Source organism: Streptomyces sp. NPDC047515 (assembly GCF_040643055.1).
Lineage (GTDB): Bacteria > Actinomycetota > Actinomycetes > Streptomycetales > Streptomycetaceae > Streptomyces.
Genome location: NZ_JBEYTM010000015.1, coordinates 115,344 through 162,997 on the forward strand (window position 1 = coordinate 115,344; position 47,654 = coordinate 162,997).

47 protein-coding genes and 2 tRNA genes (1 of these 49 only partly in view) are annotated in these 47,654 nt (G+C 69.1%); 22 read left to right on the top strand and 27 right to left on the bottom strand.

Going from position 1 to position 47,654, the window contains the following annotated elements; all coding sequences use genetic code 11:
- The 3 genes in view from ABZ826_RS15645 to pdhA are tightly spaced (each overlapping or abutting the next) and all read right to left on the bottom strand, a layout consistent with a single transcriptional unit that may run on beyond the window.
- Positions 1-584, bottom strand: the 5' portion of a protein-coding gene (locus ABZ826_RS15645) for a dihydrolipoamide acetyltransferase family protein (protein WP_361447390.1). Its footprint begins 1,003 nt before the window's first position; 584 of the gene's 1,587 nt are visible here — the first part of the coding sequence; the start codon lies at positions 582-584; its stop codon lies off the left edge, out of view.
- Entirely contained in the window at positions 584-1,615 is a 1,032-nt protein-coding gene (locus ABZ826_RS15650) for an alpha-ketoacid dehydrogenase subunit beta (RefSeq protein WP_361447392.1), read from the bottom strand. The genes ABZ826_RS15645 and ABZ826_RS15650 overlap by 1 nt, the downstream gene beginning before the upstream one ends.
- Positions 1,612-2,775, bottom strand: coding sequence for a pyruvate dehydrogenase (acetyl-transferring) E1 component subunit alpha (pdhA, locus tag ABZ826_RS15655; RefSeq protein WP_361447394.1), 1,164 nt, complete (start codon positions 2,773-2,775; stop codon positions 1,612-1,614). The genes ABZ826_RS15650 and pdhA overlap by 4 nt, the downstream gene beginning before the upstream one ends.
- A gap of 261 nt (positions 2,776-3,036) precedes the next feature.
- On the opposite strand from pdhA, the gene ABZ826_RS15660 reads away from it, so the two are divergent.
- Positions 3,037-3,543 (top strand): Lrp/AsnC family transcriptional regulator, encoded by a 507-nt coding sequence (locus ABZ826_RS15660; protein WP_361447490.1) that lies wholly within the window; start codon positions 3,037-3,039, stop codon positions 3,541-3,543.
- 180 nt (positions 3,544-3,723) lie between these two features.
- Here ABZ826_RS15660 and ABZ826_RS15665 read toward each other — a convergent pair whose 3' ends face one another.
- A complete protein-coding gene (locus ABZ826_RS15665; RefSeq protein ID WP_361447396.1) occupies positions 3,724-4,317 on the bottom strand; it encodes a TetR/AcrR family transcriptional regulator in 594 nt (197 codons plus the stop codon).
- Positions 4,318-4,440: 123 nt separating this feature from the next.
- On the opposite strand from ABZ826_RS15665, the gene paaN reads away from it, so the two are divergent.
- Positions 4,441-6,141, top strand: a complete 1,701-nt coding sequence (gene paaN, locus ABZ826_RS15670) for a phenylacetic acid degradation protein PaaN (protein WP_361447398.1) — start codon at positions 4,441-4,443, stop codon at positions 6,139-6,141.
- 319 nt (positions 6,142-6,460) lie between these two features.
- Here the strand turns inward: paaN and ABZ826_RS15675 are convergent, their stop codons facing one another.
- The 3 genes from ABZ826_RS15675 to ABZ826_RS15685 form a co-directional block, all read right to left on the bottom strand.
- Entirely contained in the window at positions 6,461-7,111 is a 651-nt protein-coding gene (locus ABZ826_RS15675; protein WP_361447492.1) for a TrmH family RNA methyltransferase, read from the bottom strand.
- Between the two features lie 140 nt (positions 7,112-7,251).
- On the bottom strand, positions 7,252-8,544 hold the full coding sequence (locus ABZ826_RS15680; RefSeq protein ID WP_361447400.1) for an HTTM domain-containing protein: 1,293 nt from the start codon (positions 8,542-8,544) through the stop codon (positions 7,252-7,254).
- The gene (locus tag ABZ826_RS15685; RefSeq protein WP_361447402.1) at positions 8,541-9,317 is read right to left on the bottom strand and encodes a DUF5819 family protein; all 777 of its coding nucleotides are present in this window, start codon (positions 9,315-9,317) and stop codon (positions 8,541-8,543) included. The genes ABZ826_RS15680 and ABZ826_RS15685 overlap by 4 nt, the downstream gene beginning before the upstream one ends.
- A 119-nt stretch (positions 9,318-9,436) precedes the next feature.
- Between ABZ826_RS15685 and paaA the strand changes: the two genes are divergently transcribed.
- From paaA to ABZ826_RS15715, 6 genes are all read left to right on the top strand, one after another.
- Positions 9,437-10,441, top strand: a complete 1,005-nt coding sequence (paaA, locus tag ABZ826_RS15690) for a 1,2-phenylacetyl-CoA epoxidase subunit PaaA (RefSeq protein WP_361447404.1) — start codon at positions 9,437-9,439, stop codon at positions 10,439-10,441.
- A complete protein-coding gene (paaB, locus tag ABZ826_RS15695; protein ID WP_327368469.1) occupies positions 10,438-10,728 on the top strand; it encodes a 1,2-phenylacetyl-CoA epoxidase subunit PaaB in 291 nt (96 codons plus the stop codon). The genes paaA and paaB overlap by 4 nt, the downstream gene beginning before the upstream one ends.
- Positions 10,725-11,426: a 1,2-phenylacetyl-CoA epoxidase subunit PaaC gene (paaC, locus tag ABZ826_RS15700; protein WP_361447407.1), complete on the top strand. Its 702-nt coding sequence runs from the start codon at positions 10,725-10,727 to the stop codon at positions 11,424-11,426. Before paaB ends, paaC begins: the two co-directional genes overlap by 4 nt.
- Positions 11,420-11,926, top strand: a complete 507-nt coding sequence (gene paaD, locus ABZ826_RS15705) for a 1,2-phenylacetyl-CoA epoxidase subunit PaaD (RefSeq protein WP_361447409.1) — start codon at positions 11,420-11,422, stop codon at positions 11,924-11,926. Before paaC ends, paaD begins: the two co-directional genes overlap by 7 nt.
- Positions 11,927-12,985: a 2Fe-2S iron-sulfur cluster-binding protein gene (locus ABZ826_RS15710; protein WP_361447411.1), complete on the top strand. Its 1,059-nt coding sequence runs from the start codon at positions 11,927-11,929 to the stop codon at positions 12,983-12,985.
- Between the two features lie 136 nt (positions 12,986-13,121).
- Positions 13,122-14,345: an acyl-CoA dehydrogenase family protein gene (locus ABZ826_RS15715; RefSeq protein ID WP_361447413.1), complete on the top strand. Its 1,224-nt coding sequence runs from the start codon at positions 13,122-13,124 to the stop codon at positions 14,343-14,345.
- A 98-nt stretch (positions 14,346-14,443) separates the two neighbouring features.
- Here the strand turns inward: ABZ826_RS15715 and ABZ826_RS15720 are convergent, their stop codons facing one another.
- From ABZ826_RS15720 to ABZ826_RS15735, 4 genes are all read right to left on the bottom strand, one after another.
- On the bottom strand, positions 14,444-14,788 hold the full coding sequence (locus ABZ826_RS15720) for a rhodanese-like domain-containing protein (protein WP_361447415.1): 345 nt from the start codon (positions 14,786-14,788) through the stop codon (positions 14,444-14,446).
- 46 nt (positions 14,789-14,834) lie between these two features.
- Complete coding sequence (locus ABZ826_RS15725; RefSeq protein WP_361447417.1) at positions 14,835-15,839, bottom strand: J domain-containing protein; 1,005 nt, start codon at positions 15,837-15,839, stop codon at positions 14,835-14,837.
- A gap of 58 nt (positions 15,840-15,897) precedes the next feature.
- Positions 15,898-17,349 (bottom strand): DUF2252 domain-containing protein, encoded by a 1,452-nt coding sequence (locus ABZ826_RS15730; protein ID WP_361447419.1) that lies wholly within the window; start codon positions 17,347-17,349, stop codon positions 15,898-15,900.
- A 162-nt stretch (positions 17,350-17,511) separates the two neighbouring features.
- Positions 17,512-18,654 carry a hypothetical protein gene (locus ABZ826_RS15735; protein WP_361447421.1) on the bottom strand — a complete coding sequence of 381 codons (1,143 nt, stop codon included), beginning with the start codon at positions 18,652-18,654 and terminating at the stop codon, positions 17,512-17,514.
- Positions 18,655-18,743: 89 nt separating this feature from the next.
- Here ABZ826_RS15735 and ABZ826_RS15740 point away from each other — a divergent pair, with 89 nt between their 5' ends.
- Positions 18,744-19,214: a MarR family winged helix-turn-helix transcriptional regulator gene (locus ABZ826_RS15740; protein WP_361447423.1), complete on the top strand. Its 471-nt coding sequence runs from the start codon at positions 18,744-18,746 to the stop codon at positions 19,212-19,214.
- 79 nt (positions 19,215-19,293) lie between these two features.
- Here ABZ826_RS15740 and ABZ826_RS15745 read toward each other — a convergent pair whose 3' ends face one another.
- Positions 19,294-19,638, bottom strand: a complete 345-nt coding sequence (locus ABZ826_RS15745; RefSeq protein ID WP_361447425.1) for a helix-turn-helix domain-containing protein — start codon at positions 19,636-19,638, stop codon at positions 19,294-19,296.
- 126 nt (positions 19,639-19,764) lie between these two features.
- On the opposite strand from ABZ826_RS15745, the gene ABZ826_RS15750 reads away from it, so the two are divergent.
- A complete protein-coding gene (locus ABZ826_RS15750; RefSeq protein WP_361447427.1) occupies positions 19,765-20,376 on the top strand; it encodes an NAD(P)H-dependent oxidoreductase in 612 nt (203 codons plus the stop codon).
- A 134-nt stretch (positions 20,377-20,510) separates the two neighbouring features.
- On the opposite strand, the gene ABZ826_RS15755 is transcribed toward ABZ826_RS15750, so the two are convergent.
- The 3 genes from ABZ826_RS15755 to ABZ826_RS15765 form a co-directional block, all read right to left on the bottom strand.
- The gene (locus tag ABZ826_RS15755) at positions 20,511-21,170 is read right to left on the bottom strand and encodes a response regulator transcription factor (RefSeq protein WP_361447429.1); all 660 of its coding nucleotides are present in this window, start codon (positions 21,168-21,170) and stop codon (positions 20,511-20,513) included.
- Positions 21,171-21,198: 28 nt separating this feature from the next.
- Positions 21,199-22,920: a histidine kinase gene (locus ABZ826_RS15760; protein WP_361447431.1), complete on the bottom strand. Its 1,722-nt coding sequence runs from the start codon at positions 22,918-22,920 to the stop codon at positions 21,199-21,201.
- Between the two features lie 256 nt (positions 22,921-23,176).
- A tRNA-Leu gene (locus ABZ826_RS15765) sits at positions 23,177-23,259 on the bottom strand.
- 315 nt (positions 23,260-23,574) lie between these two features.
- Between ABZ826_RS15765 and ABZ826_RS15770 the strand changes: the two genes are divergently transcribed.
- The 7 genes from ABZ826_RS15770 to pknB all read left to right on the top strand — a co-directional run bounded on the left by ABZ826_RS15770 (position 23,575) and on the right by pknB (position 32,164).
- Positions 23,575-24,453, top strand: coding sequence for a DUF3662 and FHA domain-containing protein (locus ABZ826_RS15770; RefSeq protein ID WP_361447433.1), 879 nt, complete (start codon positions 23,575-23,577; stop codon positions 24,451-24,453).
- A 10-nt stretch (positions 24,454-24,463) separates the two neighbouring features.
- Positions 24,464-24,979 (top strand): FHA domain-containing protein, encoded by a 516-nt coding sequence (locus ABZ826_RS15775; RefSeq protein WP_361447435.1) that lies wholly within the window; start codon positions 24,464-24,466, stop codon positions 24,977-24,979.
- Positions 24,980-25,108: 129 nt separating this feature from the next.
- On the top strand, positions 25,109-26,593 hold the full coding sequence (locus ABZ826_RS15780) for a Stp1/IreP family PP2C-type Ser/Thr phosphatase (protein WP_361447437.1): 1,485 nt from the start codon (positions 25,109-25,111) through the stop codon (positions 26,591-26,593).
- A gap of 23 nt (positions 26,594-26,616) precedes the next feature.
- Entirely contained in the window at positions 26,617-28,029 is a 1,413-nt protein-coding gene (locus ABZ826_RS15785) for an FtsW/RodA/SpoVE family cell cycle protein (protein WP_361447439.1), read from the top strand.
- Positions 28,026-29,483, top strand: a complete 1,458-nt coding sequence (locus tag ABZ826_RS15790) for a penicillin-binding transpeptidase domain-containing protein (protein ID WP_361447441.1) — start codon at positions 28,026-28,028, stop codon at positions 29,481-29,483. Before ABZ826_RS15785 ends, ABZ826_RS15790 begins: the two co-directional genes overlap by 4 nt.
- A 234-nt stretch (positions 29,484-29,717) precedes the next feature.
- The gene (locus tag ABZ826_RS15795; protein ID WP_361447443.1) at positions 29,718-29,897 is read left to right on the top strand and encodes a hypothetical protein; all 180 of its coding nucleotides are present in this window, start codon (positions 29,718-29,720) and stop codon (positions 29,895-29,897) included.
- A 287-nt stretch (positions 29,898-30,184) separates the two neighbouring features.
- The gene (pknB, locus tag ABZ826_RS15800; RefSeq protein WP_361447445.1) at positions 30,185-32,164 is read left to right on the top strand and encodes a Stk1 family PASTA domain-containing Ser/Thr kinase; all 1,980 of its coding nucleotides are present in this window, start codon (positions 30,185-30,187) and stop codon (positions 32,162-32,164) included.
- A gap of 162 nt (positions 32,165-32,326) precedes the next feature.
- Here the strand turns inward: pknB and ABZ826_RS15805 are convergent, their stop codons facing one another.
- The 6 genes from ABZ826_RS15805 to ABZ826_RS15830 are packed head-to-tail and all read right to left on the bottom strand — an operon-like array spanning position 32,327 to position 36,910.
- Complete coding sequence (locus ABZ826_RS15805) at positions 32,327-33,055, bottom strand: class E sortase (protein ID WP_361447447.1); 729 nt, start codon at positions 33,053-33,055, stop codon at positions 32,327-32,329.
- A gap of 27 nt (positions 33,056-33,082) precedes the next feature.
- The gene (locus ABZ826_RS15810; protein WP_361447449.1) at positions 33,083-34,546 is read right to left on the bottom strand and encodes a class E sortase; all 1,464 of its coding nucleotides are present in this window, start codon (positions 34,544-34,546) and stop codon (positions 33,083-33,085) included.
- The gene (locus ABZ826_RS15815; RefSeq protein ID WP_361447451.1) at positions 34,543-35,181 is read right to left on the bottom strand and encodes an aminodeoxychorismate/anthranilate synthase component II; all 639 of its coding nucleotides are present in this window, start codon (positions 35,179-35,181) and stop codon (positions 34,543-34,545) included. The genes ABZ826_RS15810 and ABZ826_RS15815 overlap by 4 nt, the downstream gene beginning before the upstream one ends.
- Positions 35,178-35,360, bottom strand: a complete 183-nt coding sequence (locus ABZ826_RS15820) for a hypothetical protein (RefSeq protein WP_361447453.1) — start codon at positions 35,358-35,360, stop codon at positions 35,178-35,180. The genes ABZ826_RS15815 and ABZ826_RS15820 overlap by 4 nt, the downstream gene beginning before the upstream one ends.
- Before the next feature lie 57 nt (positions 35,361-35,417).
- Complete coding sequence (locus ABZ826_RS15825; RefSeq protein WP_361447455.1) at positions 35,418-36,116, bottom strand: class E sortase; 699 nt, start codon at positions 36,114-36,116, stop codon at positions 35,418-35,420.
- Between the two features lie 26 nt (positions 36,117-36,142).
- Positions 36,143-36,910 (bottom strand): DUF881 domain-containing protein, encoded by a 768-nt coding sequence (locus ABZ826_RS15830; protein ID WP_361447457.1) that lies wholly within the window; start codon positions 36,908-36,910, stop codon positions 36,143-36,145.
- 142 nt (positions 36,911-37,052) lie between these two features.
- Between ABZ826_RS15830 and crgA the strand changes: the two genes are divergently transcribed.
- The gene (gene crgA / locus ABZ826_RS15835; protein ID WP_265543105.1) at positions 37,053-37,307 is read left to right on the top strand and encodes a cell division protein CrgA; all 255 of its coding nucleotides are present in this window, start codon (positions 37,053-37,055) and stop codon (positions 37,305-37,307) included.
- A gap of 448 nt (positions 37,308-37,755) precedes the next feature.
- Here the strand turns inward: crgA and ABZ826_RS15840 are convergent, their stop codons facing one another.
- Positions 37,756-38,658 (bottom strand): rhomboid family intramembrane serine protease, encoded by a 903-nt coding sequence (locus ABZ826_RS15840; RefSeq protein ID WP_361447494.1) that lies wholly within the window; start codon positions 38,656-38,658, stop codon positions 37,756-37,758.
- A 155-nt stretch (positions 38,659-38,813) separates the two neighbouring features.
- On the bottom strand, positions 38,814-39,341 hold the full coding sequence (locus ABZ826_RS15845; protein ID WP_361447459.1) for a peptidylprolyl isomerase: 528 nt from the start codon (positions 39,339-39,341) through the stop codon (positions 38,814-38,816).
- A gap of 424 nt (positions 39,342-39,765) precedes the next feature.
- Here ABZ826_RS15845 and ABZ826_RS15850 point away from each other — a divergent pair, with 424 nt between their 5' ends.
- Positions 39,766-40,500, top strand: coding sequence for a DUF5324 family protein (locus ABZ826_RS15850; RefSeq protein WP_361447461.1), 735 nt, complete (start codon positions 39,766-39,768; stop codon positions 40,498-40,500).
- Between the two features lie 105 nt (positions 40,501-40,605).
- Here ABZ826_RS15850 and ABZ826_RS15855 read toward each other — a convergent pair.
- Positions 40,606-40,678, bottom strand: a tRNA-Ala gene (locus ABZ826_RS15855).
- A 170-nt stretch (positions 40,679-40,848) separates the two neighbouring features.
- On the opposite strand from ABZ826_RS15855, the gene ABZ826_RS15860 reads away from it, so the two are divergent.
- The gene (locus ABZ826_RS15860) at positions 40,849-41,397 is read left to right on the top strand and encodes a DNA-binding protein (protein ID WP_361447463.1); all 549 of its coding nucleotides are present in this window, start codon (positions 40,849-40,851) and stop codon (positions 41,395-41,397) included.
- 216 nt (positions 41,398-41,613) lie between these two features.
- Complete coding sequence (locus ABZ826_RS15865) at positions 41,614-42,966, top strand: protein kinase (protein WP_361447465.1); 1,353 nt, start codon at positions 41,614-41,616, stop codon at positions 42,964-42,966.
- An 88-nt stretch (positions 42,967-43,054) separates the two neighbouring features.
- Here ABZ826_RS15865 and ABZ826_RS15870 read toward each other — a convergent pair whose 3' ends face one another.
- From ABZ826_RS15870 to ABZ826_RS15880, 3 genes are all read right to left on the bottom strand, one after another.
- Positions 43,055-44,518: a hypothetical protein gene (locus ABZ826_RS15870; protein ID WP_361447467.1), complete on the bottom strand. Its 1,464-nt coding sequence runs from the start codon at positions 44,516-44,518 to the stop codon at positions 43,055-43,057.
- Positions 44,518-46,044 carry a hypothetical protein gene (locus ABZ826_RS15875; protein WP_361447469.1) on the bottom strand — a complete coding sequence of 509 codons (1,527 nt, stop codon included), beginning with the start codon at positions 46,042-46,044 and terminating at the stop codon, positions 44,518-44,520. Before ABZ826_RS15875 ends, ABZ826_RS15870 begins: the two co-directional genes overlap by 1 nt.
- A 556-nt stretch (positions 46,045-46,600) precedes the next feature.
- Positions 46,601-46,735: a DLW-39 family protein gene (locus ABZ826_RS15880; protein WP_003958712.1), complete on the bottom strand. Its 135-nt coding sequence runs from the start codon at positions 46,733-46,735 to the stop codon at positions 46,601-46,603.
- Positions 46,736-47,053: 318 nt separating this feature from the next.
- Here ABZ826_RS15880 and ABZ826_RS15885 point away from each other — a divergent pair, with 318 nt between their 5' ends.
- A complete protein-coding gene (locus tag ABZ826_RS15885) occupies positions 47,054-47,425 on the top strand; it encodes a DUF6344 domain-containing protein (RefSeq protein ID WP_361447471.1) in 372 nt (123 codons plus the stop codon).
- Positions 47,426-47,654 lie beyond the last annotated feature (229 nt).

Here is a 47,654-nt window from a genome sequence, read left to right on the forward strand (position 1 = left end):
CCCGCGGCCGCAACCGTCGCATGTGGGGCAGCAGGCGCCCTCATCGCCTCGGGACGAACCCGCCGACGGCGCGCCAACGGCGCGCCCGTCCCGTACCCGACCAGCACGTTCCCGGACGACTCCGCCTCGCCGTCCCGGGCGCCTGCTCCGGAGCCCGAGTCGGAACCGTATCCGGAACCGGCGCCGGATCCGGCCGTGGAGCGTGAGCCCCCCGAACCGGCCATGGAACCGGAACCCGCCGTGGAGCGTGGGCCCGAACCCGAGCCGGCGCTCGCACCCTGGCCGGCACCTGTCCCCGTGCCGACGCCCGCCGATCCCCCGGACCCCAAGGCCTCCTCAGACCCCACCGCCACTGTCAGCAGCGGCGCCCCGACCGGAAGCTCCACGCCCTCCTCGCCGAACCGCGCGGTCACCACGCCCCCGTACGGGCACGGCACCTCCACCATCGCCTTGGCCGTCTCCACCTCGACGACCGGCTGGTCGATGGCGACGACATCGCCGACCTCCACCAGCCAGCGCACGATCTCCGCCTCGGTCAGCCCCTCGCCGAGGTCAGGCAGCTTGAATTCGAGTACCTGAGGCATCAGCTCTCCGCCTCCCACTGCAAGCGGGCAACCGCGTCGAGCACCCGATCCACGCCCGGCAGATGGTGCCGCTCCTGCATCGGCGGCGGATACGGAATGTCGAACCCGGTGACCCGTAGCACCGGCGCCTCCAGATGGTGGAAGCAACGCTCGGTGACCCGGGCCGCGATCTCGCCGCCCGGACCGCCGAAACCGGAGGACTCATGGACGACCACCGCTCGCCCCGTACGCCGCACGGAAGCGGCGACGGTCTCGTCGTCGAACGGCACCAGTGAGCGCAGATCGACGACTTCGAGATCCCAGCCCTCTTCGACGGCCGCTTCCGCGGCCTCCATACAGACCGGCAGCGACGGCCCGTACGTGATCAGCGTCGCGCTGCGCCCGGTTCGACGGACGACGGCGCGTCCGATCGGTTCCACCGCCACCGGCGCCTCGGGCGACCAGTCGGCCTTCGACCAGTAGAGCCGTTTCGGCTCCAGGAAGACCACCGGGTCGTCGGAGGCGATCGACGCCCTCAGCAGCCCGTACGCGTCCTCGACGGTGGCGGGCGTGACGACCTGGAGGCCGGGCGTCGCCATGTAGTACGCCTCCGAGGAGTCGCTGTGGTGCTCGACCCCGCCGATCCCGCCGCCGTACGGCACCCGCACCGTGATCGGCAACGGCATGGCACCGGCCGTCCGGTTCCGCATCTTGGCCACATGGCTCATGAGCTGCTCGAACGCCGGATAGGCGAAGGCGTCGAACTGCATCTCCACCACGGGCCGCAGCCCGTACATCGCCATGCCGACAGCCGTGCCGAGAATGCCCGCCTCCGCCAGCGGGGTGTCCGTGCAACGGTCCTCGCCGAATTCCTTCGCCAGGCCGTCGGTGATCCGGAAGACGCCACCGAGAGTGCCGACGTCCTCGCCGAGAACGTGCACCGTCGGATCCTCGGCCATCGAGTCGCGCAGCGCTCGCCCGAGCGCCTGCGCCATGGTGGCGGGTTTGGCCTTCGCCGTACGCTCTCCGGCCGGCGCCGCTGCGGTGGTCATCGCCCTTCCTCCACGTCGTTGTGGCCGTGCTGGTCCTGCTCGGCCGCCAGCTCCACACGCAACCGCGCCGCCTGTTCCCGGAGTTGCGTGGTCTGTTCCGCGTAGACATGGGCGAAGAGATCCATCGGGTCGAGCACCGGATCGGCGTTCATCCGCTCGCGCAGAGCCGCCGCCATCCGCTCCGCCGCCGCGCGCGCCTCCTCGATCCCGTCGTCTCCGAGCAGCCCCCGCCCGGTCAGCTCCCGCTCCAGGAGCTGGATCGGATCGTGCGCACGCCATGTCTCCACTTCGCTCTCGACGCGGTAACGAGTGGCGTCGTCGGCGTTCGTATGGGCGTCCATGCGGTACGTCACCGCCTCGACGAGCGTCGGACCGCCACCGCTCCGGGCCCGCGCGACCGCCTCATCGAGGACCTGGTGCACGGCGGCCGCGTCATTGCCGTCCACCAGTCGGCCCGGCATCCCGTATCCCACAGCTTTGTGCGCGAGGGACGGCGCGGCGGTCTGCTTCGCCAGCGGTACGGAGATCGCGAAGCCGTTGTTCTGTACGAGAAAGACGACCGGGGCCCGCCAGACGGCCGCGAAATTCAGCGCCTCGTGGAAATCGCCCTCACTGGTCCCGCCGTCACCGACCATGGCCAGCGCCACCACGTCGTCGCCCTTCAGACGCGCCGCGTGCGCCAGGCCCACGGCGTGTGGCAACTGGGTGGCGAGGGGCGTGCACAGTGGTGCGATGCGGTGTTCGCGCGGGTCATAGCCGGTGTGTCGGTCACCGCGCAGCAGGGTCAGTGCCTCGACCGGGTCCAGACCGCGCGCCACGGCCGCCAGCGTGTCGCGATAGCTGGGAAAGAGCCAGTCCCGCTCCTCCAGCACCAGGGCGGCCGCTATCTCGCATGCCTCCTGCCCGGTGCTCGACGGGTAGACGGCGAGTCGGCCCTGCTTGGTGAGAGCGGTCGCCTGCGCGTTGTACCGCCGGCCGCAAACCAGCTCCGCGTAGAGCCGCAGCAGCAGCTCTGGGTCGGCATCGGCCGCGGCGTCCGTACCGAGCACACGGTACGGCTCGGGGTCCGGGAGCAGCGGCGCGGGATCCGTGAGCGGCTTCCAGGCCGGGGGCGGCGTGGGCCGGTAAGCAGCCGCGCCGGGCAGCTCTTGGACCGTCATGACAAGCACCTCCTGGCATCGAGGGTTTCGAGCGGCGTCTGGCGACATCAAGGGTCGTCCGATGTCGAGGGTGTCGAAATGCATCGAAATGGCGAGCGCTGTCCGAGACACGGATGTGGTGTGCCTCACCTACCGATTGTTCGGTCGCGAGCGCATTTTGGCTACAGGCGGCTTCAGCCTGTGGACAAACGGTTCTCCACAGCCTGGGATAGGGGCAGGTCGTCCAGGACAGGGAGGCGCGGGCACATGTCAGCTGAACAAATGGCCGACGGAGGCGAGGGCCCCGGCCAGGTTCCGCCCGCGCGCCCGCTCGACGCCATCGACCGCGCCATCCTGCGACTGCTCCAGACGGACGGCCGCGCCTCGATACGCTCGGTGGCCGATCGCGTCCACGTGTCCCGGGCCAACGCGTACGCCCGGATCAACCGACTCATCGAGGACGGCGTGATCCGCGGTTTCAGCGCGCGAGTGAACCATGAACGGGCGGGGCAGGGCGCCTCCGCGTACATCACGCTCAAGATCGTCCAGAATTCCTGGCGCACTGTCCGCGAGCAGCTCCAAGCGCTGCCGGGGGCCACTCACATCGCACTCGTCAGCGGCGACTTCGACGTCCTGCTGCTGGTGCACACCCCGGACAACCGGTCACTGCGCGAGCTGGTCCTGACCAGGATCCAGTCCATCCCGGAGGTGCTCTCCACCCGCACGCTTCTGGTGTTCGAGGAGACGGACCTCGCCCCGGGCCCGGACCGGCCCACCGAGCTCACGTGACGGAAACCGGAATCCGAACCAGGAACGGAACTCGCTCCGCCGCGGAGCACGTTCACGCGTGCACACCGCTCACGCACGGAATCCCTTCAGGAGCCGTGCCGGCGGACAGGAACCCGGGCGCACGCGAGGCAGCGGTCGCGCCGAAGGACGGTGGTCCGGGCCTGTCCCGGCGCCAACGGATCAGCGGCTGGACCGCATCCCCTCGAAGGCCACCCGGACGAGCGTGTCCGCCAGCCGCTCCCCGTCGACACCACCGTCCGGTTGCGGCCGGTACCACTCCACCAGCGAGTTGACCATGCCGAAGAGCAGCCGTGTCACCAGCCGTATGTCCACATCGGAGCGGAGATCGCCGTCCGCGACCGCCGCTCTGAGCAGATCGGTCACCCGGTGGTCGAACTCGCGCCGGCGCTCCATGGCCCAGCGCTCGGTCTTCGTGTTTCCCCGTACGCGCAGCAGCAGCGTGACGTAGGGCAGTTCGGCTATCAGCACATCGATGGTACGACGGATGACGTACTCGACCTGCTCGATCGCACGTCCCTGCGTCGCCCCCGGCTCGTCGAGAATCCCGAAGAGCCCGTCCAGCGCCCGGCTCACCGCGCGGCGGAGCAGTTCCTCCTTGCCCGCGACGTGGTGGTAGATGGACGACTTGGAGATGCCCGCCGCCTTGGAAAGATGTTCCATGGACGTGCCGTCGTAGCCGCGCTCATTGAAGACACGGACGGCGACGGTGAGCAGAGTCTCCGGGGTGTACGTGTCCCGCTTGGCCGTGGTCATGTCCGCGATCCTCCCCTACGAGTTGTCCACAGGTTTGGCGGGCCCCCTTGTCCCGACCGATCGTTCGGTTACTCTAACTCTGTCCGCCCGTCCCTGCCCAGCTCGATGAGGAGTTGGTCCGTCATGGCCGCCGAGCTCTCCCCGCACCTGCTGTCCGAGAAGCACCGCCCCACGCTCGACCAGGCCCTCGACGCGATCCGTACGCGCGCCTACTGGTCCCCGCACCCCGAGCATCCGAAGGCGTACGGCGAGGGCGGCGCACCCGGCAGCCTGAGCGCCGCGGAGGGCAAGGCCGCCTTCGACGCCGTGCTGCGCACCCGGCTCGACCTCGGCCAGCCGGGCACCGACGGCTGGACAGGCGGGGAGATCTCTCCGTACGGGCCCGAGCTGGGCGTCGAGTACCCGCACGCCGACCTGGACGTCCTGCTCCCCGCGATGCGCACGGGCATGGCCGCCTGGCGCGCGGCGGGCCCCGAGACCAGGGCCCTGGTCTGCCTGGAGGTCCTCGCGCGCATCAGCGCGCGGACCCATGAGTTCGGCCACGCGGTGATGCACACCAGCGGCCAGGCCTTCATGATGGCGTTCCAGGCAGGCGGACCGCACGCCCAGGACCGCGGCCTGGAAGCGGTGGCGTACGCGTACGCGGAGCAGATCCGCACCCCGCGGAGTGCCGACTGGTCCAAGCCCCAGGGCAAGCGCGATCCGCTCCGACTGCACAAGTCGTTCATCGCGGCACCCCGTGGCATCTCGCTCCTGATCGGCTGCAACACGTTCCCCACGTGGAACGGCTATCCCGGGCTCTTCGCCTCCCTGGCCACCGGCAATCCCGTCCTGGTCAAGCCGCATCCGCGTGCCGTGCTCCCGCTGGCGCTCACGGTGCAGCTGGCGCGAGAGGTGCTCGCCGAAGCGGGCTTCGACGCCAACCTGGTCGCTCTGGCCACCGAACGACCGGGCGAGGGCATCGCGAAGGTTCTGGCGGTCCGCCCCGAGATCAAGATCATCGACTACACCGGTTCCACCGCCTTCGGCGACTGGCTGGAGGCCAACGCCCGCCAGGCCCAGGTCTACACGGAGAAGGCCGGGGTCAACACGATCGTCCTCGACTCCACCGACAACTACCAGGGGATGCTCGCCAATCTGGCGTTCTCCCTCTCTCTGTACAGCGGCCAGATGTGTACGACCCCACAGAATCTGCTGATCCCCCGGGACGGCATCACCACCGATGCCGGCGACAAGACGTACGACGAGGTCGTCGACGACATCGCGGCCGCGGTCAACGGACTGCTGGGAGACGACTCCCGGGCGAACGCGCTGCTGGGCGCCCTGGTCAACCCCGATGTGAAGGCCCGTCTGGGCGCGGCCGCGGAGCTGGGGGATGTCGCCCTGTCCTCCCGTGAGGTGACCAACCCGGAATTCCCCGACGCCGTGGTCCGCACCCCTGTCGTCGTCAAGCTGGACGGCACCAAGCCGGACGACGAGGCGCACTTCCTGTCGGAGTGCTTCGGGCCGGTCTCCTTCGCCGTGGCGGTGGACTCGACCGCCGACGCCGTGGAACTGCTCCGCCGCACGATTCGCGACAGGGGTGCGATGACGGTCGGTGCGTACACCACCTCGCCGGAGGTGGAGCGCGCGGTGGAGGACGTCTGCCTGGACGAGTCGGCCCAGCTCTCGCTGAATCTGACCGGCGGGGTGTACGTCAACCAGACTGCGGCGTTCTCCGACTTCCACGGCTCGGGAGGCAATCCGGCTGCGAACACGGCCCTGTGCGACGGGGCCTTCGTATCAAACCGCTTCCGCATGGTGGAAGTCCGCCGCCAGGCGTAACCCGCGTTCCGCGCCTCCGGCCCGGCCCCTCCCGTCCACTCGGGCTTCCGCACGGCCGGCTCCTCCCCGGACCCCTCGGTTCGTCCGTACCGCCGCTCCCCGCCCTCCTGCCCCAATGCTTGCGGGCTTCCGTCCAGTCTCTTCGGCGTTCGAGGAGAGGGGACCGGCGGACGGGGCTGGGGGCAGTGGGCCTGGTCGGAGGGGCCCTCGGTTACGTGAGGGGGCGGGTGGGGGAACAGCCCTCGACCGGGTGTCCCGCCCGTACACGTATCCGTACCCGTACGGATGCCCGCACCCGTGTCTCACCGCGCCGCCCGCGTCAGGCCCCCGGTGTCCGCCCATCCCCCGGGATCTCCGCATACCTCTGCACCCACGCGTGCATGGCGATCGCGGCCGCGGCCCCCGCGTTGATCGACCGCGTCGACCCGAACTGAGCGATGGAGCACACCATGGCCACGTGCTTGCGGGCCTCGTCGGTCAGTCCGGGCCCCTCCTGCCCGAAGAGCAGCACACACCGCCGCGGCAGCTCGGTCCGCTCCAGCGGCACCGCCCCCGGCAGATTGTCGATCCCGATGATCGGCAGCCCCTCCGCCGCCGCCCACGCTGTCAGCGACTCCGTGTCGGGGTGGTGCCGCACGTGCTGGTACCGGTCGGTGACCATCGCACCGCGCCGGTTCCAACGCCGCCGCCCCACGATGTGGATCTCCTTGGCGAGGAAGGCGTTCGCGGTGCGCACCACGGAACCGATATTGAAGTCGTGGCCCCAGTTCTCGACCGCCACGTGGAAGTCATGTCGCCGTAGGTCCAGATCGGCGACAATCGCCTCCCGCGTCCAGTAACGGTAGGCGTCGCCCACATTGCGCCGGTCGCCCTGGGCAAGCAGTTCGGGGTCGTACCGCTCGTCCTCGGGCCAGGGCAGCGGGTGCGGCCCGACGCCGATCTCCGTCCCGAACCCGTCGTCGTACTGCATCGGTTCCGCGGCCGGACCAGGTTCTGCCGTCGGAACGGATGGGCCGGACGGTTCCAACCCCGCGGACTCCCAGGTCGACGATTTCCCGCCGTTGCCGCCAGGGCCGCCGATGACACCGATGATGCTGCCGCTCTCACTACTCACCCGACGAGCGTATGACCCCCGTCGCCGCTGTGCTGCGGGACCTCCTCGTCGTCGACGGCCTGCCGCGGGCCGGGCACCTTGCCCCGGCGCGAGAACAGCCGCTCCCGCCCGAGCGTCACCCGGCCGCCGAGCCACACGAGGAAGACGGTCGGCAGGAAGACGGAGTCGGCGGCGATCATCGCCATCGAGAAGAAGGGCAGCCCGAGCAGCAGGGCGATTCCGGCGTGCTCGCACATCATGACGACGAGCAGGACGTTCTTGACCCGCCGGTTGAACAGGGTGAAGGGGAAGGCGACCTGCACGATGACCGTGCCGTACGTCAGCAGCATCACCATCACGCCGCTGGAAGCGAGGATGTCCGACAGCGCGGGCCAGGGTGTGAAGTATTCGAGCTTGAGCGGGTAGTACAGGGCCGTGCCGTCCTGCCAACGCGACCCCTGGATCTTGTACCAACCCGCCGTCGCATAGATCACACAGACCTCGGCCGTGATCACGACGAGGGTCGCGTTGTGGGCAAGGTTGGCGATGACGTCGAGCAGAGTGCGGGCCTCGCTGTGCGGCGCGCGACGGTTCACGGCCCACCAGACGCCCTGGCCGGCCCAGAGGGCCCAGAAGAGAACCGGCAACCACCAGGTGCCGCCGAGGCCGTCCGTCACGGTGGCCACGACCAGGACCAGACCCAGCAGTCCCCAGAGAACGGGACCGGCCACGTCCCCCCGCACCGAGCGCCGAGGACCACCGGCGTCCACTGCCGCTTGCGCGTCCTCACCCGCCTCCGCGCCGCCGTCCGCCTCCGCCGCACGAGCCGCACGGGCCGCACGCCGGGCGTCCAACGACCAGACCTGTGCACAGCGCGTCAGCACGAGATAGATCGCCATCAGATGGATGACGTTGTCGCCACCGTCACCTATGAAGATGCTGCGGTTCTGCAGGGAGAGCACACCGACCATGAACAGGACCGACGTGGCGCGGGTGTGCCAGCCGACCATCAGCAGCGCGGCGGAGAGCAGTGCCACCGCGTACACGATCTCGAACCAGACCGCACTGTCCGACCACATGAGCGCGGTGAAGGCTTGATTGCCCGATATGAGCTGCTTCGCCATGTCCCAGTCCCACGGGCCGTCGGGGCCGTACATCTCGTGGCGATGCGGCAGTTCACGCAGCAGGAACAGCAGATAGGTGGCGGAGAATCCGATCCGGATGACAGCACTCTGGTACGGGCCGAGGGCCGTGGAAGTGATGCGCTGGATGCCGCGGGCGAGCTTGCGATCAAAGGTGAACGTACTCACTTGTCCGCCCCCTCGGCGTTCTCGGGGAGGTCGGCGGAGGTTACGGTCCACCACGGCAGCACTCGGTAGGACGGCTTCGTACTGATCTTCTCATCGCTCCAGCCGGGCGCCGCGACCGATCGTGTCTCGGAACGGATCTGGATGCGCTCGACGGTGCCGCCGTAGTCGTGTTCACTCAGGCGCGCCATCGCTATTCGGCGGATGTAGCGCTCGGACAGCTCACCGCGCAGGCCGTTCGCCCGGTTCTCGTTGTCATGGGAGCCGATGTAGAAGTCCCAGCCGCGGCGCAGCTCGTTCTGATGGATGTGGCTGGGGAGCAGATTGCCGCGTATCGCGCGGCCGTCCTCGCCGGAAAGGCTCATCCAGGGGGTGGTGCGGCGGCTGTCGGCGCCGACTATCTCGGCGCGCACATGAACGGCCACGTTCTGCTGAAGCGGATTCGGAGCGAAGAGCTTCCAGTTCTGTTCGAACTCGGGGTAGATCCATTCGTCGACCGCCTCGCCGTGCTGCTTCGTCAGCGTGTTGGCGGGTGCGACGTGGAGGAACACCATGGCCAGCTGAACGCAGGCGACCAGCCCGATGACGGACAGCGCGATCGAAGCAGCGATCTGGTACGGAAGCGACAGGGCGGCCATGCCGCCGCCGCGGGCACCCGGCCCCGGCCCCGGCCCCGGCCCCTGAACGGTGTCGGACGCCATGTTCTCGCCCCGCCCCGGCCCTGGCCCGGCGTTCCTGTTCCCGCTTTCGACGCCCCTGTCGTCGTACGAATCCATCCCGCCCCGATCCCCGTCGATCCCCGGTCCGTCATCCACAGGGTTGACACCCTACGGGCCGCCGACTCACCATTGAAGACATTGAACCGAACGATCGGTCGGTCGGTAGGGAGTCCGGGATGACGGCAGTGACTGCGATCCAGGCGGCGCAGGCGGGAGCAGGCAGGCCCGAAGGGGCGGACGAGGCCCTGGAGGCCGGCTTCGACGCCGCGGTCGCGGCGGACGAGCGCATCGAGCCCCGTGACTGGATGCCGGATGCCTACCGCGCCTCGCTGGTCAGGCAAATGGCCCAGCACGCCCATTCCGAAATCATCGGCATGCAGCCGGAGGCCAACTGGATCTCGCGGGCGCCCTCGCTGCGCCGCAAGGCGATCCTCATGGCCAAGGTCCAGGACGAGGCCGGACACGGGCTCTATCTGTACAGCGCCACGGAAACGCTCGGCACCAGCCGTGAGGAACTGCTCGACAAGCTCCACGCAGGCCGCCAGAGGTATTCGTCGATCTTCAATTACCCCACACTGACCTGGGCAGACGTCGGAGCGATCGGCTGGCTGGTGGACGGCGCCGCGATCACCAATCAGGTGCCGCTCTGCCGTTGCTCCTACGGCCCGTACGCCCGGGCGATGGTCCGCATCTGCAAGGAGGAGTCCTTCCACCAGCGTCAGGGGTACGAGCTGCTGCTCACCCTCAGTCGCGGCACTCCGGCGCAGCACGAAATGGCGCAGGACGCGGTGAACCGCTGGTGGTGGCCGTCCCTGATGATGTTCGGTCCGCCGGACGACGCATCGGCCCACTCGGCGCAGTCGATGACCTGGAAGATCAAGCGGCACTCCAACGACGAGCTGCGGCAGCGCTTCGTGGACATCTGCGTCCCGCAGGCCGAAGCGCTGGGGCTCACCCTGCCGGACCCGGATCTCCGGTGGAACGAGGAGCGCGCACGGCACGACTTCGGAGCGATCGACTGGAAGGAGTTCCAGGAAGTCCTCAAGGGCAATGGCCCGTGCAACGAGCAGCGCCTCGACCAGCGCCGCCGGGCGCACGAGGAGGGGGCCTGGGTCCGGGACGCGGCGATCGCGTACGCCGAGAAGCACACAGCACTGAGGAACGGGGAGGCGACGGCATGAACAGCTCGACCGAATGGCCGCTGTGGGAGGTTTTCGTGCGTTCGCGCCGCGGCCTGTCCCACACCCACGCGGGCAGCCTGCACGCCCCGGACGCGGAAATGGCCCTGCGCAACGCACGCGATCTGTACACCCGCCGCTCCGAAGGCGTCTCCATCTGGGTGGTCCCGTCCGCACAGGTCACGGCCTCCTCGCCGGACGAGAAGGACTCCTTCTTCGAACCGGCCGGTGACAAGCCCTACCGGCACCCGACGTTCTACGAGATCCCGGAAGGGGTGAAGCACCTGTGACCGCGGCTCTCGCCCTGGGCGACGACGCGCTGGTGCTCTCGCACCGGCTGGGGGAGTGGGCCGGTCACGCCCCCGTGCTGGAAGAGGAAGTGGCCCTGGCCAACATAGCCCTGGACCTGCTGGGGCAGGCCCGATTGCTGCTCTCCCTCGTGGGGGACGAGGACGAGCTGGCGTATCTGCGTGAGGAACGCGCCTTTCGCAACGTCCAACTGGTCGAGCAGCCGAACGGCGACTTCGCCCACACCGTCGCCCGCCAACTCTACTTCTCCGGCTACCAGCGACTGCTGTACGAGCAGCTGTCGGCCGGTGACGGCCCGTTCGCCGGGCTGGCGGCGAAGGCGGTCAAGGAGGTCGCGTACCACCAGGACCATGCGGAGCACTGGACGCGGCGGCTCGGCGACGGCACGGCCGAAAGCCACGGGCGGATGCAGCGCGCGGTGGACGCGCTGTGGCGGTTCACCGGCGAGTTGTTCCAGCCCGTCGAGGGTGTGGAGATCGACTGGCAGTCGCTGCACAACGGCTGGCTGGAGTCCGTCACCACGGTGCTGGGGCAGGCCACGCTGACCGTGCCGGACGGTCCGCAGTCCGGAGCGTGGACGGCGGGCGCGGGCCGTCAGGGCATCCACACCGAACCCTTCGGCCGGATGATCGCCGAGATGCAGCATCTGCATCGCAGTCACCCGGGGGCGTCATGGTGACCGAGACCCTCCTGGAGAAAGAGCTGCACCGGATCGCAGGCTCCGTACCCGATCCGGAACTGCCGGTGCTGACCCTGGACGAGCTGGGCGTGCTCCGGGGCGTGGACGTGCTCGCACCCGGCAAGGTGACCGTGCGTCTCACCCCGACCTACACCGGCTGCCCGGCGATCGAGGCCATGTCCGCCGACATCGAGCGGGTGCTGCACGACCACGGCATACCGGAGGTCTCCGTGGTCACGGTGCTCTCGCCGGCCTGGTCCACGGACGACATCAGCGCGGAAGGGCGGCGCAAGCTGGCCGAGTTCGGCATCGCGCCCCCGCGCCCGCACGGCGTCGGGGACCCCGCGGGCGGCCCGGTGTCGCTCACGCTCTCGGTGCGCTGCCCGCACTGCGGCTCGACCGACACGGAGCTGTTGAGCCGGTTCTCCTCCACCGCCTGCAAGGCACTGCGCCGGTGTGTGACGTGCCGCGAACCGTTCGACCATTTCAAGGAGTTGTAGATGTTTCATCCGCTCCGGGTCCGCGCGATCGAACGGCTCACGGACGATTCGGTGGCCGTCACCCTCGCCGTGCCGCCCGAGCTGCGCGAGACCTTCCGCCACCAGCCGGGGCAGCACCTCAATGTGCGCTACACCGTCGACGACGAGGAGATCCGCCGCTCGTACTCGATCTGTTCCCCGGCCGTCGAGGAACCAGCCGATCCGGTACTGCGGGTGGGAATTCGGCTTGTCGACGGTGGCATGTTCTCCACCTACGCACTGAAGGAACTCGCCGTCGGTGACCTGGTGGAGGCGATGCCTCCGATGGGCCGCTTCGTGCTCACACCCCGCGCCGGACGTTTCGCGGCGATCGTCGGAGGCAGCGGGATCACACCGGTGCTGTCGATCGCGGCGACACTGCTGGCACGGGAGCCCGGCGCCAGTTTCTGTCTGATCCGCAGCGACCGGACCGCGGTCTCGACGATGTTCCTGGACGAGGTCGCCGACCTCAAGGACCGCTACCCCGACCGGTTCCAGCTGGTGACGGCCCTCTCCCGGGAGGAACAGCAGGCAGGTCTTCCCTCCGGCCGGTTGGACCGGGACCGGCTCACCGGGCTGCTGCCCTCGCTGCTTCCGGTTGCAGAGGTGGACGGCTGGTATCTGTGCGGGCCGTTCGGGCTGGTCCGGGCAGCCGAAAGCGCACTGCACGGCCTGGGTGTGGACCGGACCCGTGTCCATCAGGAGATCTTCCATGTGGACGACGGCCCGAACGCACCTGCCCGCACCCGGGCAGAGACACCGGCTCACAGCAGACTCACCGCGACCCTGGACGGCCGCGCCGGCACCTGGCCGGTGCAGGACGGCGAATCACTGCTGGAAACCGTGCTGCGCAGCCGCTCCGACGCACCGTACGCCTGCAAGGGTGGTGTGTGCGGGACCTGCCGGGCGTTCCTGGTCTCGGGCGAGGTGCGGATGGACCGCAACTTCGCATTGGAACCCGAAGAGACGGGCGCCGGCTACGTGTTGGCGTGCCAGTCCCATCCGGTCACTCCGGAGGTGGAGCTCGACTTCGACCGCTGACCGCACCCCCACCCCGCTCCTCCTCCCCCCGCTCACAGCCCATGCCCCCGCCTGTTCCCTTCTCGTAGAACCTGTTTTATCTTGACGCACCGTCAGATCCGGTCACGGGCACAGCGGTTCGCGGGAGGCCAGGGCAGTGGACTTCACCTTCACCGAGGAACAGCAAGCAGCCACCGAGGCGGCGAGAGCGGTCTTCTCGGGCGTTGCGCCCGACGGGGTGCCCAGCCCCGCTCTCGTACCGGGCGCGGTGGCCGAGGACATCGACCGGCCCCTGTGGGCCGGGCTCGCGGCGGGCGACCTGCTGGGCCTGACACTGTCGCCGCGACACGGCGGGGCCGGACTCGATCTCGTCGCGCTCTGTCTGGTGCTGCGCGAGTCCGCCAGGGTGCTCGCACGGGTGCCGCTGCTGGAGACGTGTGCGGTCGCGATGGCGCTCCAGCGCTACGGCGACCGCGGGCTGGCGGCCGAGTTGCTCCCCCGGGTCGGCCGGGGCGAGTTGGTCCTCACCGTCGGAGCCAACGGCCGTTCCGGCCACGATCCGGCCGAACTCGCGGTCACCGCCCGCCGGGTCGTTGCCGCGACGAACGGTCCCTCCGGCGAGGGATTTGGCGAGGCACTCGGCGGGGCACCTGGTGCGGCCCCCGCGGATGCCGCCGATGACGCTGCGGACTGGGTGCTCGACGGCGTGCAGTCAGGGGTGCCCTGGGCACAGGCCGCGGACTGGATCGCGGTTCCCGCGCACACGGGCGAGGGCCGAGCCGTTGTCGCCCTGATCCAGGCCACCCACGACGGCGTCACCCTGGCCGAACAGGTCTCCACCAGTGGCGAGCTGTTCGCCGAGGTCCGGCTGGACTCGGTGCGGATCGACAACCGTGCGCTGATGGACGCCGCCGGGGCCTGGGACTGGCTGCGTGCCCTGCTCACCACGGGGACCTGCGCGCTGGCGCTCGGTCTGGGGGAGGCCGTGCTCGCCATGACGAGTGAATACACCGGCAAGCGCGAGCAGTTCGGCTTCCCGGTCGCGACCTTCCAGTCCGTCGCCGTACAAGCCGCCGACCGATACATCGACCTGCGAGCCATGGAAGTAACGCTCTGGCAGGCGGCCTGGCGGATCTCCACCGGGGCCGACGGCGCACTTCCCGCCGAGGGCGACATCGCCGTGGCGAAGATCTGGGCCTCGGACGGTGTCCGCCGGGTCGTGCAGACGGCACAGCATCTGCACGGTGGCTTCGGCGCGGACACCGACTACCCGCTGCACCGCTTCCACGCCTGGGCAAAGCAGATCGAACTCTCCCTCGGCCCGGCAGCGGCGCACGAGGAGGCGCTGGGCGACCTACTGGCCGCGCACCTCCTCGGCTGAGTCCGACCAGGACCTCGACCACCGACACCCTCTGCCGTGACCTCGGCCGACACCGGCCGTGAGTGCCGGAGCCCCGGCGGCCGGACAGCGACCCGGGCTCAGAGGACGAAGGCAGCGGAGCCGTTGTCGGTGACCATCGGACGTCCGGCGCCGTCCCAGGCGAGCATCCCGCCGTCGATATTCACGGCGTCGATGCCCTGCCGCACCAGGTACTGGGTGACCTGGGCGGACCGGCCACCGACCCGGCACATCACATGCACGCGCCGACCGTCCTCAGCGGCCCCGGTCAGCTCGCCGAACCGCGCCACGAAGTCGCTCATCGGGATGTGCAGGGCTCCCTCGACGTGCCCGGCCGCCCATTCGTCGTCCTCCCGGACGTCCAGCACGAAGCCGTCCGACGGAACCGCCGCGACGTCCACCGAGGGCAGCGGGGCGAAATTCATGGGTCATGCCTTCTCTCGTACGTACGCTCCGAAGTCATCAGGAACGCTACTGCACCAGACCTGCCAGCTCCGCCTCTCGCTGAGAGACCTCGCCCAGCAGCTGATCGGCGATCTCGTCGAGCAGCCGGTCCGGATCATCAGGCGCCATCCTCAGCATGGCTCCGATGGCACTCTCCTCAAGCTCCTGGGCGAGCACCGTGAGGAGTTCCTTGCGCTGGGTCAGCCAGTTCAGCCGGGCGTAGAGCTCCTCGCTCTCGCTCAGTTCCGTCTCCGGCACCACCGGCCCCGCCGCCCACTCCTGCGCCAGCTCCATCAGAAGCGCCTCGTCCCCGCGCCCATAGGCGGCGTTGACGCGGGTGATGAACTCCTCCCGGCGTGCCCGCTCCGTCTCGTCCTGTGCGAGGTCCGGGTGGGCCTTGCGCGCCAGCTCGCGGTAGAGCTTGCGCGCCTCTTCGGTCGGCCGGACCCGCTTGGGCGGCCGGACCGGCTGCTCGGTCAGCATCGCCGCCGCCTCGGGAGACAGCCCGTCCGAGTCGATCCAGTCGTGGAACAGCTCGTCGACACCCGGCATCGGCATCACGATCGCCCGGGCCTCCTGTGCCTTGCGGAGGTCCTCGGGGTCACCGGTCCGGGCAGCGCGGGCCTCCGCGATCTGGGCATCGAGCTCATCGAGGCGGGCGTACATCGGCCCGAGCTTCTGGTGGTGCAACCGAGAGAAATTCTCGACCTCGACCCGGAAAGTCTCCACCGCGATCTCGAATTCGATCAACGCCTGCTCCGCGGCCCGCACAGCCTTGGCGAGCCGCGCCTCGGGCCGGGCCCCCACAGCAGCCCCGCCGCTCTCGTCGGCAGTCCCGTCGGCAGCCCTGCCGGTCTCCTCCGCACTCCCGCCCGTCTCCGCAGCAGCCGCAGCGGCAGCGCCTGCGTCGGCACCAGCACCGCCCGGCCGGGCATCGTGCGCATCCTGCTCGTGGTGCTCGTGCTGCCGGTCGTTGTCCTGCCGGTCTTCGTCGTTCCGGGTGGTCGGCACCCCGGCGGCTTCGTGGGTCACCCGTCCAGCGTATGGCCACCACCCACGCCCTGAGGACGCGCGGTCGGCCCAAGGTCCCTCACACGCCCGCTTCGGCGGCTATTCGCCCTGCTCCGACGGCCCGCACCAGCTCCGCGTGGTCCGCCTCGGTACGGTCCGCGTACGTCACCGCGAACGCCGCCACCGCTTCGTCCAGTTCCTCGTTCTTGCCGCAGTAGCCCGCTATCAGCCGTGGGTCTGCGCTGTGCGCATGGGCCCGCGCCAGCAGCGCACCGGTCATCCGGCCGTAGTCGTCGACCTGGTCGACCGTAAGTGCCGCCGGATCCACACTGCCCTTGCGGTTCCTGAACTGCCGCACCTGGAAGTGCCGCCCGCCGACGGTGGCCCAACCCAGCAGGATGTCGCTGACGACCTGCATCCGCTTCTGCCCGAGCACCACCCGGCGCCCCTCGTGCGCCACCTCCGGCACATCGAACCCGACAGCCGGCAGATACGGAGCCAGCACGGACGGCCGTGCCTCCTTCACCTGCAGGACCAAGGGCTCACCCCGGTGATCGAGCAGGAGCACCACATACGACCGGGTGCCCACGCTCCCCGTGCCTACGACCCGGAACGCCACATCGTGGATCGCGTACCTGGCGAGGAGCGGCACCCGGTCCTCGGAGATCGTGCCCAGGTAGTCGCCGAGACCCGCCGCCACCGCCGCGGCCTCCTCGTCCGGCACCCGTCGCAGCACCGGCGGCGCATCGACGAAGCGGCGTCCGCCGTCCCCGGAGTCCTCGGTGGACCTGGCCGCGAAACGGGCGCTGGTGTTGTTGCGGGCCTTTTCCGAGACCCGCTCCAGGGTGCCGAGCAGATCCCGCGCGTCCGTGTGTGAGACCAACTCCTCGTCCGCGATGGCGTTCCAGGCGTCGAGCGCGGGCAGTCTGGCCAGCAGCCGCATCGTCCGCCGGTACGCGCCCACCGTGTCGTACGCGCCCCGGCGGCAGGTGTCCTCGTCCGCCCCGGCCTCCCGGCCGGCAAGCACCAGCGAGCTTGCGAGCCGCTTGAGATCCCATTCCCAGGGGCCGAAGACGGTCTCGTCGAAGTCGTTCAGATCGATGACCAGGCTGCCCCGCGCATCGCCATACAGCCCGAAATTCGCCGCGTGCGCATCGCCGCAGAGCTGCGCGCCCACCCCGCTGACCGGTGTTCCCGTCAGGTCATGGGCCATCAGCCCGGCCGAGCCGCGCAGAAAGGCGAACGGTGTGGCCGCCATCCGCCCCACCCGGATCGGGGCGAGAGCGGGCACCCTGCCCCGGCTCGACTCCTCGACCGCCCGTACGGCATCGGGCCGGCCTGCCGGGAGGACCAGGGAGGAATGCGAGGCCCGAGGCACCCTCTCCCGCAGCGCCTTGCCCGCATCCTTGGGTGACTGCGGCGCGCTCCTGCCCGCCGCAGCCGCCCGCCGCGCGAATCCGGGCACGACCGGAATGCGCGGACCCCCTGCAACTGCCCGCTGAACAGGCACTGTCGTTTCGATTTCGCCCATGGCGCGCGGCCTCCCCCGTCCTCGTCCTGCGCTCCTGGCCCGACGCCCTGTCGCAGATCAATTGCGACGAAGGTACCGCTGTCCGCCGAAGGCCGTCCGCCCCTGTGGAAAACTCACCTACCGGCCTGTGGACAACATGCTGCGGACGACTCTCTGCCCTGGTCAGACGCCGACTGCCTCTTCCAGCTCTTCCTCCAGCTCTTCCGCGCCGTCCGCCCCGGTCGGGGCTTCGGTCCTGACGTGCCGCCTCCGTCCCTGTGCTCCCCCGGCCTCGACGGATCCGGCTACGGCGACGGCCGGAGCCGTCTCCGCTGGGGCCTTCCGCCGCTTCGCCTCGGCCAGCCCCGCCAGACCCATCACCGCCAGACCCACCACGAACCAGAGCGCGAGCACCAGCACCTGCCGACCGAGCGCGTGTCCGCCGAAGTACACATGGCTGCGTACCCCCTCGACGAAGCCCGCACCGTTCCAGAAGGAGTGCAGCGCACCGAAGAACCCGGGCTGCAGCTCGGGCCGGAAGATGCCGCCCGAGCTGGTGAAGTTGAGCATCACGAAGAGGACCATCACGCCGAGCGTCGTCCACCGCTTGAGGAAGGTGTGCAACCCGACGCCTATCAGCAGAATGCCCGCCGAGTAGAGCCAGGCCATCGCCCACAGACCGCCGAGGCCGTGATCCACCAGGCCGAACATCGGGCCGGCGAACACCGCCCCGATCACGCTCACCACCAGGGATGCGGCGATCGTCAGTGCGGCCCTGATCCGCAGCCCCAGCACCGCGCCCGCGCCGCCGATCACCGCGACCGACGCGTAGGAGCCGATACTCACCGCGACCAGCAGGAAGAAGATGCCCTGGCCGGTCGGATCGCCTGCGGCCGTCGGTGCGGTGTCGGTCACCTTCAGCGGGTGTCCCTGCTCGGCCGCGACCTTGGTGAAGACCTTCTCGACGACCGTGGCGCTGGTGTCGGAGGACGCGCTCGCCACCAGCAGCTCGGGGTGCCTCCCCGGCAGGTAGGCGCCGTAACTCGCCTGGTTCCTCAGGTGGTTCTCGGCGGCCGCGCGATCGGGGACCGTGCGCACGCTCAGCGCCCCGTCACCCTTGTCCTGCAGTGTCTGCGCGAGTACCCGCGCGCTCGGCCCGGATCCGACCACGTCCACCCGCAGATCATGCGGCTCGGGAGCGTGGAACGCCCCGAGGTAGGCGAGCCCCATGCCGATGCACATCAGCAGTGGTGTGACGAGATGGCTCAGCACATGACGCAGAGCGGCGGCGGTGGAGCCGACGGCGGCACTCGGGCCTGAGGACATGCGGAACACTCCAGTAGTTGGCTTTTACAACTCTTAATCCGTTGTACTATACAACTGAAATCCCGAGGAAGGCGAAGGAAGGCGAACCAGTGCCAGGCACCCCCGGAGAACGCGAAGAATCGCTGGACGTCATCCAGCGCGAGCTCACCGCCTTCGCGCGGCGCGCACGGGCCGCAGCGGCCCGCCTCCACCCGGAGCTTCCCCTGGTCTCGTACACACTGCTGGCCCACATCGACGACCGGCACGGCTGCCGCGCTACGGATCTGGCCGCGCACTACATGCTGGACAAATCAACAGTCAGCCGACAGATCGGCGCTCTGGAGAAACTGGGGCTGATCGAGCGCCACCCCGACCCGTACGACCACCGCATCCAGGTACTGCACCCCACCGAGGCCGGAACCCAGGCACTCGCCTCGACGCAGGCCAGCCGCCGGGCTGCCTACCAGGAACGCCTCGCGGACTGGACGGTGGACGATCTCGCCAGGTTCGCCGAGTACCTGCTGCGCTACAACTCGGCGGGCGATACGAGCGCGACCGCCCCGCAGACGCCGAAGACCTGACCCGGCAGAACAGCGCACCGACCACTCGGCCCAGGTGCACCTACACCCTTACGACGCCCCCTTGCCGTCCAGGCGTGCCTCAACAGTGACCATCGGAGGTCAGATACGTCCTGGACCAGTGAGCAAGCTCCTTGAGCGCGGGCTCCATCGCGGCACCTGCCCGGGTCAGGCGGTACGAGACCCGCAGCGGTGGCCCCTCGTCGACCTCCCGGACCACGAGTCCAGCCGCACCCAGTTCCGAGAGCCGGTCCGAGAGCATGCGCTCACTGATGCCCGGAATCGCCCGCCGCAGATCCGCGAAGTGCACCGGCTGCTGCATCAGCACGGAGACGATCTGCCCCGTCCACCGCTTGCCGAACAGCTCGAACACGCGGGTGATGCCCACATCGACCCGCCGACACGCCTGCTCGCTGTGCTCCGCCATACACCCAGGGTACTGCGCCGCAATACGCAGCTTATAAATAGTAAGCCCCTATGTTATTACTAGGTACGCACGAAAAAGATGACCTTGTCGGTCCGCCGTCATTCCCAGACATCCGTGGAGACCCCCATGGCCACACTCCTGCACCTCGATTCCGCCGTCTTCCCCGAGGGCTCCGCATCACGCGACGTCAGCGCCGCCTTCGTGCAGGCCTGGCGTGAGCAGCACCCCGACGGGCAGGTCGTCTACCGCGATCTTGCCGCCACCCCGTTGCCCCACCTGGACGCCGCGGCCGTCGTCGCCGGCGCCGAGGATCCCTTGCGCCGGGAGCTCGCAGACGAACTGGCGGCGGCGGACGCCGTCCTGATCGGCGCCCCGATGTACAACTTCAGCATTCCGTCCACACTGAAGGCCTGGCTCGACCAGGTGATCATCGTCGGCCACAACGCGGGCCCGGACGGCCCCGTGGCGGGCACCCCGATCACCGTCGTCGCCAGCCGTGGCGGCTCGTACGCCGCCGGCACCCCGCGCGAGGACGCCGAGTTCGTCCAGAACTACCTGGAGAAGCTGCTGACGAGCATGTTCGGCGCCGAGGTCGACTTCATCGTTCCGGAACTGACGCTGGCCCGGTCCAAGCCCGAGATGGCCGACCTCATTCCGCTCGCCGACGCCTCCCGCGCCAAGGCGTTCGCCGCAGCCGCGGAGAAGGCCAAGGCTCTCGCCACCCGCTTCGCCGCCTGAACCGTGTACGAAGGGCCGGGGCCCGGCGGTCAACCACCCCGCGCCCCGGCCCTGCTCGTACACGCGGGAACGTTTCCAATCGGGCGTTTCACGTGAAACACAGCCCAACCATCCCGAGCCCGCCCTGAGGCTCCCTAGAGCCCCGCATCCCTCGCCAGCAACGCGGCCTGCACGCGGTTCTCGCACCCCAGCTTCGCCAGGATCCGGCTCACATACGTCTTCACCGTCGCCTCGCTCATGTGCAGCCGCCGTCCCGCTTCCGCGTTGGAGAGTCCCTCCCCGAGAAGCGCCAGCACTTCGCGCTCGCGCCCGCTCAGCGCCCCCACCCGCCGCCGCGCCTCTTCACCCCGGACCGCCGCCCGCCCCAGAGTCAGCTGATCCACCACATGACGGGCGGCACCGGGCGAAAGGTAGGCATCTCCGGCAGCCGCTGCCCGCACTGCCTGGATCAGTTCGGTCGGGGCGGTGTCCTTGAGCAGGAATCCGGCACCCCCCTGTTCCAGCGCCCGCAGGACGTTCTCCCGCTCGCCGAACGTTGTGAGCACGATCACTCGCGCCGCCGGCGCCGCCGTTCGCAGTTCCGCCAGCGCCGTGAGCCCGTCCATCACCGGCATCTGGATGTCGAGCAGCACCACGTCCGCCGCATGGGCGCGGACCAGCTCGATGGCTTCCCGCCCGTTCGTCGCTTCCGCGACGACCGCGATGGATCGGTCCGAGGTGAGGATCATGCGTATCCCGGCCCTGATGAGGGGCTCGTCGTCAGCAATGACGACTCTGATCAGCCGATCCGTCACTCGTACCCCCGTGCTCGTCCCGGACGCCTCACCTACTGGCGATCTCGTAGGACCTCTTCTCGATCAGCTTGCCGTCCCGGAAACAGAACCGGAACACCGGCTCGGTGTTGATGTTCCCGCCCGTCTCCGAGGACATGAGGACCAGACACTGTGCCCCGGCCGGCTTCTTGGGCCCCTCGCCGTCCAGCCCGGCCGTCATGAATGTATCCCCGGCAGGCAACTCTTCCCGCACCTCGTCCTCCGCCGTGCCGATCTTGATCGACCGGTACTGACTCGGCCCGATCATCGACTTGTCCATCTCCTTCACCAAGAGGTACAGACCGAAGCCACAGGCCAGCACCAACAGCACCAGGGCTCCCGCGCCTATCCCGCAGCCCAGCGCGACCCCGCCGCCCGTCTTCCTTCCGCTGCCGCTCATCGCCAACTCCCGTTCGGAAACCGTCCCGTCCATGACCGGACCACCGTTTCCCCACAGGACCCCCTGGGACTGCTGCCGGAAGTCGTCCTCCGCGTCGACCATCGGCGCGACCGACATCCCGCCGGGCATGCCGTCGGCGCCGTACGGAAGCACCCCGGCCACCCGAAAGCCGCCACCCTCGATCCGTCCGGTGTGCACCATGCCGCCGACCAGCCGGGCCCGCTCGTGCAGACCTGGCAGCCCCTGGCCGCCGCTGACCACCTCACCCACCGGCCGCACTTGCCGCTGTGGACCATTGACGATCTCGACGACGAAGGAATCGGGCTCGTAACGCAGCTCGACCTTAATTTCCGCACCCGGCGCGTGCTTGTACGCGTTGGTCAACGCCTCCTGGACGATGCGGTACGCCGCGTGGTCCGAGGCTGCCGCAAGCGTCCGTACCGTTCCTGTACGACGAAGCTCGACATCGCTGCCGGCAGCCCGCGCCGTCGCCGTCAGCTCCTCGATGCCCGCGGTGCCCCGCGCCGTCGACTGCCCGCCCTCGCCGCCCTGCGACGGCCCCTCGACACCGTCGCGAAGAATGCCGACGACCTCGCGCAGCTCGTGCATCGCGTGGACCGAGGCGTCCCGCAGCACTCCGACCACTTCCCGCTGTCGCGCCGTCAGTTCGCGGTCGACCTCCAGCGCGCCTGTGTGGACAGAGATCAGTGCCAGCCGGTGGCCGAGGCTGTCGTGCATGTCCTGGGCGATCCGCTGGCGCTCCATGAGCCGCGCCTGCCCCACGATCATGACCCGCTCCCGGACGAGCTGGGCATTGCGTTCCTGCAAGGCGTGCAGCAGGGTCCGGCGCTGCGTCCAGTAGCGGCTGGCGAGGCCGGGCACGAGTGTCGTCGCCAGGAAGTAGAGGGTGGTGAACAGCACCTGGGTCAGCGGCCGCAACCCGGCCCAGTTCACCACGACGGCCAGACCCACGTAGAGCGCGTACGCAGCGGTAAAAGCCCCCAGAGCCCGCCCGGCTCCGGCGATCCGGCGCCCGGAGCTCCACGCCACCACCATCAGCAGCGGCGCAAAGCCATCAGAGAGCCCGGCCAGGGCGGCCGTGGCCACCAGCACGGCCACCGGCAGCCGTCGCCTCATCAGGGACAGCACCACGACCAGGGCCGAGACCGTCCAAAGTCTCAGCTCACCGCTGCGCAGCAGCTCTTCCGTCCCGGCCGCGAGCAACCCGAGCACCACGGCCACCACGGCCTCTCCGGCCGTCCTGCGCCGGGACCACAGCTCGGGCGCCGCACACCACTGCCACCCGGCCCGGAGCTTCGATATCGCGTACACACCCTGCACCCTAGGCAGCCCCGCACGCTCACGACGCCCCACTTTCGTCGCACCCGCCCGCGACGAAAGTCGCCCGCGCCTCGCCGAGCCCCTGCCCGCCGTACAGCAGCCTGGGACACCCGGGAGCACCGACGAACGCCACCCGGCACCCGGCACCCGGCACCCACGAGCGTCGCCAACCACCGACGAAATATCGGTGTCCACCGGGGAACGAAGAAGCCCCACAGGCCGTTGGCTCTGTGGGGCTTCTCTCTTGTGCGCGAGGGGGGATTTGAACCCCCACGTCCCTAAGGACACTGGCACCTGAAGCCAGCGCGTCTGCCGTTCCGCCACTCGCGCAAGAGTGGTGTTTCCAGTTTCTCTCACCGTTTGGTGCGAGCTCCTGGCGACATCCGGAAGATTAGCACGCTGGACAGGGTGGATTCACATCCGTTGTTTCACCGAACGCCAGGCGGGAACCGGGAACGCCGAGCGGCCGCCCCCACTCCTCCTCAGTGCACCCCTGGTGCGGGACACTGTCAGGAGGCCGCCTCTACGATCCGTGTGAGAGGTGACACTCATCCACAGGGCAGACAAGGGGAACCAGCCGATTTCCCGACGCGTGGATACGATCAGTAAGCAGTACAGGGACGACTACGACGGAGGAGGTGCCCCATGGGAGTCATGAAGCGTTTCGAGCAGCGTCTCGAAGGTCTGGTCAACGGCACCTTCGCCAAGGTCTTCAAGTCCGAGGTCCAGCCGGTCGAGATCGCGGGAGCCCTCCAGCGCGAGTGCGACAACAACGCAACGATCTGGAACCGTGAGCGGACCGTCGTCCCCAACGACTTCATCGTCGAACTCAGCACTCCCGACTACGAGCGACTCAGCCCGTACTCAGGTCAGTTGGGCGACGAACTCTCCGGCCTGGTCCGTGACTACGCCAAGCAGCAGCGGTACACCTTCATGGGCCCCATCAAGGTCCATCTGGAGAAGGCCGACGACCTCGACACCGGGCTCTATCGGGTACGCAGCCGCACCCTGGCATCGAGTTCGTCACAGCAGCAGGAGCCCCAGGGCCGGCCGGGACAGCCCGGCCAGCCCCCGCACCCGGGTCCGGGTCCGGGGCGTGCCCCGCAGCCCACCGGTGGCTACGGCTACCCACCCAGCTCCGCCCCGCCCATGCCCGCGGCCCCGCCGCCGGGCGCCGGCAGGCCCGGAACGCCCAGTACCGACCGGCACCCGCCGGCCGGGCCCAGCCCCCTGCCGAACGCGCAGGTGCGGCGCTGGATCGAGATCAACGGCACCCGCCATCAGATCTCCCGCCCGACGCTGGTGCTGGGACGCAGCACCGAAGCCGACGTGCGGATCGACGACCCCGGCGTATCGCGTCGGCACTGTGAGATCCGGACCGGAACGCCCTCGACGATCCAGGATCTCGGGTCCACCAACGGCATCGTGGTGGACGGGCAGCACACAACCCGCGCTACGCTCCGCGACGGCTCGCGGATCGTCGTGGGCAGCACCACCATCGTTTACCGGCAAGCCGAAGGGTGAAGCGGGGGCAATGTCAGAGCTGACCCTGACGGTCATGCGGCTAGGTTTCCTGGCTGTTCTGTGGCTGTTCGTGATCGTGGCCGTCCAGGTCATCCGCAGCGATCTGTTCGGAACGCGCGTCACGCAGCGCGGCTCACGCCGCACCGCGACCGACACACGACCGCAACAGACGCGTCAGAATGCCGCGGCACCGCCGCAGCAGCGCCAGCAGCCCGGCCGCCAGCGCCGGGGGGCACCCACAAAGCTGGTCGTCTCCGAGGGCACTCTCACCGGCACCACGGTGGCGCTCCAGGGACAGACCATCACGCTGGGCCGGGCCCACGATTCAACGATCGTCCTGGACGACGACTACGCGTCCAGCAGGCATGCCAGGATCTACCCCGACCGTGACGGCCAGTGGATCGTCGAGGATCTCGGGTCCACCAACGGCACGTATCTCGACCGGACCCGACTCACCACCCCGACACCTGTTCCGCTGGGCGCGCCGATCCGGATCGGCAAGACCGTCATCGAGCTGCGGAAGTAGTACGACAATGAGCGAGCGGAGCGAGCGAGTCGCGGCGGCCCGGGCAACGGACCCGGCCCGGCTCCCGACCGGAGGGTGGGCAGTGTGGCTCGAGACCGGCTGTACCCCGAGCCGACGGGCGAGGTGCGTATGAGTCTTTCCCTGCGCTTCGCCGCCGGATCGCACAAGGGCATGATCCGAGAAGGCAACGAGGACTCCGGCTACGCCGGTCCGCGCCTTCTCGCCATCGCCGACGGCATGGGCGGCCAGGCAGCCGGCGAGGTCGCCAGCTCCGAGGTGATCTCCACACTCGTCCAGCTCGACGACGACGTCCCGGGCTCGGACATCCTCACTTCCCTCAGTACGGCGGTCCAGCGCGCCAACGACCAGCTGCGCATGATGGTCGAGGAGGACCCCCAGCTCGAAGGCATGGGCACGACGCTCACCGCCCTGCTCTGGACCGGCCAGCGCCTCGGCCTCGTCCACGTCGGCGACTCCCGCGCGTACTTGCTGCGCGACGGCGTACTCACCCAGATCACCCAGGACCACACCTGGGTGCAGCGGTTGGTGGACGAGGGCCGGATCACCGAGGAAGAGGCCACCACCCACCCGCAGCGCGCCCTACTGATGCGTGCGCTGGGCAGTGGCGACCATGTCGAACCCGATCTCTCCATCCGTGAGGTCCGGGTCGGCGACCGCTACCTGATCTGCTCCGACGGGCTCTCCGGCGTCGTCTCCCACCAGACGATGGAAGAGACCCTCGCCAGCTACCAGGGCCCCCAGGAGACCATCCAGGAGCTGATCCAGCTCGCTCTGCGCGGCGGCGGCCCGGACAACATCACCTGCATCGTCGCCGACGTCCTCGACGCCGACAGCAACGACACCCTGGCCGGACAGCTCAACGACACCCCGGTCATCGTCGGCGCGGTCGCCGAGAACCAGGCCGCCCAGCTGAACGACGGCGGCGCCATGCAGACCCCCGCCGGACGAGCGGCCGGCCTCGGCCGCCCCGTCCCGCCGCCCGCAGGCGGCTTCGGCCCGCCCGGAAGCGGTGACGGCGTCGGCTACGACGGGATGCCGGACGGCTCCTTCGACTCCTACACCGACGACGACTTCGTCAAGCCCGGCGGCGGCCGCAAGTGGCTCAAGAGGTCCTTCTACGTCGTGCTCGCGCTCGCCGTCGTCGGCGGCGGTCTCTACGGCGGGTACCGCTGGACGCAGAACCAGTTCTACGTCGGCGCGAAGAACGAACACGTGGCGCTGTTCCGCGGCATCAGCCAGGACCTGGCGTGGGTCTCGCTCTCGGAGATCGAGAAGGACCACCCCGAGATCGAACTCAAGTACCTTCCGCCCTACCAGCGCAAGCAGGTCGAGGCGACCATCGCCGAGGGCAACCTCACCGCCGCGCGCGAGAAGATCAGTGAACTCGCCGTCCAGGCATCCGCCTGCGAGAAGGACGCCCAGCAACGCGCGGCCGAGAAGGCCGGCTCCGACGAGGGCCAAGCCCAGGGTACGGGCTCGGACGTCACCAAGACGTCCGGTGCCACCAAGACCAAGCCGACCGCAACGCCCGCTCCTGGTCCCAGCCTCTCGGAGGAAGAGAAAAAGCTGGTCCCGCAGTGCGGTAAGCAGTAAAGCCGTAGGGGGCCTTCAGCACCATGAGCGTTGTCACCAACACGACCACGATCGGCGCGATCGACGCACCGAGCCGCCGCAACACCGAGCTGGGACTGATGGTCTTCGCCATCGCCATCTCGGTGTTCGCGTACGCCAATGTCGGACTCGCCATCGACGGCAAACTCCCGTCCGGCATGTTCGGATACGGAGGCGGGCTCATCCTGCTCGGCGGCGTGAGCCACCTAGTGGTCCGCAAGTTCGCGCCGTACGCGGACCCGCTGCTGCTGCCGCTGGCGACCCTGCTGAACGGCCTGGGCCTGGTGCTGATCTGGCGGCTGGACCAGTCGGACCGGCTGATCTCGCTGGCCAAGTACCAGTACGGCGTCTTCACCCCTTCCGCGCCCAGGCAGCTGATGTACTCCGCAATCGGTGTCGCGCTGTTCGTCGCCGTGTTGCTCGTGCTCAAGGACCACCGCATCCTGCAGCGCTACACGTACATCTCCATGGTCGTGGCGCTGATCCTGCTGATCCTGCCAATGTTCTTCCCTGGCAAGTTCGGCGCCAAGATCTGGATCACGATCGCGGGTTTCTCGATCCAGCCGGGAGAGTTCGCCAAGATCATCATTGCGATCTTTTTCGCCGGCTATCTCATGGTGAAACGTGACGCGCTGGCGCTGGCCAGCCGACGCTTCATGGGGCTCTACCTGCCGCGTGGCCGTGACCTCGGACCGATTCTGGTCATCTGGGCGCTGTCGATCCTGATCCTGGTCTTCGAGACCGACCTCGGCACGTCGCTGCTGTTCTTCGGCCTTTTCGTCATCATGCTGTACGTCGCGACGGAACGGACCAGCTGGATCGTCTTCGGTCTGCTGATGTCCGCGGCCGGAGCGGTCGGTGTCGCCACCTTCGAGCATCACGTCCAGTCCCGGGTGAACGCCTGGAAGGACCCGTTCGGTTGCTTCCAGAGCGACGGTGCCTGTGAACAGATCTCCAACGCGATCATGTCCTTCGGTTCCGGAGGCACTCTCGGTACCGGCTGGGGCCAGGGCCACTCGGACCTGATCGGCTTCGCCGCCAACGCCGACTTCATCCTCGCCACTGTCGGTGAGGAGCTCGGCCTCGCCGGAATGATGGCGGTCCTGCTGATCTACGGTCTCATCGTCGAGCGCGGCGTACGCACCGCTCTCGCAGCCCGAGACCCGTTCGGCAAGCTCCTCGCGATCGGCCTCTCCGGCGCCTTCGCCATCCAGGTCTTCGTAGTCGCCGGCGGTGTCATGGGGCTCATTCCGCTGACCGGTATGACCATGCCGTTCCTCGCAGCCGGCGGTTCCTCCGTGCTGGCCAACTGGGCGTTGATCGCCATTCTGATCCGGATCAGCGACACCGCCCGTCGGCCCGCCCCGGCCCCCGCCCCGTCCTCCGACGCCGAGATGACCCAGGTGGTCCGACCGTGAACAAGCCCCTCCGCCGGATCGCGATCTTCTGCGGCGTCCTCATCCTCGCCCTGCTCGTGCGGACCAACTACCTGCAGTACGTCCGCGCCGACGAACTGAACAGCCGGGACGAGAACCGCCGCGTCCGCATCGAGCGTTACGCGCACGAGCGCGGCAACATCATCGTCGACGGCAACCCCGTCACGGGTTCCGTCGAGACCAAAGGCAGCGACTTCAAGTACAAGCGGGTCTGGAAGAACGGCCCCATGTGGGCCCCTGTCACCGGTTACTCCTCGCAGGCCTTCGACGCGACACAGCTCGAAAAGATCGAGGACGGCATCCTCACCGGCAATGACGACCAGCTCTTCTTCAACCAAACAATGTCGATGTTCACCGGTGAGGAGAAGCAGGGCGGCAACATCGTCACCACCCTCAACGGCGATGCCCAGAAAGCCGCCTTCAAGGGGCTCGGCGATAAGAAGGGAGCGGTGGTCGCCCTCGATCCTCGGACCGGCGCGATCCTCGCCCTCGCCAGCACGCCCTCGTACGACCCCTCGGTCTTCGCGGGCAACTCCGACAAGGACAGCAAGGCGCGGCAGGTGCTCCTGAACGACAAGGACAAGCCGATGCTCAACCGGGCATTGCGCGAAACCTACCCGCCCGGTTCGACCTTCAAGGTCGTGACGGCCGCCGCGGCCCTGGAGAACGGCCTCCATTCCGACATCGACGCCAAGACTGACTCCCCGCTGCCCTGGCGGCTGCCGCTGTCCACCGACAACCTCAACAACGAGGGCAACATCCCGTGCAAGGACGCTTCGCTCCGCGAGGCGCTCCGGTGGTCCTGCAACACCGTCTTCGGCAAGATGAGCGACGACCTCGGCAACGACAAGATGATCGAGGAAGCGAACAAGTTCGGCTTCAACAAGGAGATCTTCACTCCCGTCCGCGCCGTCGCGAGCATCTACCCGAAGGACAACCGGCCGCAGAACGCCATGGCGGGCATCGGCCAGGCCTCCAACCGTGCCACCCCGCTCCAGATGGCCATGGTCGCCGCCGCGGTCGCCAATGACGGCAAGCTGATGCAGCCGTACATGGTCGCCGAACGCCAGGCACCCAGTCTGGACGCCATTTACACCCACGAGAAGGAGCAGTTCAGCCGGCCGCTCTCGGCCGCGAACGCTCAGAAGCTCCAGCAGATGATGGAGACCGTCGTCCAGAACGGCACCGGTACCAACGCGCAGATCCCCAACGTCAAGGTCGGCGGCAAGACCGGTACCGCCCAGCATGGCCTCAACAACAGCGAGAAGCCGTACGCCTGGTTCATCAGCTATGCCAAGACCAAGGCGGGATCTCCGGTCGCCGTCGCTGTCGTGGTGGAGGACGGCGCCGCGGTCAGCGATGACATCTCGGGTGGTGGCCTGGCCGCGCCGATCGCCCGCGAGGTGATGAAGGCAGTCCTGGCACGCAACAGGTAAGCCTTCCGCGCCCCTGCTCGCCCACTCGCACCCGGTCGTCGTACGCGTACGGCCGGGTGCGGGCGCGTGCGCGCATGATCTCCGTCACACCAAGTGTGGATTCCCTACCCTTCGAGGTCGGGGCTGATTACGCCCCCGAGATCAACCAGTTGAGAGGACACAGCAAACGGCCGCCCGTTCACAAAACGGTCGATCCTTTCCCATCGACTGGCCAGTCCAGGGAGGGGTACCCACATGAAGAAGGCATTTTCCCTGCTCATAGCCGGCGTTTCCGCAGCCGCGGCCGTCACCATTACGACGACCGTCCCGGCCGCGGCCGAAACCTGCATATCCGGAGCGGACAAGGGCAGCTATGAGTTCTACTTCAACGGTAGTCGGACCACTCGGAAACGAACTGCGCTACGGAAGCGCTGACGCAAAGAGCGCCGGGCTGACGGAAGGCGCCCCGGACACCGGCGATTGAACAAACTCCGCATATGCAACGAAACCATACCGAAAGCCGCATCATCTCCGCACTCACACGTCGCGCCGCTGCACGGCCCGTGCGGATGTCACACGACCCGCACCCGCCATCGCTCGCCGAGCAGGACCGTTTGTACCGGTCGCGTATCGGCTCCGGGCAGCGCCGGGTTTGATTTGCCTCGACGGGTACCGTATTCCAGGCACCCGTACGTGGACGGTTCAGGGAGAGGTCTACCGCTATGGAAGAGCCGCGTCGCCTCGGCGGCCGGTACGAGCTGGGCTCGGTGCTCGGTCGTGGTGGCATGGCCGAGGTCTACCTCGCACACGACACCCGGCTCGGCCGCACCGTAGCTGTGAAGACACTGCGGGCCGATCTGGCCCGCGATCCGTCCTTCCAGGCCCGGTTCCGCCGTGAGGCCCAGTCCGCCGCCTCGCTCAACCACCCGGCGATCGTCGCGGTCTACGACACCGGCGAGGACTACGTCGACGGGGTCTCCATCCCGTACATCGTGATGGAGTACGTCGACGGGTCGACGCTCAGGGAACTTCTGCACTCCGGGCGCAAGCTGCTGCCCGAGCGCACCCTGGAGATGACCGTCGGCATCCTCCAGGCGCTGGAGTACTCGCACCGCGCGGGCATCGTCCACCGTGACATCAAGCCGGCGAACGTCATGCTGACGCGCACCGGCCAGGTCAAGGTCATGGACTTCGGCATCGCCCGCGCCATGGGCGACTCCGGTATGACGATGACCCAGACCGCGGCCGTCATCGGCACCGCCCAGTACCTCTCCCCGGAGCAGGCGAAGGGCGAGCAGGTCGACGCGCGCTCCGACCTGTACTCCACCGGCTGCCTGCTCTACGAGCTGCTGGCGGTCCGGCCGCCGTTCGTCGGCGATTCACCGGTCGCGGTGGCCTACCAGCACGTACGGGAGGAGCCGCAGCCGCCGAGCAACTTCGACCCCGAGATCACGCCCGAGATGGACGCGATCGTGCTGAAGGCGCTCACCAAGGACCCCGACTACCGCTACCAGTCGGCCGACGAGATGCGTGCCGACATCGAGGCCTACCTCGACGGCCGGCCGGTCGCCGCCACCGCGGCTATGGGCGCTCCCGGCTACGGCGGCTACGAGGGGTACGGCAACGATCAGCCCACCACCGCGCTGCGTGCCGCAGACCAGAACGGCGCGCCCACGTCCATGCTGCCCCCGGTCAACTCGGACGACGGCGGCTACGACGACCGCCCGGACCGGCGCCGCCAGAAGAAGAGCAACACCTCCACGATCCTGCTGATCGGCGCGGGCGTCCTGGTGCTGATCGGCGCGATCCTGATCGGCCGGGCGGTGTTCAGTGACAACAAGGGCGACGGAGGCAAGGTCGATGTGCCGAACATGGTCGGCTCGACCCTGAAGGAAGCACAGCGGCTCGCGGACAACTCCGGAGTCAATCTCAAGGTCGGCTCGCGCGAACCCTGCGAGGAGCAGCCCAAGGGCAAGATCTGCAGCCAGTCACCGACCGCGGACGGCAAGATGGCGGAGAAGGAAACCGTCACGGTCGTCATGTCCACCGGCGCCCCGAAGGTCGAGGTCCCGGACGTCGTGGAGAAGACGGAGGAAACCGCCCGCAAGAAGCTTGAGGACAAGGGCTTCACTGTGAACGTCACCGCGGTCGAGTCCGCCGAGATGACCGCGGGTACGGTCGTCAAGCAGGACCCGGACGGCGGAACGAAGGCCGAGAAGAACTCCGAGGTCACGATCACGGTCGCCAAGCAGGCCACCCAGCCGGTGCCGAACGTGGCCGAGCGGGACTACGACGCCGCGGTGGCTCAGCTCAACGGCGTGGGCTTCAAGAACGTCTCCAGGACCGACGTCGATTCGGAGAAGCCCGCAGGCCAGGTCATCAGCCAGAACCCGCCCGCGGACTCGATGCAGCCGCTGACCGCCCAGATCGTGTTGACGGTCTCGAAGGGCCCGCAGCAGCCGGAGAAGGCCACCGTTCCCGACCTGCAGGGCAGGACCCTCGCAGAGGCGAAGGGCCTGCTCGCTCAGGCGGGTCTGCAACTCGGCCAGGTGCAAGGCCCGGGTGACGACAACGCGAGGGTCATCGCGTTCCAACCCGGCGCGAACGAGCAGGTCGACAAGAACAGCGCCGTCACCGTGCAGACCATGCAAGGTGGTGGAGACGGCAACATCTTCGGCGGTCCGTCCGGCCGGCGGCACTGACCGCGAGCCGCACCGATCGCCATCGGGCCCGGCACCTCAACGGTGACCGGGGCCCTTTGCCGTTCACGTGACAAGTAAGCCGTCGGGCCGGCAGGCCACGACAACACAGAGCCCGAAGTCGCAAGGAATGGTTGCGACTTCGGGCTCTACTCGTCGTATCGGCTAACGCAGCTCCGCCGGTTTCGTACGGTGCTTGTCCACCTTTTCGGTACGCACCAGCTCGCCCCACACGATGTAGCGGTACTTCGACGTGTAGACCGGCGTACAGGTCGTCAACGTGATGTAGCGGCCGGGCTTCTTCGCTCCCGAACCCTTCGGCACCGCCTGCAACACGTCGACGTTGTACTTCGACGTCTCGGGAAGCTCCTTGAAGACCTTGTAGACGTACCAGGTGTCCCGGGTCTCGAAGACGACCGCGTCCCCCGTCTTCACCTTGTCGATGTTGTGGAACTTGGCACCATGCCCGTCGCGGTGTGCCGCCAGGGTGAAGTTGCCCTTCTCGTCCCAGGGGAGAGCCGACTTCACCGGGTCCGTGTAGTAGCCCGCGATGCCGTCGTTGAGGTTCTCCGTGTCGGTGCCCTTCTTGACCAGCACCTCGCCGTTCTTCATCGACGGGACGTGCAGGAAGCCGATGCCGTCCTTGGTGTCCAGCGCGCCCGGTCCACCGGCCCAGCGGTCGCGGACGGTGTGCCCCTGTTTGGTGGCCTCCCGGTCGGCGAGCACATTCGTCCACCAGAGGGAGTAGACGACGAAGAGACCGAGCACCAGGCCTGCAGTGATCAGCAGTTCACCGAAGAAGCTGACCGCCGTCGCGACGGGATGGCGGTCCCTGCGCCGTGACGGGGACTCGGCTTCACCGACTCGCTTTTCGTGCTCGGTCCTCGCTGTCACCGCACCCGCCCCTGTCGTGATGATGTTTCAGCCGACGAGCGCGTCGGGCTTCCCCTTGCTACGCGGTCGTTCGTCGACCATCTTGCCCCAGACGATCAAACGGTACGTACTCGTGAATTCCGGCGTACAGGTCGTCAACGTGATGTACCGGCCCGGCCCCGTGAACCCCGAACCAGGCGGTACCGGGCCGATCACCGAGACATTGGACGGAGATGTCTGCGGAAGAGTTTTCGTCGCCTTGTACGTGTAGTACGCATCCTGCGTCTCGACCACGATCAGGTCCCCGGGGCGCAGCCTGTTGATGTAGCGGAACGGCTCGCCGTGCGTGTTGCGGTGGCCCGCCAGGGCGAAGTTGCCCTGCTTGGCCGACGGCATCGCGGTGCGCAGCGTGCCCTCGCTGTAGTGGCCGACCATGCCCCGGTCGAGGACCTTCTCCTTGCTGATGCCCTCGGCGATCGGAGCGACCACGTCCAGCTTGGGGATGTGGATGATGGCGAATCCCTGCCCCGGTTCGAAGACACCGGGATTGCGGTCGCCCTTCGCCCAGTCGTCCTGGATCTTGTGCGTCTCCTTGCCGGCGTACTGGTCGGCACGCACATTCGTCCACCACAGCTGGTACGTGACGAACAGCAGCATCAGTACACCGAGGGTGATGAACATTTCCCCGGTGACCCGGCTGGCGACCACGGCCGGGCTGTCCTTGGCCGCGCGCGCCGCCCGCCGTGCCTCGACGCGCGACATCGGCTTCCCGCCCGGCGCGGTGGTCGGCCCCGTGGTCCCCGGGCGCGGTTCGGCGCGTCGGCGGCCGCGCCCCTTCGCGGCGCGTCGGCGTTCGGCACGGCCTCCGGTACGCGGTTCCGGATCGGTCCCCTCGGCCCCGGCGCCCGCTTCCTCGAAGCTCACCGCCGCTGGCTCCGGCTCCGGCTCCGGCTCCGGCTCGGGTCCGAACCCGGAATCCGGCCCGGGGGTCGACCGCTGGGGCGCCACCGGCCGACCGGCCGGGCTCCGGGGGTCCGCCGTCCGCGGACCGACCGTCGCGTCGTACATCGGGAGCGGCGCGGGGGGAGGAGAGATGGGGTCCGCCTCGGGCGCCGGGGAGGGCGTCGGCGCAGACGTCGTCGCGGGCGCCTGCTGCCCGTACCAGTCCCGTTCGAACCCCTCGGGGTCGTACCACTCCCGCGGGGTCTCCTCGGGGCTCCGTGCCCCCTGAGGAGCCCCTGCCGACCCCGGTGCCTGCGTCTGCGCCCGTGGCTGCTGATCCGGGGCGCGGTGCTGCCCTCGCCCGCGTCCCCTCTCCTGCCCTGCACCCGCCTCCTCCGGCGGGATGCCGCCCGACCGGAACCACGGCGAGGCGTGCTGCCCCGGCAGCGGATCGTTCAGCGGATCCGCCAGCCGGTCGACCGCCGCCTCGAACGCGCCCGCGGCCTCGTACGCTCCTTGCTCGTACGGGCCGTTCTGTCCGGCGTCGTGCTCGGGGCGGAGTGCGGTCACGCGGCGGCCTTGCCCACCACCGGCGCGAGCCCCGCCGACCTCGCCACAGCCTCTGTGTCGCCGCACCGCGCCAGCCAGTTGGCCAGCATCAGATGGCCGTGCTCGGTCAGCACCGACTCCGGATGGAACTGCACGCCCTCCACCGGCAGTTCACGGTGGCGCAGCCCCATGATGATGCCGTCGGCGGTGCGCGCCGTCACCTCCAGCTCCGGAGGAACCGTGTCGGGTTCGGCGGCGAGCGAGTGATAGCGGGTCGCGGTGAAGGGGGACGGCAGGCCGGTGAAGACGCCGGTGCCCTCGTGGGTCACCAGCGAGGTCTTGCCGTGCAGCAGCTCGGGGGCCCGGTCCACCACCCCGCCGTACGCCACCGCCATCGACTGCATTCCGAGGCAGACCCCGAAGACCGGGACGCCCGTGGCCGCGCAGTGGCGGACCATCTCGACGCAGACACCCGCCTGCTCCGGGGTCCCCGGGCCGGGCGACAGCAGGACACCGTCGAAGCCGTCCTGAGCGTGTGCCGTGGTCACCTCGTCGTTGCGCAGCACTTCGCACTCGGCGCCGAGCTGGTAGAGGTACTGGACGAGGTTGAAGACGAAACTGTCGTAGTTGTCCACAACAAGGATGCGGGCGCTCACCGGCCGGCCCCCGTCCCGGTCGAGCCGTCGACCGTCACATCGCCGAACGGAAGCAGCGGCTCCGCCCACGGGAAGACGTACTGGAAAAGCGCGTAGACGACGGCCAGCACCAGCACGAGCGAGATGAGCGCGCGCACCCATGCGTTGCCCGGCAGATGCCGCCAGATCCAGCCGTACATGCTGTCCCCTCCATTCGGTACGGGAACCAGACTAGAGGGCCGGGGCAGGGGCGTGGGTCAGCTGTGGAAAGCTGCCGGCTTGCCGTCGGTCACAGGCTGGGTCGCGTCGAGGTGCGCCCAGGCGATCAGCCGGTGGCTGCTGCCCCATTCGGGGTCGCAGGTGGTCAGCGTCAGATAGCGGCCGGGCCCGTCGAAGCCGGATTTGCGGGGCACGGGATCGATGACCCCGATGTCGCTCGGCACCGTCCGGTAGGGCTTCTTGTCGATGCGGTACGTGAACCACGTCGTCCCGTCCGTCAGCACCACCGGATCGCCCGGCCGCAGCTTCGGGAAGTCCTTGAACGGGTCCCCGTACGTGCGCCGGTGTCCGGCCACCGCGAAATTGCCCCGCGCGCCGAGACGGGCGGTTCCGGTGTAGTGGCCGAGCCCCTTCTGCAGGGTCCGGACCTCGGTGTTCTCCAGGACGGGCCACTCCCACCCCTTGCCGAAGCGCGGTATGTAGAGCATCGCGAACGGCTTGCCGTCCCGGTACGCCGGCGGGGCGGGCGGCGCCGTCGGCTTCGGAGATTTGTCCGGTACGGGGGCGGTCACCGGCCCCTGGGACCACTGATTGCGCAGAGTGTCGATCTGTCCCTCGGTCGCGTCGGCGGCCTTCACGCCGGTCCAGAACAGCACGTACACCACAAAGAGCACGATCAAGGCACCGACGGTGATGCAGAGTTCACTGAACGTCCTCACGACCAGTCGCACCGACACCGTGTCGGCCTCCCCACTGCTACTCGCTACCGCACCGGCTCCGCATGGTGGAGATCCACTGTGCCCGAGTAGCCGGGAAGAGTCACCGCCTCGTGCTCGTCGACTTTCCAGCCGAGCCCGTACGCCTTCACATAGAGCAGGTAGTTGCTGATCGCCTGGGAGTCGTTGAGCGCCTGCTTGAGCTTGCCCGGGTCGCCGACCGCGGTGATCTTGTACGGCGGGGAGTAGACCCGGCCCTGGAGGATCAGCGTGTTGCCCACGCAACGGACCGCGCTGGTGGAGATCAGCCGCTGGTCCATGACCTGGATGCCCTGGGCGCCGCCCTGCCAGAGGGCGTTGACCACCGCCTGAAGGTCCTGCTGGTGGATGACCAGGTCATTGGGTTGCGGGTCGGGGTAGCCGGGGTTGGCAGTGGCGTTGGGCAGGGCGTCGTCGAGGGTGACGGCCACGGACCGCCCGGAGAGCTCTGCCGTACCCGCGGCGCGCTCCAGCGCCTTGAGCCGCGCGTCCTCGGCCTTGGTACTGCCGTCGTCGCGCCGGACGAGCGTGTCGATGTCCCCGCGGACGGATGCGGTGGTCTCGTCGAGCTCCGCGTTCTTGCCGCTGCGCTGCTGGATGAGGTCGGAGAGCTTCAGCAGCGAGGAGTCGGTGCGGATGTTGGTGCCCTTGGCCGTGTTGGCGCTGGTGACGAAGATCAGTCCGGCGAGGGCGAAGACGGCAGCCGTGAGCACCCGGGACGGGTGCCGGAAGGTGCGCCGGACCGGCCCTTCGGGGGAGTCGGCAGAATTGCTCAACGTACCCTTATCTCCTTCGGCGCCACGGAAGCACTACGCTAACGGACGCCTGGGGGAGGCAGCATTCCCCCTCGCGTCCCTGCCCCGGCGCCAGCCACAGTTCCCTGCGCGGTCACGCAGCGCATCGACAGGAGAGTTCCTCGTGCCGAAGTCACGTATCCGCAAGAAGGCCGACTTCACGCCCCCTCCGGCGAAGCAGGCAACCAACATTAAGCTGACCAGCCGCAGCTGGGTGGCGCCGGTGATGCTGGCGCTCTTCCTGATCGGCCTGGCCTGGATCGTCGTCTTCTACGTGACCGACGGCGATCTCCCGATCAAGTCGCTGGGGAACTGGAACATCGTCGTCGGCTTCGGCTTCATCGCCGGCGGCTTCGGGGTCTCCACGCAGTGGAAGTAGCGCGGCGGAGCAGGTGATCTCACGGCGAGGCGCGGTCCGGCAAGCCTTGCCCCGAGTTACCCACAGCGTTATCCACAGGCAGGGGAAAAGGTCAGACGATCTGTGGATAACTCCCTGGCTGTTGACGCCGATGTGACTGCAGCCTCCCTCATCCAGGGGTGGCACGCCCCTTGTCCCTGCTGGAAAAACCCAGCTCAGCGACAAGGGGCACAGTTGTTCCCACAGAATGCACAGGATTCGGCACGCGCTGTGGACAACTGATGCTGTGGACAACTGACCGAGGGGACAACCGGAGATCGGTGCCCCCCGGCCACGTCCGTATCGGCGTCCGCGGCCACGTCGATACCGGCTTCCGCACCGCGTCCACATCGGCGCCCGCAGCCGTGAGTGTTTCGGCGTCCGTAGCCGCCGCGTCCGTACGCGGCGTGGCGCCCCCGGCCCCGTTCGCTCAGGTCAGCGCTGCCGTTCTGGCGAGGACGATGACGACCACGGCCGCCAGGACCAGGGCGCAGGTGCCGTACTGCACCAGTGCGCGCCGCTCTCGGGGTGCGTGCACCATGCCGATCGCGATCAGCGTGCCCGCGATCAGACCGCCCACATGTGCCTGCCAGGCGATTCCGCCCCAGGGGTTGAAGGTGATGACCAGGTTCACCGCGAGAAGCACGAAGACCGGGCGCATGTCGTAGTTGAGCCGGCGCATGAGCACAGCGGTGGCACCCAGCAGACCGAAGATCGCCCCGGAGGCACCGAGCGAACCCTGTACGGGTGCGGAGAGCCAGTAGGTGAGCGCGCCGCCCGCCAGGCCGGAGAGCATGTAGAGCGCGAGGTAGCGGGCACGGCCGAGCGCCGCCTCCAGCGGGCCGCCGAGCCACCACAGCCCCAGCATGTTGAACACGATGTGCCACATCTCCTGGTGCAGGAACATCGACGTCACCAGCCGGTACCACTGGCCCTCGGCGACGCCCTCCAGCGGGCCGCCGAAGTGCGTCGTGGCGCGGCCGAGCAGCACCAGCTCGTTGACCAGCGCGTCGCCCTTCGCCAGCACGGCGATGTACACGGCGACGTTGATACCGAGCAGGATCTTGGTGATGAGCCGGGGATCGGCGGTGATGCTGCCGCCCGCGACGGTGCGCGGCGTGTTCGCGGCCGGGCCGTGTCCCGTACCGGATCCCTGGCGGACGCAGTCCGGGCACTGGAAGCCGACCGAGGCGTTGACCATGCACTCGGGGCAGATCGGCCGGTCGCAGCGGGTGCACCGGATGTGTGTCCCGCGGCCGGGGTGGCGGTAGCAGCTGAGCGAGCCGTCCGTGGCGGCGGTCCGGTCCCGGTCTGCCGGTGGCTGCTGGTCCATCGGTCCCCTCACTTCCCGGCTCCTTCGGTCCTCGTCGTGGCGGCAGTACGCACAACGCAGCCCTGCTCGTCCGCTATGTAACAAGTACGGACGAGCAGGGCCGTTGGTTCCCCGAAAGGACAATCAGAGCGTGATCATGCGACGACCACTGGCGATCATCGGTTCTCGATGACGACCGACTCGATCACGACGTCCTGCAGCGGGCGGTCGGTGCGGGCGTTGGTCTGGGTGGCGGCGATGGCGTCCACGACCTTCTGGCTGGCGGGGTCGACGACCTCACCGAAGATGGTGTGCTTGCCGGTCAGCCAGGCGGTCGGGGAAACGGTCACGAAGAACTGCGAGCCGTTGGTACCCGGGCCGGCGTTGGCCATGGCCAGCAGGTACGGCTTGTTGAAGCTGAGGTCGGGGTGGAACTCGTCACCGAACTCGTACCCCGGGCCGCCGGTGCCGTTGCCCAGCGGGTCGCCGCCCTGGATCATGAAGCCGCTGATGACCCGGTGGAAGACGGTGCCGTCGTACAGCGGTTCCGCGGACTTCTTGCCGGTCTCGGGATGCGTCCACTCGCGCTCGCCCTTGGCGAGCTCCACGAAGTTCTTGACCGTCTTGGGCGCGTGGTTCGGCAGAAGCCGGATCTCGATGTCGCCCTGGTTGGTCTTCAAGGTGGCGTAAAGCTGCTCAGCCACGATCTGCCTTCCGTAAGTCTTCGGTGACGTTAAGTCTTCGATGCCGTCCACCGATCCTTGCACGGCCTGTCCGCTCCGGCGCCCGGCCGCCACCCCGAACGCGCCTCGCTCACCTTCTTGCCCGATTCCGCGCATCGTGCGCCGAGGCCGGCTCCGCCCCGCTCGCCTGCGACTTGCCCGAAACCCTTCCGTCCGCTTGCCGCAGGAACAAATGCGGCCAAGTGCGTGACGCCCCGGCGCGGGCTGAGCCGAACCGTGGCATTGTCGTCGGCAAGCTCCCCTTGCACCGCATTGCCCCGAGGTATCACTCATGGGTCGAATGACCCGGATGCCCGTCCCGCATGCCGTACGGGTCTCCGGCAGGCATGATCTCGAAATGGGTGGAAAGGCGGAGTGCCTACCCGCCACCAAGGAGGAGGATCCCGTGACCCGCATCGACAGCGTGCGCGCCGCAACCGACTCGGCCAAGGACAGCGTGCAGCACGCCGCGGAAGTGGTGGCGCCTTACGCCGGCACAGCCAAGGACCAGGCCGCGCAGCTCGCGTGCGAGGCTCGCACGCGACTCGCGCCGAAAATGTCGAAGGCAGCCCAGCAGGCCCGCGGCCAGTACGACGCACATCTCGCGCCACGTCTCGAACAGGCCCGTGCTCATGTGCCCCCCAAGGTCGACGAGGCGGCCCAGCGTGCCGCGCTCCGCACTCGCCGGGCCGCCCGTACCGCCGCCGACTACACCGTCCCGCGCGTCGGCCACGCGATGTCCGTCGCCCAGCCCATGGCCGAGGAGGCCTCGGCGCGCAGCGCCGCCGCGCTGGCCGCCCTGCGCGGGCAGGTCACCGCGAAGGAGATCAGGCAGCTGGCCAGAAAACACGAGCGGCGGGCGAAGGCCGGTCGGCTGTTCAAGGGCCTCGCCGTGGTCGGCATCGTGGCGGGCGGCGCCTACGCCGCGTGGCGGTGGTGGGACAAGCAAGCCAATCCGGATTGGCTGGTCGAGCCGCCCGCTCCCACAGAGGTGTCCGACCGCGGGCCGCTGTCCTCGGTGGACGGCAGCGGTCCGACCTCGCTCGACCCCGACGCCCAGGCCGGGCAGACCGACGGGGGGGCCAGGGGGACGGACGGTCCGGAGGGTGTGGACGGCACCGATCTCGACGAAGGGCGCTGAGTCGGCCCGTACAGCTGAGCCGGCCCCTACAGCTGAGCAGCCGGCCCGTACAAAGAAGCGGGCGCCGGAAGACCTTGAGTCTTCCGGCGCCCGCTTCTTCTTCTGTGGAGCCTAGGAGATTCGAACTCCTGACATCTGCCTTGCAAAGGCAGCGCTCTACCAACTGAGCTAAGGCCCCGAAAAGGGGACAGCACCGGACGCTTCGGCGTCTCGGCAACCGCCGCAGACCAGAGTACCGGGTACCCCCCGGAATCCTGCAAAAATATGGGGACTCCCGATGGGCGACCACTCTCCGTAAGATGCTCGTCGAGGTTCGCAGCAGCGAAGCCGCAGCGAAGGGGAGACGCCATGGATGCAGCTCAGCAAGAGGCAACGGCAAGAGCCAGGGAGCTTCAGCGCAGTTGGTACGGAGAACCTCTCGGGGCGCTCTTCCGCCGGCTGATCGATGATCTCGGCCTGAACCAGGCTCGGCTCGCCGCGGTCCTCGGGCTGTCCGCCCCCATGCTCTCCCAGCTGATGAGCGGCCAGCGGGCGAAGATCGGCAACCCCGCGGTCGTCCAGCGCGTCCAGGCACTCCAGGAACTGGCCGGTCAGGTCGCCGACGGCAGCGTCAGCGCGGGGGAGGCCACCGACCGCATGGAAGAGATCAAGAAGTCCCAGGGCGGCTCCGTCCTCACCGGCACCAGCCAGACCTCCCACACGGGTGGCGCCCCCACCGTCCGGCGTGTGGTCCGTGAGATCCAGTCGCTGCTGCGGTCGGTCTCGGCCGCCGGCGACATCATCGATGCCGCCGACTCCCTCGCCCCGACCCACCCGGAACTGGCAGAGTTCCTCAAGGTGTACGGCGCGGGGCGCACCGCGGACGCGGTGGCGCACTACGAAGGACACCAGAGCTAGGGCCTCTCGTTCGGATCATGGCCGGATCAGCGAGCGGGGCCCGGTGCCGTGGATCGCGAGGCGGAGGAGGGAGTCATGGCGAAGTCGTGGCGACCGACGCGGCGAGGCGCGGTGCCGGAGCATGCGAGCCCGGCATGATCCGAACGAGAGGCCCCAGGGCACTACCTCCGAGAGCCGGGCACGAGCCGAAACAGGAAGTGGAGCGGGCGCAGCGCAATGGGTGAGGTCTTCGCCGGTCGGTACGAACTGATCGATCCGATCGGACGTGGTGGGGTCGGCGCCGTCTGGCGCGCCTGGGACCACCGGCGCCGCCGTTATGTGGCGGCCAAGGTCCTCCAGCAGAGCGACGCACACACGCTGCTGCGTTTTGTCCGCGAACAGGCGCTGCGGATCGAGCATCCGCATGTGCTCGCCCCGGCCAGCTGGGCCGCGGACGACGACAAGGTCCTGTTCACCATGGATCTGGTGAGCGGAGGTTCCCTGGCCCATGTCATCGGCGACTACGGGCCGCTGCCGCCCCGTTTCGTCTGCACGCTGCTCGACCAACTGCTGTCCGGGCTGTCGACGGTGCACGCGGAGGGCGTCGTGCACCGGGACATCAAACCCGCGAACATCCTGATGGAGGCCACCGGCACCGGGCGGCCGCATCTGCGCCTGTCCGACTTCGGTATCTCCATGCGCAAGGGGGAGCCGCGTCTCACCGAGACCAACTATGTGGTGGGGACGCCGGGTTATTTCGCGCCCGAGCAGATGATGGGCGCGGAACCGGATTTCCCCGCGGACCTGTTCGCGGTCGGTCTCGTCGCGCTCTACCTGCTGCAGGGGAGGAAGCCGGACGCGCAGGCCATCGTCGAGCACTTCGCCTCGTACGGAACTCCCGGTGCCCCGGAGGGGATTCCCGAACCGCTGTGGCAGGTCATCGCGGGGCTGCTGCAGCCGGATCCCCAGGCCCGGTTCCGCACGGCGACGGGCGCGCGCAAGGCGCTGACGGCCGCGGTCGACATGCTGCCCGAGCCCGGTATCGACGACGAGCCGGTGGAGGTCTTCGACCAACTCGGCCCGCTGCCCGTCGGCTTCGGCCCCGCCGGGCCGCTCACGGCCCCCCGGACGGCCGTGCAGGACTCGCGGTCAGCGCAGACGGACCAGGCAGCCCAGCAGCCCGTGGAGCAGCCCTACTCCCAGCCGCCGGTGCCGATGTCGGAGACGGGCAGCTTCCACCTCCCGCCGCCTCCGCAGCAGCCCACACCGCTGCCCCGGCCGACGCAGCCGTCCACACCTGCCACTCCCCTCCCCGCGCATACGGCCGCCCCCTTCCACGCGCCCGCGCCGGATCCCTCGCAGGTTGCCACGGCCGCGGTGCAGCACGAACCGGCCCTCACCCGGGCCTACACCGCCGGGCAGCCGCAGATTCCGGCCCCCGGACCAGGGGTCTCCCCACAGCTCTCGGCCGCTGTTCCGGCGCGGGCGCCGCAAAGACGTCCGGGACCGCCCACGAAGGTGGCGGTCCCGGTCCTGCTGCTGGCGCTGATCTGTTTCGCCGTGGGCATCTGGGCGCTGACCCAGAGCTGAGCCGGTGGGCAGGAGCCCGCGCCGTTGCCCTGAGCCGAGCGCTGGGGGGGCCGGAGCCCCGCCCTGTGCGGCAGCATCTCCGGCGCGTTCACCCGGTCTGTGTCGGGCCTCCGTACGGCGGTTGCCCGCCCCCGGCCGGGCCTCCCACGACCGGACCCGCCGGACCCGCCGGACCCGCCGGACCATTGGAACCTACCGGACCTACCGGACCTACCGGACCGTTCGATCCGGTCGGACCCACCGGACCGTTCGAACCGACCGGACCCGCCGGGGCGGTCACGGCGCGGCGCCGCGCCAGCAGCGTCCACACGCCCAGTCCGAGCACCAGCACCGTTCCCGCGCCGATCCCGGCCACACCGACCATCCTCATGGTGTCGCTCCTGGCCGCCTCGGGGTCGCTCTTTCCGCTCCTTGCCATGTCCTTGTCGTTCTGCGTGACCGAGAAGATGCCGGTGTCACCCGTGTACGGCGACTTCGCCGCCGTCCCGTCCACCTTGACCTTGAGGATCATCGGAATCCCCTTGTCGCCGTACGACTTCGCGACTTCCGGGCTGAGCGCGACCGACAGGTAGTACCAGCCGGCGAATCGCATGGCGCTGACGCTGCTGGTCGAGTCGTACCGGTTCTCGTACGCCACCGGCGGCAGCGGGTCCAGCGATACGGACGCGGACTTTCCGGAGTACGACAGCGGCGTCGCGCTGTCGACATGACCGTGTGCCGGATTGGCGAGGGAGAGTGCGAGCGCGCTGCCGATGAATTTGTCCGAGGCGTTGTTGTTGCCCAGGTCGACGGTGGCGAAGATCTGCTGCCCCCAGTCCACCGGCACCCGGTAGAAGCGGGTCTGCCCGGGTGCGATGGTGTCGTGCCACTCGCCGGTCTGCAGGCTGGTCGCGTCGTAGTAGCTGGTACCGCCCGACCGATTCTGCGGGGCGTCGGTGGGCGGCGCGGGCAACACCGACGGCCAGTTGTCCGGCGCCTCGGTCGGCGTCGAACCGCCCTGCTTCAGCTGCGGCTCCGACTCGTAGCGCAGTTCCAGATCCCACGCGTCGGGCGTCGAGGTGGCCTTGCTCTCCCGCTCGATCAGGACGTTGTACGTACCGGCTTCCTGGCAGGTACTGCTGTCCTTGTCCGCGATCCGGTAGGCGTACGCCGCGATCGGACGCGGGAACTCCGCCGACTCGAAGCGGGCGTCCTCCGAACTGCACTGCCGGTCGGCGCTGTCCCTGATGCTGACCTTGATGCCGTCCCCGTAGGCGACCTGTCCACCGCCCCTGGGCACGACCACCGCCGAGACGTACGCGTTGGTCTTCACGTCCAGGTTCAGCCGGTAGTAGAGCTTCTCGCCGCGCTCGATCGAGCTCTTGTAGACCGACCCGGGCGTGAGTGCCGTCGCCTCGGTGCTGACCTCCGCGCCACCGACCTGCTCCGCCCCGGGATCAAAGATGTACGCGACGGGCTCCCCGGCCGCGTACGCCTGCCCCGGCAGCGCCGCCGCCGCGCAGATCACCGCAGCCGCGGCCAGCGCCACCCGGCCCCTGTTGCGCTGCCTCATCACGCGCTTCCCCTCGTCGTCTGTCCGGCCCGCCCGCGACGCCCGCGTAGGAACACGAGCCCCGCGATCACCACCACCACGGCGCCCGCCCCGGCAGCGGCCGCGATGCCGGTCCATCCTGCCCCGCCCGTACCGCCGCTGTCTGCGGCCCTGATCGAATTGCCGCTCTTGTCCACCTTCTTGGCCGCGACAGGAGCGTTGTGCTCGGGTCCGGTCAGCTCGTCGCCGAGCACCGACACCCGCACCACCACACCGATCTGCGGGTTCTCCGCGATGTCGGCGGCATGCGCCCCCAGCGTCACCGAGACGTAGAAGTCGCCCGCGGCGTGCACGGGCCGGACGTGGGAGCGGTACTCGTAGCGGTTGGTCCAGGCGACCGGCACGCCACCCATCCTGATCGCCGACGGACGGCCGTTGTACACGGTCGTCGGGGTGAACTCGCCGCCACCGGTGAGCGGGGAACGAGCCGGGGTGAACAGCTGGGTCGTGCCGTACGAGTACGTGGAAGCGACGCCTTCCACCGTGGGCTCGTTCGCGAACTCCACGTCGTAGCGCACCTGCTGGCCCCATCCGGCCGGAATCTTGTACCAGCGGGTCTGCCCCGGCAGGATCCGGTCGCGCCACACGCCCGGTCCGATGTCCTCGGCGTCGTTGAAGCCGGTACCGCCTCGCACGTCCCGGGGATCACCGGTGGGCGGCACCGCGTCCTTGCCGCCCTCGCCGTACTCCGGCCGCGAGGCGGCGGGCGTGACGCCCTTGTCCAGCGGCGCCTCCACCGCGTAGAGGAGTTCCAGCGGCCAACGCGCGGCGTCGGAGCCCTTCTTGCTCTCCCGCTCAACCACCAGCAGATACCGGCCCGCCCGGTCGCAGCGGCGGGTGCCGCGCTCAGTGGGGATACGGGCCAGGGCCGAGGTCAGGGGCGTCGCGCCCTCCTTCTGGAGGAAGTGCGCGGTGTCCGTCCCGCAGGAGCCGCCGGTGCCGTACGTGATGCTGGTGCGCAGCGCATCGAACGGGTCGACGGCCGCCCCGGGCTGCGGCACCGCCGTCGCCGAGAAGTCCACCGTCGAAACGGAGTCCAGGCCGACGGCGTAGTACCGCTTCTCACCGGGCCCGATGGTGTCCAGGTACTGCCCGGGTGCGAGCACCGGCGCGTCCGCGACCCTCGCCGCGCCCGCGACCGGCTCGCCCCGGAACCGGTAGCCGTCCGCAGAGAGCCGCGACGCCCGTTGCAGCTGCCGGGCCAGCGACCTGGCGTCCGGCGCGTCGTAGTAGCGGCCGTTGCCCGCCGCGGCCACGCATTCGAGCTGCCGGCGGGCCTGGCCCCGCACCTGGAAGCCGACAGTGTCGATCCGCAGCCCGATCTCCTCCCTGCCGAGTTCCGCGGCGACCTCGCAGAGCCGCGGCGTACCGCAGTTGTCCTCGCCGTCGGAGATCAGCAGGATCGTGCGGGTGCCGATGGCACCGCCCGCGGGCCGGGGAAGGCCCTCGGCGGCCTTGCGCAGCGACAGGCCCGATGGGGGTGTCACCCTTGGGTTCCGCAGCCGCCACAGCCTCCTTCACGGCCGCCCGGTCGAGCCCGCGCACCGGCTGGACGAGCCTGGTGTCCGCGCAGCCCCGGGGACGATCGGCGCCGTACACCCGCAGCCCGGTCGGATACCCGTCGGGAAGTCCGTCGACGACGGTGCCGACGGCCGTACGGGCGCTCTCCATCCGGGTACGTCCCGTACCGTCGTCGACCGCCATGGAGCCGGACGAGTCGAGCACCATGACCAGGCTGCCGCCCGATTCGCCGCCGGGCGCCCCCGAAGCGGCGGGCGCGCCGTCCGGCCCCACCGCCACGGCCGGCATCGCGCCCGCCACCAGGGCGAGCAGCACCCCGCCGGTCTATGCCCCTACGCCTGCGGTGCGGCGATGGTGGTCCCGTGCCTTCACCTGTGCCCCCTCGACCGAAAAACCCGGCGTTTTGCTCCCGCAACCTATTGATTTGCTTAGGTGAACTCAAGAGCACAGGTGTCACGGTCCCGCAACAGCACGAAGCCCCGGCCGCTCAGCGACCGGGGCCCGCAATCAGGCTGTTCTGTCTCACACACCCGAACCTGCGGGCACGGAGTCAGTCGCCTCCGTCCACAGATCCTGCTCGGCGCGATCCGCCTGGATCTGGCGGTACACGAGGAGCCCGCCGATGGCGGCCAGTGCGACCAGGAGAAGCTTCTTCACCGCGCGACCTCGTCTTTCCTTGACGTAGGGGACTTCTGCCGCCCGACTATACACACCGGCCGATATCGATCGGTGACCTGCCCGCGACCCAACTGGCGCCCAGGGAAGAGCGATCTCCCGTATGCGCCGCGAGCGTCGCACCGGCCGGCGGACACGGTCACGCCGTTCGCCCCGGACAGGCCCGTCAAGGCTGGTTGAACCATACGAGTGGTGTTCATCTGAAGATCGACCGATCCGCGGCGTCGGTCCATGAAATCGCGAGCCATATCCACATCATCGGAAAGGTAAGCAAACCGGACTACCCGAAAGCGAGGGGCCGTGAGCGCCTTCAAGCCCAAGAGCATCTGGACCGCCTTCGTCACCGCATTCTTCGCCCTCCTCGCCGCACTGGGACTCATGAGCAGCCCGGCCGCGGCCACGGAGCAGAGCGCCCCGGAGCCGACCACCACGAACCAGAAGCACACGGATGCGACCGCGGCAACCGCGACCACCCCGTCGGTGCGATGGACCCTTCCGCGTGACAGGGCGCTGCCACCCACGATGAAGCAGCGCATCCGGGCCGAGGCACACGGCTCCTCGCCTGCCGCCCGGCATCCGTCCACGGACACGGCGAACGCCATGGACACCAGAAGCACCGCCCGCGCCACCCAGGGGGCCCCGGCGGGGGACGTGTCCCTCCTGCCGCCGTGAGAGCGGCGCAATCGACGCACAGAGCCCCCGGGGCCGGTTCACACCGGACGGGGGCTTCTTCGTGCGCTCCGGACCCGCCCCGCCCCGCTCGTCCCGGTGCGGGAGCCGGGCGCGCTCGCGCTCCAAGTCCCCAAGCCCCGTTATGTTTTTCGCGGTCCTGCAAGAGGGCCGCTGGCCTCCGGGCCCGGCATGACTGTTGCCCCCTGTCGAACGGATGACCTGGGGGGTG

Bases quoted from the DNA above. Each gene is read 5' to 3' on its own strand.
- ABZ826_RS15720 (WP_361447415.1), bottom strand. From the start codon at position 14,788: ATGAATTTCGCCCCGCTGCCCTCGGTGGACGTCGCGGCGGTTCCGTCG.
- pdhA (WP_361447394.1), bottom strand. From the start codon at position 2,775: ATGACGGTCCAAGAGCTGCCCGGCGCGGCTGCTTACCGGCCCACGCCG.
- paaD (WP_361447409.1), top strand. From the start codon at position 11,420: ATGGTGACCGAGACCCTCCTGGAGAAAGAGCTGCACCGGATCGCAGGC.
- ABZ826_RS15750 (WP_361447427.1), top strand. From the start codon at position 19,765: ATGGCCACACTCCTGCACCTCGATTCCGCCGTCTTCCCCGAGGGCTCC.
- ABZ826_RS15820 (WP_361447453.1), bottom strand. From the start codon at position 35,360: ATGTACGGCTGGATCTGGCGGCATCTGCCGGGCAACGCATGGGTGCGC.
- pknB (WP_361447445.1), top strand. From the start codon at position 30,185: ATGGAAGAGCCGCGTCGCCTCGGCGGCCGGTACGAGCTGGGCTCGGTG.
- ABZ826_RS15650 (WP_361447392.1), bottom strand. From the start codon at position 1,615: ATGACCACCGCAGCGGCGCCGGCCGGAGAGCGTACGGCGAAGGCCAAA.
- ABZ826_RS15770 (WP_361447433.1), top strand. From the start codon at position 23,575: ATGGGAGTCATGAAGCGTTTCGAGCAGCGTCTCGAAGGTCTGGTCAAC.
- ABZ826_RS15795 (WP_361447443.1), top strand. From the start codon at position 29,718: ATGAAGAAGGCATTTTCCCTGCTCATAGCCGGCGTTTCCGCAGCCGCG.
- ABZ826_RS15735 (WP_361447421.1), bottom strand. From the start codon at position 18,654: ATGTCCTCAGGCCCGAGTGCCGCCGTCGGCTCCACCGCCGCCGCTCTG.
- ABZ826_RS15675 (WP_361447492.1), bottom strand. From the start codon at position 7,111: ATGCAGTACGACGACGGGTTCGGGACGGAGATCGGCGTCGGGCCGCAC.
- ABZ826_RS15870 (WP_361447467.1), bottom strand. From the start codon at position 44,518: ATGAGGCAGCGCAACAGGGGCCGGGTGGCGCTGGCCGCGGCTGCGGTG.
- paaA (WP_361447404.1), top strand. From the start codon at position 9,437: ATGACGGCAGTGACTGCGATCCAGGCGGCGCAGGCGGGAGCAGGCAGG.
- ABZ826_RS15730 (WP_361447419.1), bottom strand. From the start codon at position 17,349: ATGGGCGAAATCGAAACGACAGTGCCTGTTCAGCGGGCAGTTGCAGGG.
- paaN (WP_361447398.1), top strand. From the start codon at position 4,441: ATGGCCGCCGAGCTCTCCCCGCACCTGCTGTCCGAGAAGCACCGCCCC.
- ABZ826_RS15860 (WP_361447463.1), top strand. From the start codon at position 40,849: ATGGATGCAGCTCAGCAAGAGGCAACGGCAAGAGCCAGGGAGCTTCAG.
- ABZ826_RS15785 (WP_361447439.1), top strand. From the start codon at position 26,617: ATGAGCGTTGTCACCAACACGACCACGATCGGCGCGATCGACGCACCG.
- ABZ826_RS15865 (WP_361447465.1), top strand. From the start codon at position 41,614: ATGGGTGAGGTCTTCGCCGGTCGGTACGAACTGATCGATCCGATCGGA.
- ABZ826_RS15840 (WP_361447494.1), bottom strand. From the start codon at position 38,658: ATGGACCAGCAGCCACCGGCAGACCGGGACCGGACCGCCGCCACGGAC.
- ABZ826_RS15685 (WP_361447402.1), bottom strand. From the start codon at position 9,317: ATGGATTCGTACGACGACAGGGGCGTCGAAAGCGGGAACAGGAACGCC.
- paaB (WP_327368469.1), top strand. From the start codon at position 10,438: ATGAACAGCTCGACCGAATGGCCGCTGTGGGAGGTTTTCGTGCGTTCG.
- ABZ826_RS15665 (WP_361447396.1), bottom strand. From the start codon at position 4,317: ATGACCACGGCCAAGCGGGACACGTACACCCCGGAGACTCTGCTCACC.
- ABZ826_RS15780 (WP_361447437.1), top strand. From the start codon at position 25,109: ATGAGTCTTTCCCTGCGCTTCGCCGCCGGATCGCACAAGGGCATGATC.
- ABZ826_RS15775 (WP_361447435.1), top strand. From the start codon at position 24,464: ATGTCAGAGCTGACCCTGACGGTCATGCGGCTAGGTTTCCTGGCTGTT.
- ABZ826_RS15710 (WP_361447411.1), top strand. From the start codon at position 11,927: ATGTTTCATCCGCTCCGGGTCCGCGCGATCGAACGGCTCACGGACGAT.
- ABZ826_RS15745 (WP_361447425.1), bottom strand. From the start codon at position 19,638: ATGGCGGAGCACAGCGAGCAGGCGTGTCGGCGGGTCGATGTGGGCATC.
- ABZ826_RS15660 (WP_361447490.1), top strand. From the start codon at position 3,037: ATGGCCGACGGAGGCGAGGGCCCCGGCCAGGTTCCGCCCGCGCGCCCG.